Source organism: Achromobacter sp. UMC46 (genome assembly GCF_014170335.1).
Taxonomy (GTDB): domain Bacteria; phylum Pseudomonadota; class Gammaproteobacteria; order Burkholderiales; family Burkholderiaceae_B; genus Achromobacter.
In genome coordinates, this window is the sequence record NZ_LZZS01000006.1 from 114946 (window position 1) to 172616 (window position 57671).

The 57671-nt window shown below is 67.0% G+C and carries 48 protein-coding genes and 1 pseudogene (2 of these 49 only partly in view); 26 read left to right on the forward strand and 23 right to left on the reverse strand.

What is annotated here, in order from left to right; all coding sequences use genetic code 11:
• From A9973_RS11390 to A9973_RS11420, 7 genes and pseudogenes are all read right to left on the reverse strand, one after another.
• Positions 1 to 34 (reverse strand): annotated as a pseudogene (locus A9973_RS11390) (carotenoid oxygenase family protein); its annotated part reaches 311 nt to the left of the window's first position; the annotation flags it as partial.
• A gap of 386 nt (positions 35 to 420) precedes the next feature.
• Complete coding sequence (locus A9973_RS11395; RefSeq protein ID WP_183013890.1) at positions 421 to 1098, reverse strand: RNA polymerase sigma factor; 678 nt, start codon at positions 1096 to 1098, stop codon at positions 421 to 423.
• 106 nt (positions 1099 to 1204) lie between these two features.
• Positions 1205 to 13894: a filamentous haemagglutinin family protein gene (locus A9973_RS11400; protein ID WP_183013891.1), complete on the reverse strand. Its 12690-nt coding sequence runs from the start codon at positions 13892 to 13894 to the stop codon at positions 1205 to 1207.
• Positions 13895 to 14067: 173 nt separating this feature from the next.
• Positions 14068 to 15030, reverse strand: coding sequence for a FecR domain-containing protein (locus A9973_RS11405; protein WP_183013892.1), 963 nt, complete (start codon positions 15028 to 15030; stop codon positions 14068 to 14070).
• Positions 15031 to 15046: 16 nt separating this feature from the next.
• The gene (locus A9973_RS11410; protein ID WP_183013893.1) at positions 15047 to 15595 is read right to left on the reverse strand and encodes an RNA polymerase sigma factor; all 549 of its coding nucleotides are present in this window, start codon (positions 15593 to 15595) and stop codon (positions 15047 to 15049) included.
• Between the two features lie 4 nt (positions 15596 to 15599).
• The gene (locus A9973_RS11415; protein ID WP_183013894.1) at positions 15600 to 16277 is read right to left on the reverse strand and encodes an STN domain-containing protein; all 678 of its coding nucleotides are present in this window, start codon (positions 16275 to 16277) and stop codon (positions 15600 to 15602) included.
• Positions 16278 to 16777: 500 nt separating this feature from the next.
• On the reverse strand, positions 16778 to 17227 hold the full coding sequence (locus tag A9973_RS11420) for a lysozyme inhibitor LprI family protein (protein ID WP_370539482.1): 450 nt from the start codon (positions 17225 to 17227) through the stop codon (positions 16778 to 16780).
• 386 nt (positions 17228 to 17613) lie between these two features.
• Between A9973_RS11420 and A9973_RS11425 the strand changes: the two genes are divergently transcribed.
• From A9973_RS11425 to A9973_RS11440, 4 genes are all read left to right on the forward strand, one after another.
• The gene (locus tag A9973_RS11425) at positions 17614 to 18360 is read left to right on the forward strand and encodes a lysozyme inhibitor LprI family protein (protein ID WP_255469126.1); all 747 of its coding nucleotides are present in this window, start codon (positions 17614 to 17616) and stop codon (positions 18358 to 18360) included.
• 275 nt (positions 18361 to 18635) lie between these two features.
• The gene (gene groES, locus A9973_RS11430; protein ID WP_054423089.1) at positions 18636 to 18923 is read left to right on the forward strand and encodes a co-chaperone GroES; all 288 of its coding nucleotides are present in this window, start codon (positions 18636 to 18638) and stop codon (positions 18921 to 18923) included.
• A 37-nt stretch (positions 18924 to 18960) separates the two neighbouring features.
• Complete coding sequence (gene groL / locus A9973_RS11435) at positions 18961 to 20601, forward strand: chaperonin GroEL (RefSeq protein ID WP_054423092.1); 1641 nt, start codon at positions 18961 to 18963, stop codon at positions 20599 to 20601.
• Positions 20602 to 20839: 238 nt separating this feature from the next.
• Positions 20840 to 21784, forward strand: coding sequence for a YihY/virulence factor BrkB family protein (locus A9973_RS11440; RefSeq protein WP_255469127.1), 945 nt, complete (start codon positions 20840 to 20842; stop codon positions 21782 to 21784).
• Positions 21785 to 21791: 7 nt separating this feature from the next.
• Here A9973_RS11440 and A9973_RS11445 read toward each other — a convergent pair whose 3' ends face one another.
• On the reverse strand, positions 21792 to 22274 hold the full coding sequence (locus tag A9973_RS11445; protein WP_183013895.1) for a MarR family winged helix-turn-helix transcriptional regulator: 483 nt from the start codon (positions 22272 to 22274) through the stop codon (positions 21792 to 21794).
• Positions 22275 to 22426: 152 nt separating this feature from the next.
• Here A9973_RS11445 and A9973_RS11450 point away from each other — a divergent pair, with 152 nt between their 5' ends.
• The 10 genes from A9973_RS11450 (at position 22427) to A9973_RS11495 (ending at position 31935) form a co-directional block, all read left to right on the forward strand.
• Positions 22427 to 23884 carry a 2-hydroxymuconic semialdehyde dehydrogenase gene (locus A9973_RS11450; protein WP_183013896.1) on the forward strand — a complete coding sequence of 486 codons (1458 nt, stop codon included), beginning with the start codon at positions 22427 to 22429 and terminating at the stop codon, positions 23882 to 23884.
• 23 nt (positions 23885 to 23907) lie between these two features.
• Entirely contained in the window at positions 23908 to 24339 is a 432-nt protein-coding gene (locus A9973_RS11455; protein ID WP_183013897.1) for a RidA family protein, read from the forward strand.
• A 24-nt stretch (positions 24340 to 24363) separates the two neighbouring features.
• A complete protein-coding gene (locus A9973_RS11460; protein WP_183013958.1) occupies positions 24364 to 25395 on the forward strand; it encodes a LysR substrate-binding domain-containing protein in 1032 nt (343 codons plus the stop codon).
• Positions 25396 to 25673: 278 nt separating this feature from the next.
• A complete protein-coding gene (locus A9973_RS11465; protein ID WP_183013898.1) occupies positions 25674 to 26225 on the forward strand; it encodes a 3-hydroxyanthranilate 3,4-dioxygenase in 552 nt (183 codons plus the stop codon).
• A 10-nt stretch (positions 26226 to 26235) separates the two neighbouring features.
• On the forward strand, positions 26236 to 27237 hold the full coding sequence (locus tag A9973_RS11470; protein WP_183013899.1) for an amidohydrolase family protein: 1002 nt from the start codon (positions 26236 to 26238) through the stop codon (positions 27235 to 27237).
• Between the two features lie 61 nt (positions 27238 to 27298).
• Positions 27299 to 28474, forward strand: a complete 1176-nt coding sequence (locus A9973_RS11475) for an ABC transporter substrate-binding protein (RefSeq protein ID WP_183013900.1) — start codon at positions 27299 to 27301, stop codon at positions 28472 to 28474.
• A gap of 49 nt (positions 28475 to 28523) precedes the next feature.
• A complete protein-coding gene (locus A9973_RS11480; protein WP_183013901.1) occupies positions 28524 to 29444 on the forward strand; it encodes a branched-chain amino acid ABC transporter permease in 921 nt (306 codons plus the stop codon).
• A gap of 12 nt (positions 29445 to 29456) precedes the next feature.
• Positions 29457 to 30443, forward strand: coding sequence for a branched-chain amino acid ABC transporter permease (locus A9973_RS11485; RefSeq protein WP_183013902.1), 987 nt, complete (start codon positions 29457 to 29459; stop codon positions 30441 to 30443).
• Positions 30440 to 31228 (forward strand): ABC transporter ATP-binding protein, encoded by a 789-nt coding sequence (locus tag A9973_RS11490; RefSeq protein WP_183013903.1) that lies wholly within the window; start codon positions 30440 to 30442, stop codon positions 31226 to 31228. Before A9973_RS11485 ends, A9973_RS11490 begins: the two co-directional genes overlap by 4 nt.
• Complete coding sequence (locus tag A9973_RS11495; RefSeq protein ID WP_183013904.1) at positions 31225 to 31935, forward strand: ABC transporter ATP-binding protein; 711 nt, start codon at positions 31225 to 31227, stop codon at positions 31933 to 31935. Before A9973_RS11490 ends, A9973_RS11495 begins: the two co-directional genes overlap by 4 nt.
• A gap of 66 nt (positions 31936 to 32001) precedes the next feature.
• On the opposite strand, the gene A9973_RS11500 is transcribed toward A9973_RS11495, so the two are convergent.
• The 9 genes from A9973_RS11500 to A9973_RS11540 form a co-directional block, all read right to left on the reverse strand.
• Complete coding sequence (locus tag A9973_RS11500; RefSeq protein ID WP_183013905.1) at positions 32002 to 33054, reverse strand: Ldh family oxidoreductase; 1053 nt, start codon at positions 33052 to 33054, stop codon at positions 32002 to 32004.
• A 10-nt stretch (positions 33055 to 33064) separates the two neighbouring features.
• The gene (locus tag A9973_RS11505) at positions 33065 to 34585 is read right to left on the reverse strand and encodes a mannitol dehydrogenase family protein (protein WP_183013906.1); all 1521 of its coding nucleotides are present in this window, start codon (positions 34583 to 34585) and stop codon (positions 33065 to 33067) included.
• A 142-nt stretch (positions 34586 to 34727) separates the two neighbouring features.
• Positions 34728 to 36263, reverse strand: a complete 1536-nt coding sequence (locus A9973_RS11510) for a UxaA family hydrolase (RefSeq protein WP_183013907.1) — start codon at positions 36261 to 36263, stop codon at positions 34728 to 34730.
• A gap of 39 nt (positions 36264 to 36302) precedes the next feature.
• Positions 36303 to 37169 carry a fumarylacetoacetate hydrolase family protein gene (locus A9973_RS11515; protein WP_183013908.1) on the reverse strand — a complete coding sequence of 289 codons (867 nt, stop codon included), beginning with the start codon at positions 37167 to 37169 and terminating at the stop codon, positions 36303 to 36305.
• Between the two features lie 34 nt (positions 37170 to 37203).
• Positions 37204 to 37950, reverse strand: a complete 747-nt coding sequence (locus tag A9973_RS11520; RefSeq protein WP_183013909.1) for an SDR family oxidoreductase — start codon at positions 37948 to 37950, stop codon at positions 37204 to 37206.
• Between the two features lie 13 nt (positions 37951 to 37963).
• Positions 37964 to 39373, reverse strand: coding sequence for a TRAP transporter large permease (locus A9973_RS11525; protein WP_006227624.1), 1410 nt, complete (start codon positions 39371 to 39373; stop codon positions 37964 to 37966).
• Positions 39374 to 39429: 56 nt separating this feature from the next.
• A complete protein-coding gene (locus A9973_RS11530; protein WP_183013910.1) occupies positions 39430 to 40074 on the reverse strand; it encodes a TRAP transporter small permease in 645 nt (214 codons plus the stop codon).
• A gap of 61 nt (positions 40075 to 40135) precedes the next feature.
• Positions 40136 to 41110: a sialic acid TRAP transporter substrate-binding protein SiaP gene (locus tag A9973_RS11535; RefSeq protein ID WP_183013911.1), complete on the reverse strand. Its 975-nt coding sequence runs from the start codon at positions 41108 to 41110 to the stop codon at positions 40136 to 40138.
• Between the two features lie 126 nt (positions 41111 to 41236).
• Positions 41237 to 41971 (reverse strand): FadR/GntR family transcriptional regulator, encoded by a 735-nt coding sequence (locus A9973_RS11540; protein ID WP_183013912.1) that lies wholly within the window; start codon positions 41969 to 41971, stop codon positions 41237 to 41239.
• A 173-nt stretch (positions 41972 to 42144) separates the two neighbouring features.
• On the opposite strand from A9973_RS11540, the gene A9973_RS11545 reads away from it, so the two are divergent.
• From A9973_RS11545 to pyrF, 3 genes are read left to right on the forward strand one after another with little or no spacing between them, the layout of a single operon-like run.
• A complete protein-coding gene (locus tag A9973_RS11545; RefSeq protein ID WP_006227620.1) occupies positions 42145 to 42543 on the forward strand; it encodes a diacylglycerol kinase in 399 nt (132 codons plus the stop codon).
• Positions 42544 to 42590: 47 nt separating this feature from the next.
• Positions 42591 to 43910 carry an NAD(P)/FAD-dependent oxidoreductase gene (locus A9973_RS11550; protein WP_183013913.1) on the forward strand — a complete coding sequence of 440 codons (1320 nt, stop codon included), beginning with the start codon at positions 42591 to 42593 and terminating at the stop codon, positions 43908 to 43910.
• A 7-nt stretch (positions 43911 to 43917) separates the two neighbouring features.
• Entirely contained in the window at positions 43918 to 44736 is an 819-nt protein-coding gene (gene pyrF, locus A9973_RS11555) for an orotidine-5'-phosphate decarboxylase (RefSeq protein WP_183013914.1), read from the forward strand.
• Positions 44737 to 44782: 46 nt separating this feature from the next.
• Here pyrF and A9973_RS11560 read toward each other — a convergent pair whose 3' ends face one another.
• The 6 genes from A9973_RS11560 to ribBA form a co-directional block, all read right to left on the reverse strand.
• Positions 44783 to 45352, reverse strand: coding sequence for a CinA family protein (locus A9973_RS11560; protein ID WP_183013915.1), 570 nt, complete (start codon positions 45350 to 45352; stop codon positions 44783 to 44785).
• The gene (locus A9973_RS11565) at positions 45349 to 45855 is read right to left on the reverse strand and encodes a phosphatidylglycerophosphatase A (protein WP_183013959.1); all 507 of its coding nucleotides are present in this window, start codon (positions 45853 to 45855) and stop codon (positions 45349 to 45351) included. The genes A9973_RS11560 and A9973_RS11565 overlap by 4 nt, the downstream gene beginning before the upstream one ends.
• Before the next feature lie 86 nt (positions 45856 to 45941).
• A complete protein-coding gene (gene thiL / locus A9973_RS11570) occupies positions 45942 to 46907 on the reverse strand; it encodes a thiamine-phosphate kinase (protein ID WP_183013916.1) in 966 nt (321 codons plus the stop codon).
• 208 nt (positions 46908 to 47115) lie between these two features.
• On the reverse strand, positions 47116 to 47613 hold the full coding sequence (nusB, locus tag A9973_RS11575; protein ID WP_183013917.1) for a transcription antitermination factor NusB: 498 nt from the start codon (positions 47611 to 47613) through the stop codon (positions 47116 to 47118).
• Positions 47582 to 48112: a 6,7-dimethyl-8-ribityllumazine synthase gene (gene ribH, locus A9973_RS11580; protein ID WP_006227613.1), complete on the reverse strand. Its 531-nt coding sequence runs from the start codon at positions 48110 to 48112 to the stop codon at positions 47582 to 47584. The genes nusB and ribH overlap by 32 nt, the downstream gene beginning before the upstream one ends.
• 10 nt (positions 48113 to 48122) lie before the next feature.
• Entirely contained in the window at positions 48123 to 49301 is a 1179-nt protein-coding gene (gene ribBA, locus A9973_RS11585; protein WP_183013918.1) for a bifunctional 3,4-dihydroxy-2-butanone-4-phosphate synthase/GTP cyclohydrolase II, read from the reverse strand.
• Positions 49302 to 49456: 155 nt separating this feature from the next.
• Here ribBA and A9973_RS11590 point away from each other — a divergent pair, with 155 nt between their 5' ends.
• The 9 genes from A9973_RS11590 to A9973_RS11630 form a co-directional block, all read left to right on the forward strand.
• Positions 49457 to 50275, forward strand: a complete 819-nt coding sequence (locus tag A9973_RS11590; protein WP_183013919.1) for an HAD-IIB family hydrolase — start codon at positions 49457 to 49459, stop codon at positions 50273 to 50275.
• 12 nt (positions 50276 to 50287) lie between these two features.
• Positions 50288 to 51103: an IclR family transcriptional regulator gene (locus A9973_RS11595; RefSeq protein WP_183013920.1), complete on the forward strand. Its 816-nt coding sequence runs from the start codon at positions 50288 to 50290 to the stop codon at positions 51101 to 51103.
• A gap of 180 nt (positions 51104 to 51283) precedes the next feature.
• Positions 51284 to 52282, forward strand: coding sequence for a phosphate/phosphite/phosphonate ABC transporter substrate-binding protein (gene phnD / locus A9973_RS11600; RefSeq protein WP_183013921.1), 999 nt, complete (start codon positions 51284 to 51286; stop codon positions 52280 to 52282).
• Between the two features lie 6 nt (positions 52283 to 52288).
• Positions 52289 to 53059, forward strand: coding sequence for a phosphonate ABC transporter ATP-binding protein (gene phnC, locus A9973_RS11605; RefSeq protein WP_183013922.1), 771 nt, complete (start codon positions 52289 to 52291; stop codon positions 53057 to 53059).
• Complete coding sequence (phnE, locus tag A9973_RS11610; RefSeq protein WP_183013923.1) at positions 53056 to 53940, forward strand: phosphonate ABC transporter, permease protein PhnE; 885 nt, start codon at positions 53056 to 53058, stop codon at positions 53938 to 53940. The genes phnC and phnE (A9973_RS11610) overlap by 4 nt, the downstream gene beginning before the upstream one ends.
• Positions 53937 to 54761: a phosphonate ABC transporter, permease protein PhnE gene (phnE, locus tag A9973_RS11615; protein WP_183013924.1), complete on the forward strand. Its 825-nt coding sequence runs from the start codon at positions 53937 to 53939 to the stop codon at positions 54759 to 54761. Before phnE (A9973_RS11610) ends, phnE (A9973_RS11615) begins: the two co-directional genes overlap by 4 nt.
• A gap of 218 nt (positions 54762 to 54979) precedes the next feature.
• Positions 54980 to 56638 (forward strand): CYTH and CHAD domain-containing protein, encoded by a 1659-nt coding sequence (locus tag A9973_RS11620; protein WP_183013925.1) that lies wholly within the window; start codon positions 54980 to 54982, stop codon positions 56636 to 56638.
• A 308-nt stretch (positions 56639 to 56946) separates the two neighbouring features.
• Positions 56947 to 57126 (forward strand): hypothetical protein, encoded by a 180-nt coding sequence (locus A9973_RS11625; RefSeq protein ID WP_183013926.1) that lies wholly within the window; start codon positions 56947 to 56949, stop codon positions 57124 to 57126.
• Positions 57127 to 57164: 38 nt separating this feature from the next.
• Positions 57165 to 57671: the 5' end (the start) of a phosphocholine-specific phospholipase C gene (locus tag A9973_RS11630; protein ID WP_183013927.1), read on the forward strand. Its footprint extends 1686 nt past the window's final position; only the first 507 of its 2193 coding nucleotides appear in the window; it begins with the start codon at positions 57165 to 57167; its stop codon lies beyond the right edge, outside the window.

The window sequence follows — 57671 nt, forward strand, 5'->3', positions numbered from 1 at the left end:
TAGGCTGCTGAACCGCATACGTCCAGCTCGGGCGGCAGCTCGCCGTCCACGCGCAGACGCAATTTGGGATACTTGCATACGTATGCAAATCAGGATAAACCCTAGTTCAAGCTGCCGCCCGACCGGCAGGCCAGCCACGCGCTGCTGGCGGTGGTGAACCAGGTGGCCAAGGCAGGACCGCCTGAGGACCGCGCCGATCAACTTCCCAACCTGGAAGACTGCGCGGATTCATGGCCGCAGTATCTTGCCTTTGGTGCGCAGACGCCGGACGCGCTAGGCCTGTCGGTGTCCGGGGTGGGCCATGCGTCGGGGGCTTGCCTGGGAACGCACGCCACCGTGCCATTCAAGGCGCTGACGCCCTGCCTGAAGCCAGACGGGCAGGTTTATCTTCAAGATTGAACAGGGTGCAGGGCTACGGCCTCACCGGGCCTGCGCCGCCGCTTTCTCGCAGTGTCGCAACGCCTGGCGCAGCGCGGTATCCACCGACCGCAACGACATGCCCAGCCATTCAGCGGCATCGCCTCGGCTGCGCCCCTCCACCCGCAGCGCGATCAGCACGGCGCGCTGCCGACGGGGCAATCCCTCCATGATCTGCGCCAACGCCATCAGGGCCGACCTGCCCTCCGCCACGGTCTGCGGGCCGGGACTCTCGTCGATCGGCTCGGGCAATCCCGCGTCCGGATCATCCAGCGACAACCATGACGCTTGCGCGCGCAGGCGGTCGATCGCCAGGTGACAGGCCATGCGGAACACGTAGGCATCCGCCTGCCGCACCTCTCCGGCCACCGGCCGCGCCAGTCGAAGCCAAGTATCGTGCAGGCATTCGCGCGCCAGGTCGGCGCAGCCGAATCGTCGCGCAAGCCGGCCATGCAGCGCTGCGTAGCTGCCGCTCAGGTGCGCGCGCAAGCGCGCCGCAGTGTCACCGCCAGCAACTAGGTCGGCAAGCGTGGGGCGGGCCGCCGGCGTTTCGTCATGCCACGCCACCTGCGGGGCTGACCACGCCGGGGGACGCGGCGCGCGCCACGCTTCGCCCTCGCACCAGGGCGGTGGCAAAGCGGGTGCCGGCCGCCGGCTTACGGTCGATATCGGATTCATCATTCAGGTATGTCCGGTAACGGCCATCCGGCGAAAATCGACGCCGGACCGCAATGGATGGATGGTGTGCGGGCAGGCCGAGGCATCTGCCCCGGCCTGCCCGTTGCCGCTACAGCCGGCCCAGATTGCTTTGCTCGCGATCCGTCAATTGCTGCTGCGCCTGCGCGGGCAGCTCGCCCAGCCCCAAGACCCGCACGGCACTGCCGGGGTCATAGGATGCCGACGGCGACGGCGGCTTGGGCGGCGGCGCGTCCCCGCCGCTGCCCGCCGGCAATGGCTCGGTGCCGAAGCCAAGGATCTGCACGTTGAAGACGGACGGCTGATTCTGCCGCGCCGCCGACCGCTCGCGCTGCATGACATCCTGCGCCGCGGAGGAAGCCGTCGTCGCCGCCGCGCTGGCGCTGGTCAACGCATTGGTGTTGACCGACACCGCAATCGGAATGCCCTTGCTGTCGCCCTGCACCTGGATATTGGCCGCGTTCACCACATGCAGCGCCGCCACGTTGACGTTGCCCGACACGCGGATGCCGGCCTCGCCCGCGTCGATGGTGCCCAAGGGCGCGATCAGATCCACGTCGCCCGCCGGCACCTCGGGAATCGGCGCCAGCGTGCCGATTCCCGCGCCGGTGGAAGGCACGGTAGGCGACAGCACCACATTCCCATAGGCGTCGTACACGCGCCGCGGCGGCGTGTACAGCACCGTCGTCTTGGCGCCGCGGCCCGCGTTGATGTCGCCTTCGGCCGACCAAGCCTGGATGTGCCCGCCGAACGTGGTCATGATGCGGCTTTGGCCCAGCAGCAGGCTGCCTTGCGCATACAGCTGGATATTGCCCTGCCCTTGCGTCACCACGCCTGCGCTGGCCGGTGGCGCCACGCCTTCAACGCCCAGCACCTGCTGGCCGCCCGGCGTCAGCAGCTGGATGTCGCCGCCGAAATTGCTGCGCAGGCCCGCGCCGCCATACATCGTGAAGCTGCCCTCATAACGCAAAGGCGTGCCGGCGGAGTCGGCATCGGGGAACAGAGCCGCGATGGCGCGGCGCCCGCGCAGGTAGCTGCCAAAGCGCGGGCCGCCGCCGTCGTTGTACTCGCGTCCCCCTTCTTTCAGTTCGGCGAAAAACAACTGGCGTGCATAGATGCCGAGCTCGGCCGGCGCCAGCGCCGCCAGCGCGGCCCCTGCGCCCGCTTCGCCGCCTTGATAGCCGTGGTGCTTGCGCAGCCAGTTGACCAGATAGGCGCCGCTATTCTGTTCAAAGTCGGTTGCCAAATCCCGCCGGGCCTGGCCGGCGTCGGCATCGCGCAACGCCTGCTGGCGCATCAGTTCGGCAGGCGCCCCGCCATCATCGCCCGTGTAGCCGAATTCGGCCGCAAGCCAACCGCGCAACGTCAGTTCACCGCCGTAGGCCAGCGCCACCTTGTCCGGATTCGCGCCCAACGCCTCCCCCGCCCGCAGCCCACGCGAGTCATCGAGATACCGCGCAAGGAAGCCCGCATAATCCGGACCCGCCGTGCCGACGCCAGCCAGCACGGCCAGGTCAGCGCCGGGCCGGGTGTCGCCGCGCACGATGGCGCCCAGGCTGCGCACGCTGGCCACATCGTCCTGGCGCAGTTGGCGTGCCGCCTGCATCAACAACGTGCCCGGGCCAGCGACCTGCGCGTTGGCGTAGACGATATCGCGACCGGCTTCGATCAGCGACAGATCGCGCGCGTTGTTGTGCACGGCGGTGATGTCCAGTCCCAGGATGTCGCGGCCGGCCCGAACCGATACCGGCATGGCGGCTTCGTACCAGGTGTCTATGCTGCGAACGACCGAACCCGACATGTCGACGACCGAACCACTCTTGAGGCCCACCACGTCGCCGGCGGCCGCATAAAAGCGGACGACGGCGTCATCCCCCGCATGCAACGCACGGTCCAACGGCGTACCGGGTCCGAACGTGAACAGCGGCTTCGCGTACGCAGCGCCCCCTTGCACCACCCCTTCCCTGCTGGTGTTGGTGAGGAGGGAATTGGCGTTGAGATCGGTGGTGAACGCGCTGAAAGCCGGACGCAAGGGCGTGGGCAATGGCGCGTCGGCGGACGACATCGACACGGTGTACGCGTTTTGCGCCAAGATGGACCTGCCCGCCAGCATTTCAAGCTGGCCGTTCGCCGACGGCGCCAGCAGCAGCACCGGGTTGGCCTGGTCCGCGGCATTGGAGGCAAGCATGATGTTGCCGTTGGCCGCCACGGCGCGCAGGATCGACGGATAGACGTAATAGCTGCGGCCCGACGGGCCGATATGCGTATATTCCGGGTTCAGTTCGTCACCGGAAAACCGGCTGTTGCTGACGGTCATCGGCGTCAGGTTACCGCCCGCCGAAAACAGATTGATGGCCGTGGTCGGCGTCCACAACGTAAACCAGCCATTGCCGCCGCCGGTCGCGGGCTGCGCGTCGCCGCTGCGCTGGTATGGGCTGGAGTTGACCTGCGTGACACGCCCCGGGTCGCTGACGCCGCCCAGCACCAGGTCCGAGCGCGTGTCGATCCACGCCACCGCGTCGCCCAACACCAGCCTCGGGCCGCCCATAGGCCGGGCTGACGCCACGGCAAAAGGGTCCTTGGCGCGCAGGCCAGCGCCGTCGCCGTAACGCAGTTCCATGCCGCCCAACTGGCCGGCCGACACGGCCAGACTGCCACGCAAGTTGACCAGCACGCCGTTCAAGTCCAGATGATCGGTGCCGCCGGTATACGGTCCCCTCGCATCCAGCTGGGTAGCGTTCAATGCCGGATTGAGGCTGCCGCCGATTCGCAGGTCGAGGTCGCCGCCACCCGTCAGCACGACGTTGCCATCGACCACCCGGCCGGTGCTGCCGACCGCGGCAGTCAAGCCTTGCGAGCGCGGTTCCACGCCGTTGACGTACCGGGCCGCGTCGCCACGCGCATCGCGAATGCCGGCATCGCGCCCCGCAGCGATGCTGAGGTTGCCGCCGCCCAGCGTGCCGAAGCCGGTAAAGCCGACCAGCCTGGGCTCCCGGTTGCCGCCGCCTATGGCACCCTCGACCGCGTAGGTGCCGAAGTTGATCCACCAACTGGGCGCGATGTCGGCCACGCCCGGTGTGCCGATGCTGCCCTGGCGCCAGAGCCAGGCGCCGGTCATCGTGCTGGCATAACGAGCGCGGGCGGAGGCATAGTCGAACACCATGCCGTTGTCGGCGTTCGAACCCAGCGCATCGCCATAGATGTCACGCCCGGCCTGCACGGTCAGATTGCCGCCTTGCTCGGGGTACCAGGCCTGATAGGCCGCCAGGGCGGCGTCATACTTGCCGTCCATCTGAATCAATCCCAAGGGGCCGGTATTGATATCGTAGCCGCGCGGCAGGTTGAAGCGCGCGTCGGCCGCGCCAAGCGACGACTGCGTGCCGGCGGTGTAGACGCCGTACAGCGAGGCCATGCCCACGTCGCGGCCGGCCAGCAGCGACAGGTCGCCGGCGCCGGTGCGCAATACGCTGAACGCTGGCGAGCCAAAGCCATACTTGTACTCGCGGGTGACGATCGTTTCCGACGTTCCGCCGCCGGCGCAGTTGCTCGCGTCGGCGCAAAATTCCTCCGGCGTCACGCCCAGCTCGATGGCGAGTTGCTCAACCGGTTTGCCGACCCAGCTCAAATCGCCCCACCAGTTCAGCGACCCCGTCTCGGACACTGTACGCGGCGCGGGCGTGCAATAGGCGCCCCAACCGCACACCTCCTCCCAATCGAAGCCCCATCCCTCGGCCAGTTCCTTGACGGGCTTGCCGACCAGCGTGGAATCCCCGAACAGTTCATCGGCGCCGGCCTGCGTCAGCACCATGACGCCAACAAAGATCGTCTTGGTGGTTTCGGTTGCTCGCCCCGACTGGCCGTAGTGGGTATCGGCCAGCACCAGATCGCCCTTGCTCAACACGTTGCGGGCGCGCACATCAGCAGAATCCAGGTCAGCGCCGGCCACGGCAGTCAGGCTCCAGGCGCTGGCGCCCGGGGCCAACATGGGCGCCAGCGCCCAGTTGCGGCCTTGTTTGCCGTCAGGGCCTTTGGGCCTCAGATCCACCGGTTTGCCGTCTTGCAGCACCACCTTGGTCTGGGACGGTATCAACGCCCCCTGCGCCAACACGATCTGCCTGCTGGCCACCAGCTCGGCCGGTAGCGCCACGCCCTTGGGCCACGTGAATGCGCGCATGGTGGCGTTGCTGCGCAGGACAAAGCCGGCGCCCAACTGCGCACCGGGGTCGAGTTTGACTTCGCCAGGCAATACCGTGCCGGCCCGCAGCAGGGTGCCGCCGGCCGTCGTCACATCGCCAGTCAGCACCAGGCCGCCCGGCAGCGACAGGGGCGCGTTCAGCGTCATGGCCACCGGCAGCACCGTGCCCACCGGCAGCGTCGCGGGGCTGGCGGGCAAGTCGTAGTTCAGCGCGCGGCCGGCCGGGAACGAGGAACCCGCTTCCAGCTTGACGCCGCCGATGGGCACCACCAGATCGCCGCCGTAAGGCGTCACGGCCTGCAAGCCGTAGCGCCCCTCCACCAACTGCCAGCCCGACGCATCGTCAGGCGAATCCGGCGGGGGTGCGAAGCCGTCGTTGATGCTGCCGTAGACGTTCAGGTTGCCGCCGGCGCGCAGCACCAGCACGCCTGGCTCGCCAAAGCCGCGCCGCGCGGGCGTCATGCGGTCTGTGCCCGGCCCATAGCGGTAATTGGACAGATCGATATCGCCGACCACGCTCAGGTCTCCGTCCGACGTGGCGCTGACTACCTCCACGCCGGGACGCAAATGGTAATTGCCGAGGCCGGACAGGCGGCCCGCCAGCGCGGGATTGCCCAGCGCCGCGGTCATGAAGGATTGGCTCTGCAGATCGATGCCGTCCAGATAGCCCTGCGTAACCTGCTGGGGAAGCTTACCGGTGACGTCGGGCGCGTCGGCCAGCGGCGCGTCGTTGTAGCGGCGGAAGGCGTTCACGGCGATCGTCTTCGCGCCCAGGATGGCGGGGCTGCCCGCCACCACCACGGCCACGTCGCGGGCGCCGTCGCCCGAGCCCGCAATGGCGCCCTGCTCCGCGCCGCCACCGAGGCGGCGCGCGTTCAGGTCCAGCGTGCCGCGGGCGACGCCGTCGTGGTTCTGCGCCCCGGTGCCGGCGCGCAGGTCGACGCCTGCGCCGGCGCCCAGCGTCAGCGTGCCTTCGCGGGACGTCAGGTCGACGATGGCGCGGTTGGCGCTGTCGATGATCTTGCCGTAGCTGTCCACGCGCAGGCCGGTGCCATGAGCATCCAGCATGCCGTTGATGACCAGGTCGCGCATGGCTGCCAGGCGGATGCTGCCTACCTGCGAGCCGCTGGCGTCGATGCGGCCATTGACGGTCAGGCTGCCGCCGTCCGCCACCAGTTCCACATGCCTGGCCCGCAGCTCGTCACCGACCACCACGTCGCCACGCTTGATCTGGAAACGCCGGGCGCCGAAGACCCCCCCTTCGGTCAGGCGCGCGTTCAAGTCGGCAAAGTCGGCCAGGGTCTGCGCCCGCAGTACGGCTTCAGCACCTTCATACGGCACCCGCGTGCCGCCCGCGTCGTACACGCCGGAGGCCGTGCCGCGGAACGCGCCGCCCAGGTCCACTCGGCCGGCATCCGCGCCCAGCGCGATCGCCTGAATGCGGCCCGCACGGTTGTGCTGCGCCGACACGTCGATAAGCCCGCCTCGCGCCTGTGTGATGTTGCCCGCCATGCTTTGCAATTCCACATCGCCGCCCCAACTGAAGCGCGACACGTCAAGCAAGCGGACCTCGCGGCCGGACACGTCGATCCGGGAATCCGCGCCCAGCACGATGTCGCCATCGGCCTTGATCGAGAGCTTGCCTGACGGCAGCGCTACCGTCGTATCCAGGACGACGCTGCGGCCCGCCAGGCTCAGGCTGGCGCCCAGCGCGTCGCGCGCCGCGGGGGACGCGCCCGAACCGGAAATGTTCAACGCGCCGCCAGCCTTGATCGCCATCGCCGAACCCGCTTCGCCGGTCAGGAGCGGCGTGCGGATGAGCAGGTCGCCGCCGCGATAGCGCCAACCGTCTTCGGCGGTGTAGCCGTCTTGCCCGTGATACACGGACAGGCCGCCGCGGGCCCGGCCCGAGATCATCTGCGCGGCGTCCAGCGACACGGAGGCAAAGCCCAGCATCAGGCGTTCGGCGGGCACCAGCACGTTTGGCAACTGGAAGGGGGAGGACTCCAGCCGGATCACGTCAGCCACGATGTTCAGGCCGCCGCTCCCCAGGCTGTCCAACATCGCGCCCCCCGGGGCCTGAGGTTTGCTGGCGCCAGCTCCACTCGCGCCGCTGCGATCGGCGGCAACCGAACCCGCCCAGACGAATTCGGCGGCAGCGATGGTGGCGGTATCGCCTGCCGCGCCGTAACCGTAGATGGCCGGCGCGCCCAGCACCAGGCGCTGCAGCGACCGGCCGCCGGCGCCGCGCGCGTCCAGCGATACCGAGCCGTACACGTTGACGGATTCGCCAGCGTTCAGGATCAGGCTTTCAAGCGCCGGGGCTTCCAGCGCCGTGTTCCCGCGCAGCAAATTGCCCAGCACGTCCTGGTTCAGCACCATGCCCGGCGGCAGGCGGCCTGCCGCACCGGCCTGGGCCAGCGCCTCGGCACTGCCCATGTTGACGGCCGAGACGCTCAGCGCCAGGTTGCGCGTGCCGTATTGCACCGTGTCGCGCCAGGTGAACGCACCATTGGTGGACGCGCCGATGGAACCTTCCGACAACAAGCGGGCCATCCCCGCGCAGTCCGCGATACACCCCCCCACGTCCACTGCCGTGCCCGCGCCGCTCGACGGCGGCAACAGGTTTACCAGGCCGTTCGATACGGCCAGCGTGGCACCGGTGATCGACTGGTAATAGAGCCCGGTGCGCGCATCCTGTGCCACGTCGCCGCGGCCAAGCGTGGACAGCGTCGCGCCTTGCTCGACCACGATGCCGCGCCCGCCATCGACCGCATACAGGAAAATTTCTGGCGCCCGCAACACTGCGCCACTGCGCACCACCACCTCCTGGGCATCGCCACCCACGTTGCGTGCGCCAGTTTCATAGGTTCCCGCCACGCCCGCCACGCCGCCGATGAACATCGCCCCCGGGGACAGCGCGTTCAGATCCGTGGCGTAAAGGGCCGCGGCCTTCGGGGGCAGGATGGGCGCCTGTCCCGGCGCCAGGATCTCAATCCCGCTGACCGGTCCCGTCACCGCCAGCCGGCCCGCATAGGCGCCGCTGCCTTGGGGGACGTCGAACCGCGCCGCCCCCTTGAACGACAGCGCCGGACTGCCTTCCCGGCCGGCGCCTTCCGCCAGGCTCAGGTGCAACGTCCGGGCATCCGTGGTCAACATCCCTCGCTGGGTACCTTTGCGCGCCGCGTCCGCAAGCACGAAGGCGTTGTAGGTCGTCTCGTTGTATTGCGCATGGCGCCGCACCACGTCGGCCGGCGTGATCAAGAGTCGAGTGGACAGCGTCGCGACCTGACCGGTCAAGGCCGTGCCCAACCGGCCGCTGCCTACCCACGAACCGCCGCGCGTGCGCGCGGCCACGGACGCCTCATTGATGCCCTGCGCGCCCAGCTCGACGCGGAACGCACCGGGCAGCAGCGCGTAGGTCGATGGCAGCAAGGTATAAGTGCCGGGGGGCAGGCCCGGCACGCCGGCTTCGATCGTCACCTGCCGCCCCACGGCGGGACTGCCGGCGCCCGCGTCGGGGGCGACCGGCGCCTGGCTGCCCCCAAAGCCCGGCACGATGGCGTAGACCGCATTGCCAGAACGGCTGAATCCGAATCCCGGATTGGCGTCGGCCATGGCGTAGCGCAGCACGTCGACCGAACCGCCCCGACCGCGCACGAAGGTGCCGCCCGTCAATTCGCCGCCGCCGGACAGGTCCAGCACAGCGCCCTCGGCCACCTCGATCACCTTGCCCTGGATGTTGATCTTGCGGCTCAGGAAGCCGTCAGAGCGGGTCGCGTCCAGCTCCACCTCCTTGCCGGCATACAGGTACTTCACGCCATCCACCGTGCCGCCATACGGCATGACCAACCCGTCGCCGCTGATGGACGTCAGGCTGCCCGGCAGGAACCGGACGGTGCTCGGGGTTTCAGATTTGCTTTCGAACGTAATGCCGCCCAAGGGGGCGCGCAGCACCCCGCCCTGCTCGATCAGCGGCGCAGCCAGCGTGATGGCGCCGAACGCGGAATACGGCGTGGCCGGCGTGTCGCCCGCGGCGCGCCGAAGCGTCAGAACGGCATCGGGGTTGTATTTGGCAATTTCTCCCTGCGGCCCCAGGACTGTGTATTCGCCCATGGCGATGATGCCGCCAGACCGGGTGACCGGGTAGATCTGCGCGGCGGTCAACGTCAACCGATTGGGCGCGGCCAGCTTGTTGTTCAAGCCCCGGTCGCCGAATCCCGCGGCGCCCAGGCGCACGTCGCCCTGCACGTCCAACTGCACGTCGTCGAAGCTGATCAGGTTCCTGCTGCCCCGCACATCCAGCAGGCCGGCCGACACGTCCAGCCGGTGAGCTGCGTTGAAATACTTCAACGGGGCGGAAACCAACTGCAGGAAAAAATCGGCGCCTTCCAGCGGCTTGTAGCGCGCCTGATTGAGCAATACGTAGGGCGCGGCCAGGCTCACCTTGCTGGCGGCAGGCGCAGCGTCGACCAGCGACAGCGCCCCCGACAGCCGCAAGCTCTGGCGCATGGCCAGCGCGACGCTGCCGTCGGCGCGCAGGTCGGCATTCACCGCCAGGTTGTCAAAGCCCCCGGCCTCGATGCGGTCCACGCCCAGGCGCCCGTAGCCGTAGGCCAGCGCCGGGGTGGATTCACCCGGCCGCAGGTCCGCGGCCAGCATGCTGTCGCCCTGGTGCTGCGCCAGCACCAGTTGCCGCTCCCGTTGCACCGCCGCTTCTGGCGAAAGATTGCGCTGATAGAACGCGCCGCCGAACGAAATGCCCAGGGTGCCGCCAGCCGCGCGATCCGATCCCGCCGCCGCGCGCATCGCGCCGTCCAGATGCAGGCTATTGGCCGAAGACAACACGATGGCGCCGCCGTCAGAACTCACGATCGTGGCGCCGCGACCCGACAGGTCCAACACAGCCTGCGCGCCCGACGCGTCCAGCAGCGAGCCCGGCCGCAGGATGAGGTGCCGGTCGATGGGACGGCTGGTGGTATCGGCATCGGCCTCCCAGTCGAGCTTGCCGCCAATCTCGATCGCGCCCCCTGCCTGCACGAGTCCGTAGCGCTGTCCCTTGGCATCCACGGCGACATGGCTGCGCCCGGCCACGTCCAGCACGGCCTGTTCGCCGATCCAGACTGATCGGGAATTGGCTTTGGGCACATAGGGCTGCTCGCCGATGCGCGGCTCCTGAATCGAAATGCGCCCGCCCCAGGCGTCGAGCCGGCCCAGCACGGTGATCTGGTCAGCGCCCTTGATCTGAATGGAGCGGCCTGGGTCGACGCTGATCCGCGCGCCTTCGCCCACGACGATCGGCCCGCCTTGCGCGGCCCGGTCCGAGTACAGCGCCAGGTCGGCGCCGACGCGTTGCGTCAACACGCCGCGCAACGGGTCTTCCATGTACAGCGGCGGCGTCCACAGCGACAGGACGTCGCCGGGTTGGGCGCGAGACCCGGGGGCCTGCGCGATGCCGCCCTCTAACCGCAGCACTGGCATGGCGACGTCGATTTGCGCGCCATCTGCCACGGCCAGCCCCTGGTAGCCATTGATCTCGTACTGGCCGAAACCGGTGCGGAACAAGGACGTATCCAGCCGCAACGCCTCGGCATCCAGCGGGCCGGACGGACCGCCCAGCACGAGGCGCCCGCCGCTGGCGACGGACAACGTGCCGCCGCCCGTCACGCCGTAGCCGCGTACCTCTCCGTCAAACGCCAGCAGGCCACCGCCGGACGGAACGCTGCTCGGCGCATGGGCGGCCAACGTCAGGCTGCCCCCCTTGCCGCCCTGCAGTTTGCCATCGGCCATCACCGATGCCCCGGCAGACACGTCCAACACGCTGCCCGCGTCCACGATCACGTCGCCCGTACCCCGTAGCGCCACACGGCCGCCGTCGCGTACGGGAAGTCCCGCCAGGCTCTCGGCGTCGCGCAGCAAGTTGGCCCAGACGCCGCGCGCATCCAGCACCACGCCGGAGGCGACATGCAGGCGCGCAAGCTGCTTGGGCTGCGGCGCCAGCGCCGCATCCTCGAGCCGCGGGGCCAGGAAGCTGGGTTGCAGCAACACGTTGCCAGCCTGGATCAGGCCGCCGCGACTGACCAGGTTGGCCCTGATGTCCACGTCGGGCGCGAAGAGCGTGATCTCGCCGCCATCGGCACTACGCAAGGCCGAGTCGACCGTGATGGACCGGCCGGCGGCGATGCGCACCCGGCCCAGCGAAAAACCATTGAGCCGGTCCACGTCCAGGAACAGCTTGCCCTGGTTCTCCTGCGGCAAGGCGGCGGCAAGTTCCAGCCCGTCGGCCAAGCGCTCCCTGCCCGTGCCCAGAGTCACCTCGGCCACGGTGTCACCGGTGGCGCCCAGCTGGTAATGCACAAGCTTGGTGGCCGGGTCGTAATAGCGCAGGTCGTTGCCCACCACCAGCGCGCCACGGCGCGCCACGGCGCGCTGGGACTGGCGGTAGCCGTCCAACCCGGCCTGCGGCGCGCGGTCCTGGCGCACGCCCTGGTAGGTATCGCTGACCAGGTCCCCTTCCAGCACGGCGCTACGGGTCGAGATCACCAGCGCCCCCGCGTCGCGTCCCACCGTGTAGCCGTCCTCGTCGCGCGTGCGCGGCGCCAGCAGCGCGTTGTAGAAGCGGCGCGTGGCCTTTTCGCCCCAACGCTCGGAACGCTGTTCGTAGCCGCGGTAGATCCCGGTGAACAGCATATCGGCCGGCGCCCGGTCGGCCGAGTAGAGGCGGCCGTCCTGGCCGCGCAGCCAGGTTTGCCGCAACGTACCGGACTGCACGTCCAGCGTGCCGCCCGACAGGTTGATGGTCGAGCCGGCCTGCGTCACCACTTCGGCGCCTTCGAAGCGGACCTGGCCGCCCTGCGCCAGCCAATGGCTCGCCGGCACCGCCAGCGTTCCCAGATAGCCGCCCACTTCCAGCAAGCCGCCGCCGCTGTACCAGCGGTCGCCCTCGTAGCCGCCAGCGCCGCTGGCCACCTGGATCAGCGTGCGCCGGTCCAGCCACACGTCGGAATTATTGAGGCGGGCGTCGTCGCGGTTCAGCGGTGAATCGCGCTGTTCGTTGCCCTGCAGATTGATTTTGATGTTGTTCGATTCCATCGAGACCGCCACGCCGACCGCGCCGGCCACGTCGATCTGCGCACCCTCGCGCACAAGCGCGCGCGCGCCCGCCTTGACCGCGACCTGGCCGCCAGTCGCAAGCGTCAGCGAAGCACCCTGGAAGTCAACCGTGCCGCCGCTATCGACCTGCACCAGCGACAGCTCGCGCCGGTTGGGGTCGGCAAGCGCCAACGCGGCGGTCGGGTTGACGCTGGGCAGCATCAGGTTGTCGCGCTGGCCGTCCAGCGCGGCTGCGTTATCCGCATCCACCAGGATGGCGGTGATTGCTCCGGGGCGCAGCGTCACGGCGGCATCGACGCCCGCGCCGTTCAGGTGGATGGTGCCGCGCGAATCCACCGACGTAGTGGACGCCAGCACACCGGCCTGTTCGACGGTGCGCGCTGCCAAGGTGATGTCGCCCTGCGGCGACAGGATCAGGCCGCGATGGCTCACCACGCCGCTGCCCGTGGGTACGATTTCGTTGCCGCGCGTTGTCGACGCGGCGTTACCCTCGGTGCCTTGGCCGCGCTTGATCACGAAGCTGTCGCCCGCCGCCAGCGCTGCCTGCCCCTTGGCCGTCACGATGGAACCCGCGTTGTCGACTTCACGGCCCAGCAACAGCACATAGCCGCCAGACTGCGTCACGGTCGCGGGGCGGTTGGTCTCGATGGCCGCGCCGGGCCGCAATTCCACCTTGCCCAGCGCATCCGTGAAGGTGGGCGTCTTGTCGTCCGGCCCGTACAGGCCGTTGTTCTCGAACTGCGCATCGGTAATCCGCGCCGCCGCCGCCACCAGATTGCGCGCGTTCACCTGCGACGAGCCGTCGAAGATCACCCCGTTGCGGTTGACCACCATGACCGTACCGCCGGCTTTGATCTGCCCTTGAATCACCGAAGGCCGCGCTCCGGGATCATTGACGCGGTTAAGCACCGCCCAGGTCGGCTCCTGCTGGAATTCCACCGTGGTGCGTGAGCCCACGTTGAACGTCTCCCAGTTCAGAACCGCCTTCGTGCCGGTCTGCTCGATGGCGACCCTGGCGCGCCCGTCCTGCAGCGTCTGCACGGGCGCCTTGGCGTTGCGCCACCCGGCCGTCAACGGATTGGCGTCCACCTTCAACCCGCCCTCGGCCAAGCCGTCCGGCACGGGTGCGCCCGATGCCAATGCTGCGTCGCGCGCGGCGCGCTGCGCCGCCTGCTGCGCGGTGATCGCCGCCGCGGTCCGGCCCAAATTACCGACCGACCGCTGCAACTGGTCGCGCGCCGCCTGCGACTGCCGCGCGCCGGTAAGCGAGGTCACCGGCGCACCATTGGGCAACCGGCCCGTGGCGGCTGCCTGCGCCTGCGTCGCGCTCTTGGCCGCAAACCAGCCGCCGCTGAACGCCTGCTGCGCCGATGCTGGCGCAGCGACACCCCCCGACACCAGCAGCACCGCCAGTGCCGCTGGCAGCGGCTTGAGCCGGCCTGCCCGCGAGCCGACCGCAGCAAGGCGGGTCATAGGGAGTTTGCGGAGACGCGATGTCATAGCGGGCAATCCTGATCCGAGTAGCCAAGGGAGTACGGGCACGGCATCGGCGCAGTCAGGGCGCGTGATGGCGGCTCATACTCCAATGACGAAAGGACGCGATGGAAGGGCTACCGGAAACGACGGATTTTTTTGTAACCGTGCAATCAGCTCAACAACACAATGCCGCCGGGCAGGCGCGTCAGCTGCGCGCCATACAGGTCGCGCAGCATGTGCAGCGCCAGATCGGTCTGCGTAATCTCGAAGCGCATGCGCACGCGCCGTTCTGCCAGGTCGGCGTTGCGCACCAGCACGCGGCCAGCGCGATAGCGGTTGATCTCGTCGACCACCTCGGCCAGCGTCTGCCCCGCAAAACTGAGCGTGCCCGTGCGCCAGGCATTCACTTGCACGGTATCCACGGCCAGCGCCGGGTGCAGGCCTGCGTCGTCGTAGAGGATCTGCTCGCCTTGCGCCAGGGTCTGCATTGCGCCCGCCGACTCCACCTGGACCGTCCCCTGCAGGCACGTGACGCAGACCTGCGGTCCGGTGTAGCGCAGGTTGAAGCGCGCCTGCCGCGCGCGCGTGGCGCCAGCCCCGGCGTAGACGACCACTGGCGCACCGCTGCCGACCGCTTCTACCTGGGCTTCGCCCGCCACCAGCTCGATGGCCTCGTTGCCGGCTTGTGCGCCGCGCTGGTTGATGCGCGTCTGCGTGTTCATCTGCACGCGCAGCTGGTCCGACAGCGCCAGCTCGCGCTGCTCCGCCGTGCCGGTACGGAAGTCTGCCGTGAAATCCAGCAATGACGGCCACAGGGACAGCGGCGGCCACACCGCCACCGCCGCGCCGCCCGCCGCCACCGCCCCCAGGAACGCCCGGCGGGCCGGCCGGCTCAGGCCCCTGGCGCGCGGATGCGCCAGCCCGGGATCGCCACGGACAGCCTGGCGCAATACCGGTTCCATGTCCTGCCACAACTGCGCCACCTCGTTCCAGGCGCGAGCATGCGACGGGCTGCGCGCACGCCATTGCCTCATCGCCTCGGCGTCACCACGCGTCGCGTCGCGGTCGCGCAGGCGCAACCACCATTGCTCGGCTTCGCGCCGCAAGCGGTCGGGGTCTTCTGAAGGGTTCATGGCGCCAAGCATCGTGTCAGAATTTCCGCCGGCCTACAAGATCGCCATTGGCCACTGCCTCGGTGCCGGCCAGGCGTTCGCGGCAATGCCGCATGGCCGCGGCCAGTTCCTTTTTCACCATGGCCACCGATATCTCGAAACGTTCCGCGATCTCGGCATTGAGCAGTCCGTCCACCCGCGCCGCAGCCAGAATGGCGCGCTGACGCGGCGGCAACTCCTCCATGGCCGCCTCAAGCGTTCGCACGTCGCGGCGCGCCGCAACAATCCGCTGCGGATCGGCGGTTTCATCGGCGACATACAGCAACGCCTCGCGCTCGTCGTCGCCCAGCAGTTCGCGGTTGCGCCGCCAATCGTCGGTGGCGATGCGCGCCGCCATGCGCAGCAGGTAGGCATCGGGATTCAGCACCGGGCTGGCGGGCTTGGCCACGTCCAGGCGCAACCAGGTTTCATGCAGCGCGGCCGACGCCTGGTCGCGCGATCCGACAATGCGTTCCAGACTGCGTCGCAGTTCGGCATAGCGCGTGATCAGGCGCAGTCGCAGCAGCGCGGCGGAGATCATGGACATGCGGTCACTCCGCCGGCCGGCGCGGGGCCGCGCAATGCGTGCCGCCAGGCAGCAGCAATACCGATACGGGCTGCGGCATGCCTGCAGGCGGCGGCGTCCCGACATCCATCCCGTTGATGGCGCGCGTCACGGCCATGTCCACCCGATCGCTGCCGGTCGTGTCCAGCAGGCGCATCCGCGCCACATGCCCGACGTCATCCAGCCGCAGTTGCAGCGCCAGGCGATAGCCACCCGGCTGCACGGTCGCATTGCCGCAAAGCGTGCGCAAAATGGCCTTCTGCAGCCGGCCGATATAACCGCTGAAATCCGCGCCGCCGGCACGCGCGCCCGGAATGTCTTCTGCTTTCAGCGGGGCAGCGCCACTCCCGGACTGCCGGGCCGTCCCGTCTGCGGCCGGCGCATAGACCACGATGGCTTTGCCGTCCGTCTGGCGAATGCGCAGCCCCGATCCGTCCAGCAGCCGGCGCAGCGCCTCCATGACCGTATGGCGGCCGGACAGCGCCGGCGCGCGTTGCCGCGCATGGCGCTCGTCGACCAGCACCGCCACGCCGGCAAGATGCCCGATGGCCTCCAGGCTGTCGCCCAGCGGCTGCGCCGGCAATGCGAATTCATAGCGCTCGCCGCGCAAGCGGTCCGGCGACGCGGCGGACGCAGACGCGGCGCCGCCCGCCAGGACGGGCATCCCCAAACACAGGAGACACACGCCAACCAGCGCCAACACACTGAGCGGTGCCGGGGTATCTATCATTGCGCGATATGGACATCGGGAAATGGAATGGGGCCGGCGGACGCCCGGACAGGGCTACGCCGGACAGCAGGCTAGCTCAGCCAGATGACTCAACCGTGACACGGGAAGGGAAGTGGTCCGGGCGCGACCACGGAACATTAGTTTTACCGCTACGGTGGGTTGCCCCCGCTGTACGACGCCGGTTGGCTTTCGAGCCAATCGGCTTTTTTATTTGGTCGCGCCCGCGGTCGTGACTGCACGATGAGGCCTCCTTTCATTCGGAGTTACCTCGATGTTTCATATCAATAGCAGCCCTGCGGCTTCGCTTTCGGCCTGGTGAGATCACTGCAGCGCCATCGAACCGGCGATCGGACACATGGTGGCTCACTTTTACTTCGGCGCCGACAGGATGCTTTTAAATAGCAAAATTCGACCACCCCTGAGGGCTTCGCGTATTACTTGCCTGTGGGGCCCAGCGCCTCTGCCCAGTTCTTTTTCATGGCAGCGATGCGGTCCACATAGGCGGATTTCAGGCAGGCGGCGTCGGGGCAACGGTCGCGCACGGTGGTGCGCCATTGCGTCTGCTCTTTCGCTACAGGATCGCGCCATTCACCGGTTTCACCGTCACTGCCAGCGGTTTCGGCCTGAATCTTGTCGTAAAGCTCCTTCACCTGATCGTCCAGCGTGGACAGTGATGGTTCGGCGCAGATTAGATGTTCGACATGAGTTTTCGCGGCCTTGCAGTCGAAGCCGGCGGCATGGGCGGCTTCGATCTGCAGGAGAGGAGAGCTGGCGAGAACCGCGCCGATTACAGCATGCAGGATCGCGTGTTTGCCTTGAGCGCTTTGCCGGCACCGGCCTTCCATGATTCCGGTCGGTATTGCCGCGAAAACGGGGTTGTGCACGTCCTTCACTCCTGAATAGTCTGCGGCCACGGACTTGGTGGACCAAGTGGTCGATTTTCCCGTTTGTCGAGAGGTTGTGCAACTTTTGGCTGTCGTATGCTTTGAACCAGTAGCAGGCGCTCACGCGCTACGCCGATGACGGCCGGCTTAACGCGACATCACCCTAAGCGTGACACACGAAATTGGACCTCCAGAGGCGCAATCCGGCAGGAGACTGCACCAGTGCTTGCATATCGGAAATTCTCGATTCCCAAACTGGATGGTAATCCCCCCGCAACAGCTAAAAATGGGGGGATTACCGGTTAAGCTGATTTGACGTGTCACGAGGGTGATGTGTTGTGCTCTACGCAAGACATCATCGACATACAACTTGAGAAGATAGGATCATGACCCAGCCGCATTCAACACGCCCACCCGCTGACGCACTGAAGATACGGTTTACACCTGCGCTGAAGCTTCTTTTTACGCTGGGCCTTGCAACGCTATGGACTGGCGCCCAAGCCGCTAGTTTTGATTGCAACAAGGCCGTGGGCACTCCGGAAAGGTTGATCTGTAGCGATGCCGAGACATCCGCGCTGGATGGAAAATTGCAAGGGGCCTATGAAACAGCACTAGCCGCAACCGATGCCTATGGCAAGAAAGCGTTGGCTAAAGAACAGCGCAACTGGATTAAATACGCTCGTGACATTTGTCAAGACAGCGCCTGCCTGCAGCAAGCATACACAACCCGCATCGCCATGCTGGCGCGGAATGAGGCACATATTGCCGATGGCGAGGTGTACTCAGACTGCAAGCTGCCGGGCAACCAAACCGTTAGTGGCGAATGCGTTAATGTTGTGCCGATTCGTGATCCCAACTCCCGTGTTGAATCGTTCAACCAATCGTTGGTGCATCAGAAGCAAAACGGCCGAATCATCGGTTGTAGCCGGCTGATTGATCTACCGGTTGGCGTCGCTGGAAGTAATCACAGTTTTGGCGGCTCCTGCGTATTGCAGGAAGGTACGCAGCGCAAGAACGTGAGGATCTGCAACGACGATATGTTCGGGCATTTCCAGGTAGAGCCGTCCACGCCACAGGATGCCTCAGACAAGCGCCTGGTCGACTTTACTTACGCGCAATGCTATGGCGGTTGATGGCAGGCCAGCTTTGGATTGACACATTTTGTTTAATCTCAACCTGGATGACGCAAATCCCAAGTTGAGTGGCGTTCGACACCTCCCTCGACACCTCCCGTCATCGACGTGCGCTCCAACGACAGGCTCTCCCCGTCAAATATGTAACAGCCCGGCCTCCCCCCCTTGAAGCCTGGAACATCATCCCTATAATTAGCACTCGACACCGGTGAGTGCTAACAGCCCTCCCGGGGCTAACCGATCATTCACTTTTTTCAAGTAAACAGGAGTTCCACATGGCCTTGCGTCCCCTGGGCGATCGCGTGATCGTCAAACGCCTCGAAAACGAGCGCAAGACTGCCTCGGGCATCGTCATCCCCGACAGCGCTGCTGAAAAGCCTGATCAAGGCGAAGTCGTGGCCGTCGGCCCCGGCAAGAAGACCGAAGAAGGCAAGATTCTGCCGGTCGATCTGAAGGCTGGCGACAAGGTTCTGTTCGGCAAGTACGCCGGCCAGTCCGTGAAGGTTGATGGCGAAGAACTGCTCGTCATCCGCGAGGACGAAATCCTCGCCGTGGTTCTGTAAACCCCGCCTCAAACGAATTTTCGAAGGAAGCTAAGAAATGGCTGCCAAGCAAGTATTGTTCGGTGACGACGCCCGCGTGCGTATCGTCCGCGGCGTGAATGTTCTCGCCAACGCTGTCAAAACCACCCTGGGCCCCAAGGGTCGCAACGTCGTGCTGGAGCGCTCGTTCGGCGCCCCGACGGTGACCAAGGACGGCGTGTCCGTCGCCAAGGAAATCGAACTGAAGGACAAGTTCGAAAACATCGGCGCACAACTGGTCAAGGACGTTGCTTCCAAGACCTCCGACAACGCCGGTGACGGCACCACGACCGCCACCGTGCTGGCTCAAGCCATCGTCATGGAAGGCCTGAAGTACGTTGCCGCCGGTTTCAACCCGATCGACCTGAAGCGCGGCATCGACAAGGCTGTCGCCGCCGCCGTGGCTGAACTGAAGAAGCAATCCAAGCCGGTCACGACCAGCAAGGAAATCGCTCAAGTCGGTTCGATCTCGGCCAACAGCGATGCCTCCATCGGCCAGATCATCGCTGACGCGATGGACAAGGTCGGCAAGGAAGGCGTCATCACCGTCGAAGACGGCAAGTCGCTGGAAAACGAGCTGGACGTCGTCGAAGGCATGCAATTCGACCGCGGCTACCTGTCGCCCTACTTCATCAACAGCCCGGAAAAGCAAGTTGCCGTGCTGGAAGACCCGTTTGTCCTGATTTTCGACAAGAAGATCAGCAACATCCGTGATCTGCTGCCCGTGCTGGAGCAAGTCGCCAAGTCGAGCCGTCCCCTGCTGATCATCGCGGAAGACGTCGAAGGCGAAGCGCTGGCCACCCTGGTTGTGAACAACATCCGTGGCATCCTGAAGACCACCGCCGTCAAGGCTCCGGGCTTCGGCGACCGCCGCAAGGCCATGCTGGAAGACATCGCCATCCTGACGGGCGGCACGGTGATCTCCGAAGAAACCGGCATGTCGCTGGAAAAGGCCGGTCTGGCTGAACTGGGCCAAGCCAAGCGCATCGAAGTGGGCAAGGAAAACACGACGATCATCGACGGCGCTGGCGACAGCAAGTCGATCGAGGCTCGCGTCAAGCAAGTCCGTATCCAGATCGAAGAAGCCACGTCCGACTACGACCGTGAAAAGCTGCAAGAACGCGTGGCCAAGCTGGCCGGCGGCGTTGCCGTGATTCGCGTTGGCGCTGCCACCGAAGTCGAAATGAAGGAAAAGAAGGCTCGCGTCGAAGACGCCCTGCACGCTACCCGCGCTGCAGTGGAAGAAGGCGTTGTGGCTGGCGGCGGTGTTGCACTGCTGCGCGCCAAGCAAGCCATCGCTGACCTGAAGGGCGACACGCCTGACCAGAACGCCGGTATCAAGCTGATCCTGCGTGCTGTGGAAGAACCGCTGCGCACCATCGTCACGAACGCCGGCGAAGAAGCCAGCGTCGTGGTCAGCAACGTGCTGCAAGGCAAGGGCAACTACGGCTACAACGCTGCGACCGGCGAGTACACCGACCTGGTCGAGCAAGGCGTTCTGGATCCCACCAAGGTGACCCGCACCGCCCTGCAAAACGCTGCCTCCGTCGCCAGCCTGCTGCTGACGGCTGAAGCCGCCGTTGTGGAACTGGCCGAAGACAAGCCCGCTGCCCCGGCCATGCCGGGTGGCATGGGCGGCATGGGCGGCATGGACTTCTAAGTCCCGCTTCCCCTGCAAGGCCTCCCCCGGCATCTAGCCGGGGAACGCAGTATCCCGAGAAACCCCCGGACCTTCGCCCCGGGGGTTTTTCTTTTTGTGCCGGCCTTTCGTCAAAGGCCCCGACGGCCCATTGTCCTTTTCCCCTTGTCCGGCCCGAACACGTTTGCGCACAAACTGTGGGTTTCGCCCCGGCGCATGCGTCCCTACAATAAAGGCTCTACAGACCGAGCCCAGACCCATGCGCCTTCCTCAGAGCCTGCGAGCCCTGCGTCCGTCCGAAATCGGCGGATTGCTGATGGATTCCGCCAACCAATGGTCGAGCCATCGCGCATCCAGCAAGGGCGCGGCGCTGGCGTTGTACATGGTGTTCTCGCTGGCCCCCATGCTGATCCTGGTGATCGCGGTGGCGGGCGCGTTCTTTGGCGAAGACGCGGTGCGCTCCGAGCTTTTCTCGTCCCTGCGGGACCTGACGGGTGAACGCGGCGCCGAGGTCATCCAGACCGTGCTGGCCAGTGCCCATGAATCGGGCGGCGGCTGGATTGCCGCGCTGATTTCGATTTTTGTGCTGATCTTCAGCGCCACGACGGCGTTTGCCGAATTGAAGGCCAGCCTGGACGACTTGTGGGAAGTGCCCCCCAACCAGAAAGGCGGCATCCACGGCATGGTGCGCAGCCGCATGCTGTCGTTCGGCCTGGTGCTGGTGCTGGCGCTGTTCCTGCTGATTTCACTGACCGTGAATGCCGGCCTGGGCGCCGCGCGCAAGTTCTACGGCGACCTGTGGATGGCGTCCACCTTCGCGACGGTGGCGGACTGGCTGTCCAGCCTGTTTTCATTTTCGGTGGTGGTGGCGCTGTTCGCCGTGATCTTCAAGCTGTTGCCCAGCGCGAAGATCTCCTGGAAGGACGTCATTCCCGGCGCCATCGTGACGGCCGCGCTGTTCCTGGTGGGCAAGTGGGGGATCGGCGTCTATCTGAGCCGCGGCGCGGCGGTATCCGCCTACGGCGCGGCCGGTTCGCTGATCGCCCTGCTGCTGTGGATCTACTATTCCGCGCAGATCTTCTTCTTTGGCGCCGTGTTCACGCGGCAATTCGCGCTGCGTTTCGGCAAGGCCGCCGAACCTGATGCGGATGCCCCGCCATCGCCCCCCACGCCGGGGCAATCCCCTCCGGCACCCGACGCCTGATCGGGCCTCAAGCCGGCCCCTGCGGCTCCAGCCCCGCCATCAAGCGCAGGCACTTCAAGAACACGGGCCGCAGTTCCGGCGGAATGGGCGCCAACACCTGGGCCTCCACATCGGCATCCTGCGGCAGGATGCGCGCCAGCAGCGCCACGCCCTCGTCCGTGATCTCCAGCGCGTAGGCGCGGCCATCCTCTATCGAACGCGTGCGGCGCACATAGCCCTTCGCCGTCATGCGCGCCATCATTTCGGCAAAGGAATTGCGGTCCAGCGCGATCAGCTCGGCGATGCGATTCTGCGTGGCGCCGGGATTCTGATACACGGTGATCAGCAAGGCCTTCTGGCGCGGCGTCAGGTCTTCGTCCGGAAAGGCCTGCGCAAACAGCGCTTCAGCCCGGAAATGCGCGCGGCGCAGCAGGTGCGAGGCGACCTGGGTCAGGTCGAATGCTTGCAGGTCGCGGGGTGGGGACCCAGCGGGACGGGCGGTGGCGGTCATCGGGCTTCCATGGGTTGTGCCTGGAGATTGTAGGCGCAGGCTCCCTCGCAAATGCGCATTGACTTGGCGGCAGGCGCTGGCTATTATCCGGAAATATAGTACGTATACGTATTTTTAATCCATCCTCCGAACACCATCCAAGGGGCTCGATCGTGACGATCCGCCAACTGCGCAACTACATCGACGGCCGCTTTGAAGACGGCGTGTCCACCTTCGACAAGCACAGCCCGGTGGACGGGCAACGCATCGCGCAAGTCCATGAAGCCAGCCGTGACCAGGTGAACCGCGCGATCGCCGCCGCGCACCGGGCGCTGCCGGCCTGGGCCGGGTTGTCCGTCGAAGCGCGCACGGACCATCTGCTGGCGCTGGCCGACGGCATCACCCGGCGGTTCGACGACTTCCTGCAGGCCGAGATCGGCGACACCGGCAAGCCGGTCGGCTGGGCCGGCAAGATCGACATTCCGCGCGGCGCCGCCAACTTCCGCGCCTTTGCGGAACTGGCCCGCACGCTGGACATGGAAAGCTACATGACGGACACGCCGGACGGCCGGCAGGCGCTGAACTACGCCTACCGCAAGCCGCTGGGCGTAGTGGGCGTGATCTCGCCCTGGAACCTGCCGCTGCTGCTCTTGACCTGGAAGGTGGCGCCCGCGCTGGCGTTCGGCAACACGGTGGTCATGAAGCCATCGGAAGTCACGCCCAGCACCGCCACGCTGCTGGCCGAAGTCGCTGACCAAGCGGGACTGCCCGCCGGCGTGCTGAACCTGACGCATGGTTTCGGGCCGGATTCCGCAGGCGAATTCCTGACCACGCATCCGGACATCGACGGCATCACCTTCACCGGCGAATCCGCGACCGGCGCGACCATCATGCGTGCCGTAGCGCCGGGCGTGAAGCCGGTGTCGTTCGAACTGGGCGGCAAGAACGCCGCGCTGGTGTTCGCGGACGCCGACTTCGACGCCGCCGTCGACGGCGTGACGCGATCGGCCTTCGCCAATTGCGGGCAAGTCTGCCTGTGCACCGAACGCGTCTATGTGGAACGCCCCATCTACGAACGTTTCGTGGCCGCGCTGGCGGCGCGCGCGCGCGACATGCGCATCGGCTGGCCGCTGGATCCGGCCACCGAAATGGGCCCGCTGGTGTCGCGCGAGCACCGCGAAAAAGTGCTGTCCTACTTTGCGCTGGCGCGCGAAGAAGGCGCTACCGTGGTGGCGGGCGGCGGCGTGCCGGTGTTCGGCGACGTCCGCGACGCCGGCGCCTACGTGCAGCCCACCATCTGGACCGGCCTGAAAGAAGACGCGCGCTGCATCAAGGAAGAAGTGTTCGGCCCGGTCTGCCATGTGGCGCCGTTCGATACCGAGGACGAAGCCATCCGCCTGGCCAACGACACGCGCTACGGCCTGGCCGCCGCGGTCTGGACGCAGAACCTGACCCGCGGGCACCGCGTGGCGCAGGCCATGAAGGTCGGCCTGGCCTGGGTGAACTGCTGGTTCCTGCGCGACCTGCGCACGCCGTTCGGCGGCAGCGGGCTGTCCGGCATCGGCCGCGAAGGCGGCCGCCACTCGCTGCATTTCTATACTGAACCCACCAACGTCTGCATCAAACTCTGACTCCGCCCACCAAGGAACGCACGATGACCCAGCCCAACGTCAGCGCCACCGTCGTCGCCGGCAAAGCCACGCCGCGCGGCAAGTACCCCCACATCAAGCGCGCGGGCGACTTCCTGTTCGTCTCCGGCACCAGCTCACGCCTGCCCGACAACCGCATCGCGGGCGCCGAGGTCGACGCCATGGGCACCGCCACGCTGGACATCCGCGTGCAGACGCGCGCCGTCATCGAGAACATCGGCGACATCCTCGCGACCGCCGGCGCCACGCTGGCCGATGTGGTCGAGATCAGTACTTTCCTGGTCAACATGAACGACTTCGGTGGATACAATCAAGTCTATGGCGAGTTCTTCGACGCCGATGGCCCGGCGCGCACCACCGTCGCGGTGCATCAGCTGCCGCACCCGCAATTGCTGATTGAGATCAAGGCGGTCGCCTACAAGCCGCTTGCGCGCTAGCCCCGGCTGCGTGGCGGGCAGATGATGGGCGACGGCGTTTCGCGTTCACACAGGGAACAGGATGACGGCCTGCGCCGCACCGCGCGGGCCGGCCCGCGCATGTCGAACTTCCGCATCACGCCCAACGCGCTCAGCCACAAGCTGAAGCTGCACCAACTGCAGATCTTCGAACGCGTGCTGACGCGCCGTTCGCTATCGCGCGCGGCCAGCGAACTGCACCTGACCCAGCCCACCGTCACCAAGGCCATCCACGACCTGGAAGCCTTCTTCGGCGCCACGCTGTTCGAACGGTCGAACCGGGGCGTCACGCCCACCGAACTGGCCCTGGTGCTGGGCCGCCGGGTCCACGCCATGATGGCCGAAGTCCGGTACATGGCCGACGACATCGACGCGGTGCTGGGCGGCGCCAGCGGCCACGTCGTGGTGGGCACGCTGATCGCCGCGTCCGCCAAGCTGCTGCCCGAAGCCATCGCGCGCATGATGACCGAGCACCCCGGCATCCAGGTGACGGTGCGCGAAGGCCCGTCGGCCCAACTATTGCCCGCACTGGCCACCGGCGACGTCGACATCGTCGTGGGCCGCCTGCCCGGCGCCGACATGGCCTCGATCTCGGGCGTGGCCGTCGACCACCACAAGCTCTACCGCGAATCGCTGTGCCTGGTGGTCGGCGCCCAGCACCCGATGGCCAACGCGCCCGCGGTGGCGCTGCCCGACCTGATCGACCACATCTGGATCCTGCCCGCCCCCACCTCGCCGCTGCGCGCCTCCGTTGAACGCACCTTCTTCGACGCCGGCCTGCGCCTGCCCGCCCGCCACGTCGAATCCCTGTCGCTGCTGACCAACATCGGCATCCTCATGCACAGCGACGCCCTGGCCCTGATCCCCTACGACGCCGCCGCCCAATTCCTCTCGATGGGCCTGCTGGCCCGCCTGCCCACCGACGTCTTCGGCGACTTCGGCGACGTCGGCTACTCCATCCGCGCCGACCGCCCGTTGACGCCCGCGTGCCAACGCCTGGTGGACTACCTGAAAACCATCACGGCACAACGGCCGTAATACATCGCGCACCGCCTACCTTGCCGCGATGATGGGTTGCGCGCGAAGAACAACCGCGTCCTTCTGCCCGGCCTGCCGCGCACCACCCGCCCGCGGCGAGCACCCCAAGCACACCGCTCCCCCGCTGACGGCAGATTGCCGCGCGTCTTACGAACCAACGCCCCCAATCAGGGAAACCCCGCGATAGATAACCCGCATATCCACCCCGACAATTTCTATTATGCAGCCCCCCTCCCCCCGCCTAGACTGCATCAACAACGCCCTCCCCGGAGACCCTCATGCCCGCCTACGGCCCGCCGTTGAATTTCCAGCGCTGGATCCAAGACCATGCGCATCTTCTGAAGCCCCCGGTCGGCAACCAGCAGATCTGGCAGGACGCGGACTTCATCGTCACCGTCGTCGGCGGCCCGAACCACCGCACCGACTATCACGACGACCCGCTGGAAGAGTTCTTCTACCAGATCAAAGGCAACGCCTGGCTATCCCTCTGGGTGGACGGAAAACCCGAACGCGTCGATTTGAAGGAAGGCGACATCTTCCTGCTTCCCCCGCACGTCAGGCACTCGCCGCAACGCCCCGAAACCGACAGCGCCTGTCTGGTCATCGAACGCCAGCGCCCCTTGGGCCTTGTCGACGGCTTCGAATGGTATTGCCCGCATTGCGGCCATCTCGTGCATCGCGTCGAAGTGCAGTTGAAAAGCATCGTCACCGACCTGCCGCCCTTGTTCCAGAGCTTCTACGCCAGCACCGAAAAACGCACCTGCCCCGGTTGCGGTGACATCCATCCCGGCAAGGGCCACGCGCCTTCGCCGCAAGCCACCCCCGCCTAGGGCCTGTTCCATGATTCAGAAAATCGACATGCACGCCCACTTCTTTCCGCCGATCACGCGGCAGGAAGCGGCTGCGCTGGACCCCGTCAACGCGCCGTGGCTGCGGCCCGACGGCGATGGATCCACGGGCCAGATCATGGCCGGCGACCGGCCGTTCCGGCCCGTCGACGCGACGCTGTGGGACCCGGCGCTGCGCATCGCGCAGATGGACCGCCACGGCGTGGACGTGCAGATCCTGTGCGCCACGCCCATCATGTTCGGCTACACCTATCCCGGCCAGGCGGCCGCCGATTGGGCGGCCCGCATGAACGACTTGGCGCTTGAGCATTGCGCCCATGCGCCGTCGCGCCTGAAGGCCCTGGCGCAAGTGCCGCTGCAAGACCTGGACCTGGCGTGCAAGGAGGCGTCGCGCGCACGCGCCGCCGGCCACCTGGGCGTGCAGATCGGCAACCACGTCGGCCCCCGAGACCTGGACGACGACACCCTGGTGCAGTTCCTGATCCATTGCGCCGGCCACGACATCCCGGTGCTGGTGCATCCCTGGGACATGATGACCGACGGCCGCATGAAGAAATGGATGCTGCCGTGGCTGGTGGCCATGCCCGCCGAAACGCAGCTGGGCATCCTGTCGCTGATCTTGTCCGGCGCATTCGAACGCATCCCCCGCAGCCTGAAGCTGTGCTTCGCGCATGGCGGCGGCAGTTTCGCCTATCTGCTGGGCCGCGTGGACAACGCCTGGCGCCACCGCGACATCATCCGCGAAGACTGCCCGCAACTGCCGTCGTCCTACACCGACCGCTTCTATACCGACAGCGCGGTGTTCGACCCGCGCGCGCTGCGCCTGCTGGTCGATGTGATGGGTGAAGACCGCGTGCTGCTGGGCTCCGACTACCCCTATCCGCTGGGCGAACAGGAAGTGGGCCGCCTGGTCGCGCACGCCGACCTGAGCCCCACGGTGCAGCAGAAGATCCTGCTGCGCAACACGATGACGTTCTTTGGCTTGAACGCGTAGCCCGCTGCGCGCCACTTACGACAACACGACCGTGCCACACGGCGACTCAAGGGAAAGCACCATGAAACGCACCTCCACGCTGGCCGCTGCCGCGGTCATGGGATTGGCCTTATCGGCCACCGCGATGGCCGACGTGAAAATCGGCCTGCTGACCACGCTGACCGGCCCGGGCTCCGTGCTGGGCCAGGATCAATTGGACGGCTTCATGCTGGCCGTGGAACAAGGCGGCGGCAAGCTGGGCGGCGTCGCCGTGCAGGTCATCAAGGAAGACGACCAGTTCAAGCCTGAAATCGGCGTGCAGGCCGCGCGCAAACTGGTGCAGAGCGACAAGGTGCCGATCATCACCGGCGTGGTGTATTCCAACGTGATGCTGGCCGTGGTGCGCCCCGTGACGACGGCGGGCGTGTTCCTGGTAGGTTCCAACGCCGGCCCCACCAATCTGGCGGGCAAGGACTGTTCGCCCTATTTCTTCTCCACGTCCTGGAACAACACGCAGCGCCACGAAGGCAGCGGCGAAATGGCCAACCAGATGGGATTCAAGAAGGTCTACCTGCTGGCGCCCAACTACCAGGCGGGCAAGGACGCCATGGCCGGTTTCAAGCGCTTCTACAAAGGCGAAGTGGCCAACGAAGTCTTCACCCAGGTGAACCAGCCGGACTACTCCGTGGAGCTGGCCGCGCTAGCCGACGCCAAACCGGACGCCGCCTACGTGTTCTTCCCCGGCGGCATGGGCGTGAACTTCATCAAGCAATACCGCCAGGCCGGCCTCTTCGGCAAGATCCCGCTGCTGTCGGTGGACACCATCGACGGCGCGACCCTGCCTGCGCTGCAGAAGGACGCGCTGGGTGCCGTGACCAACGTGCCGTATTCGCCCGACCTGGACAACGCCGCCAACAAGGCCTTTGCCGCGGCGTTCCGCCAGAAGTACGGCCGTGAACCTTCCAGCTACGCGGCGCAGTCCTTCGACGCCGCCCAGCTGATCGGCTCGGCGTTGAAGAAGACGGGCGGCAAGACCGACGACAAGGACGCGTTGCGCAAGGCCCTGGAAGCCGCCGATTTCCAATCCGTGCGCGGCGAATTCCGCTATCAGCAAAACCACTTCCCGGTGGCCGGATTCTTCCGCGCCGACGTGGAAGCGGGCGCGGACGGCAAGGTGGCTTTCGTGAACAAGGGCCCCATCTTCCCGGACCTGTCCAAAGTCGCCGACCAGTACGCCGCCCAGTGCGCCATGAAGTAAGGCGGGCGGCCAACACATCCGTCGCGGCCGCCGGCAAGAGGTGATTCCCATGTCCACGACGCTGCTGCTCGTGCAGGCCTTGAACGGCCTGCAGCTTGGCATCCTGCTGTTCCTGCTGGCGGCCGGCCTGACGCTGGTGTTCGGCATCATGAACTTCATCAACCTGGCGCACGGTTCGCTTTACATGATGGGCGCCTTCATCGCCGCCACCGTGTTCCGCCATACCGGATCGTTCCTGCTGGCCGCGGCCGCCGTGGTCGCGGGCATGGCGGCGCTGGGCCTGCTGCTGGACCGCATCGCGCTGGCGCGCCTGTATCCGCGCGAACACCTGGACCAGGTGCTGGCGACGTTCGGCTTCATCCTGTTCTTCAACGAACTGACCCGCATCATCTGGGGGCCTGCACCCATCAGCATGGGGCTGCCGTCCTGGCTCTCCGGCACGATCGACATCCTGGGCGTGACGTATCCGCTGTACCGCTTCCTCATCATCGTGGTGGGCTTGCTGGTGGCGGCGGGATGCTATGTGCTGATCCACCGCACGCGGCTGGGCATGCTGATCCGCGCCGGCTCCACCGATCGCATGATGGTGGGCGCGCTGGGCGTGAACATCGCGCGGCTGAACACGCTGCTGTTCGTGCTGGGCGCGGTGCTGGCGGGCGTGGCGGGACTGATGGCGGGGCCCATCCTGTCCGCGCAGACCGGCATGGGCGAACCGATCCTGATCCTGACGCTGGTGGTGATCGTGATCGGTGGCATCGGCTCGGTGCGCGGCGCCTTCCTGGCCGCGTTGATGGTGGGGCTGATCGACACGCTGGGCCGCGCGCTGCTGCCGACGCTGCTGCGCGCCGCGCTGCCCCCGGCCGCCGCCAACGCGGCCGGCCCGGCCATCGCGTCGATGCTGATCTACGTGGTGATGGCGCTGGTGCTGGCCTTGCGGCCGCAGGGCCTGTTTCCCGTCAAGCACGGATAAGGGGGGACCACCATGCACAGGCTTACTCTTCGCACCCTGGTCGCCGGCGCCCTGCTGCTGATGCTGGCCCTGGTGCCCGCCTACGCCCACTGGCAGGGCGAACCGTTCCTGCTGGCGCTGTTCGGCCGGGTGCTCGTCTACGGTGTCGCCGCGCTGGCCCTGAACCTGCTGCTGGGGTACGGCGGCATGGTCAGCTTCGGCCATGCGCTGTACCTGGGGCTGGGTGCGTATGCCGTCGGCGTGATGTCGCACTACGGCATCGAAAACGGCTGGCTGCATCTGGCGGGCGCGCTGGGCGCCTGCGCGGTGGTGGGGCTTGTCAGCGGCTACGTGGTGATGCGCACCTCGGGCATCGCCTTCATCATGATCACGCTGGCGTTCGCGCAGATGTTCTATTTCCTGGCGACGGGGCTGGATGGATTTGGCGGCGACGACGGCATGTCGCTGTTCGCGGGCAGCGACTTCGGCGCGTTCCGGCTGGATACGCCGCTGGCGCTGTACTACACGGCTTTCGGCGTGATGCTGGCCGTGCTGTGGCTGATGCATCGCCTGGTCCATGCGCCGTTCGGCATGGCCTTGCGCGGTTGCCAGGCCAACGAACGCCGGATGCGCGCGCTGGGGTTCCCGACCCTGCGCTACCGGCTGGCCGCCTATGTGATGTCCGCGATGATCTGCGGCGTGGCCGGCGTGCTGCTTGCCAACCTGACGATGTACGTATCGCCGTCCTACCTGGCCTGGACCACATCGGGCGAATTGATCGTGATGGTCGTGCTGGGCGGCATCGGCACGCTGTTCGGCCCCGTCGTGGGCGCGCTGGCCTTTCTGCTGCTGGAAGAGGGCTTGAAGCTGCTGACCGGGCATTGGATGCTGATCATGGGCCTGCTGATCGTCGGCGTGGTGCTGGTGTCGCGGCGCGGCGTGTACGGCAGCCTGCGCGACACGCCCTGGTGCCGGCGCCCGACGCGGCCGCTGCGCCAGCCTTCCGGAGAACCGCTATGAGCGCGCTGCGCGTCGAAAACCTGCTGAAGCGCTATGGCGGGCTGACGGTCACCGACGACCTGTCGCTGGACGTGCACGCCGGCGAACTGCATGCCGTGATCGGGCCGAACGGCGCGGGCAAGACCACGTTGATCGGCCAGCTCTGCGGCGAACTGCGGCCCGACGGCGGCCGCGTGCTGCTGGACGGCCGGGACATCACCCGCATGCCGGTCGAAAAGCGCGTGCGCCGCGGCCTGGCCCGTTCCTACCAGATCACGTCGGTCTTCAAGCCGTTCACGGCGCTGGAGAACGTGGTGATGGCGGTGCAGGCGCGGCGCGGGCACAGCTTCCGATTCTGGCGCCCCGTGTTGTCCACCGCCGCGCTGACCGGGCCCGCACAGGACGCATTGGCGCTTGTCGGCCTGTCCGCCCGCGCCCGGACGCCGGCGGGCGAACTGGCGCACGGCGAACTGCGGCAATTGGAATTGGCGATGGTGTTGGCGTGCCAGCCGTCCCTGCTGTTGCTGGACGAACCGATGGCCGGCATGAGCCAGCACGAATCCGAAGCCATGACGCGCCTGCTGCTGCAACTGCGCGGGCACTACACGATTCTGCTGGTGGAACACGACATGCAAGCCGTCTTCGCGTTGTCAGACCGCATCACGGTCCTGGTCTACGGCCGCGCGCTCGCGTGCGGCACGGCGGACGACATCCGCAACAACCCCCAGGTGCGCGAATGCTATCTGGGCAGCGAGCGCGGCAGCCGGCGCGCAGGCAGCGCGCAAGTTCCGGCGGTGCCCGCATGAGCGCCCTGCTGTCGTTGCGGGGCGTGACCGCGCATTACGGCGCCAGCCAGGCGCTGTTCGGCATCGACCTGGATATCGGGCCAGGCGAATTCGTGACCTTGCTGGGCCGCAACGGCATGGGCAAATCCACGACCGTGAAAGCGGTGATGGGACTGAACGCCGCCACCCAGGGCAGCATCGTCTTCGACGGCCGCGACATCAGCCGGCTGCCGTCGTACAAGGTGGCGCAATGCGGCATCGGGCTGGTGCCGGAAGGGCGGCACGTTTTCCCCAACCTGTCGGTGCGCGAGAACCTGGTCGCCACCGCCCACAACCGGCAGGGCGCGGCGCAGCCCTGGACGCTGGACCGGGTGTACGCGTTGTTTCCCCGCCTGTCCGAACGCGCCCGCCACCTGGGCAGCCACCTGTCGGGCGGCGAACAGCAGATGCTGGCGATCGGCCGCGCGCTCTTGACCAACCCCCGCCTGCTGATCCTGGACGAGGCCACCGAAGGCCTGGCGCCCGTGGTGCGCGAAGAGATCTGGTCCGCGCTGGACACGCTGAAGCAGACCGGTCTGGCGGTGCTGTGCATCGACAAGAACCTGGAGCCGCTGCTGGCCACGGCGGACCATCACGCCATCGTCGAAAAGGGCCGCGTGGCCTGGACCGGCTCGTCGCAGGCCTTCCTGGACGATGAACCACGGCTGCTGCAATATCTGGGGGTTTAGGTGCGACCGGCGAGGTGCGGCCGGCTAGGTGCGACCGGCGAGGTGCGGCCGGCGAGGTGCTTCCAGCTAGGCCCGGCGCACGGGCAGCGCCACGTCCAGGCGCGCGCTCCAGTCCGCCATCTCGTCCCATAGCGCCGGCGGTACGGGAATGCCGTGCTGCCCGCGCTCTGCCAGCGCGGCCGCCTCCGGATCGCCCGGCATGCGCGGCGCGCCCGGCGCCTGGGCCAGCTCCGCCGCCATCCCGGCGACCACGCCCGCCAACGCCGCGCCGCCGGCGAACCGCAGGGGATCGATCACGATGAAGAACGCGCCCAGCTCGCGCGGACGTTCCAGCGCGTCGTACATCGGCGAAATATGCGGCCCGAAGGGATTGCCGTTCAGCGGCCCGCACAGCAGTTCGATCATCATCGCCAGGCCATAGCCCTTGTAGCCATAGCCCTCGCCGCCCAAGGGGCGCAACGCTCGGACCTCTTGCGCGTCGGTGCTGCCGCGCCCTTGCGCATCCAGCGCCACGCCGGGCGGCAGCGCCACGCCGTCGCGCCGGGCGTTCATGACGCGGTTCCAGGGAATGGCCGTGGAGGCCATGTCCAGGCACAGGGGCTCGCCGCCCGCGCGCGGGAACGCAAGTGAAATGGGATTGGTGCCGAAGAACGGCTGATGGCCGCCGTGCGGCGCGGCGATCGAGTCGCTATGCGTGAACGCGATGCCGATGAGGCCCTGCGCCGCGGCCGCGCGGCTGTACAGGCCGATCGCGCCGCAATGCGACGAGTCGCTGACGCCCACCGCGCCGATGCCGGCCTCGCGGGCCAGTTCCATCGCCAGCGCGTTGGCGCGGTGCGCCACCACGATGCCCTGCCCCTGCCCGCCATGCACCTGCGCCGTGCCTGCGCCGGTGCGTTCGATGCGGATGTCGGGGCGCGCCAGGATGGAGCCATGCGCCACGCGGTTCAGGTAGTGCGGCAAGCGTGCGATGCCATGGGAATCGATGCCCCACAAGCTCGTCCGCGCCAGGCTTTCCGCCAGGCGTCGCGCATCCTCTTCCGAGAAGCCCTGGACGCGCAGGCAGTCCTGGCCCCAGCGTTCCCATTCAACGGCATCCACTCGGCATTGCGGACTCATGCGGCACTCCTCAGGTAGCGGCCTCCACGGCGTGGATCACGCCATGCTGACGCAGGGTTTCCAGATGCGTGGCCAGCGCCGAGACGAACTCGGACGCGCGGCCCAGATCGCCGAACACCGGCTTGAATCCCGACAGCACCATCGCGCGGCGATGGGCGGATTGCGACGGGGCGGATGCGCGGGCGGCGACTTCGGCGCGCGACAGCAGCTTGGCCAGTCGCGCCGCCATCGGGTCCTGGATCCTGTAGCGGCCGCCCGCCTCGTCTTCGCCGCTCAGATAGTGCAGCCACGCCGCGACTGCCAACGTCAGGCGCTGGATATCATCGCCCGTGCGCAAGCGGTCGCGGATCGTGTCCAGCAGGCGCTGCGGAACCTTCTGCGATCCGTCCATGGCCACTTGCGAAGTCGGGTGGGGCAGCGCCGGGTTGGCGATGCGCGCCAGGAAGCGGCCCCGGTACTCTTCCAATCCGCTCTCCGGGATGCCCTTCAGCGTGGGCCCGATCTCCTGCTGCATCATGGCGTCGACGAAGGCGCGCAGGGCAGGCGTCTGCACCGATTGGCTGATCGTCCGGTGGCCCAGCAACGCACCCAGATACGCGAGGGTGGAATGCGGGCCGTTCACCATGCGCAGCTTCAGCCGCTCGTAGGGCGCGGCATTGCGCACGAACGTCGCGCCGCCGTGGCTGTCCCAGGCAGGCCGGCCCGCTGCGAATTTGTCTTCGATGACCCAGTTCATATAGGGTTCGCCGACGACAGGCCATGCGTCCTGCACGCCCAGGCGTTCGGCGATCCGCTGCCGGTCGTGGTCGTCGGTGCCCGGCACGATGCGGTCGACCATCGAATTCGGGAAGGTGCAATGGGTGTCGATCCAATCCGTCAGCCCCACATCGACCCGCAAGGCGAAGGCCAGCACCAGGCTGCGCAAGATGTCGCCGTTGCCGCGCAGGTTGTCGCAGGACAGGAGCGTGACGGGCGGCAGGCCGCGTTCACGCCGCAACGCCAGCCCGTACACCAGCATGCCGATCGTGCTGCGCGGACGGTGCGGGTTTTCAAGATCGTGCAGGATGTCGGGGTCGTCCCAGCGCAGATGGCCGGTGGCCGGTTCGTGGCTATAGCCCTTTTCCGTGACGGTCAGGCTGACGATCCGCGTTTGCGGATAGGCGATGCGCTCCAGCACCGCGTTGGGGTCTTCGGCCGCCACCATCACCCGCAGCACCGAGCCCACCACGCGCAATTGCTCGCGAGCCTCGCCGTCGGGCCCGTCGTCGCGCAGGGCCAGCGTGTACAGCCCGTCTTGCGGCGTCAGCGCGTCGCGCGTGGCCGCGCTGCGCAACGAGACTCCCAGGATGCCCCAGCTGAGGTCTCCGCTGGCCTGCATCGCCAGGTCCGTCATCACCGCCTGATGCGCGCGGTGAAAGGCGCCCAGCCCCAGATGCACGATGCCGGGCGTCAGGCGGCTGCGGTCATAGATGGGTTTTTCCACGTCTGCGGGCAGGCGCGGCAACGACTCCGTATTCAAACGTTCAAGCATGGTTGACCAATGGCGTAAGGCGCCATGCACCTGTCGGATGACCGGCCAGTCGGCGCGCGGATGAGGATATCCGTTGACGCCGATTTCTTCGACACCGGGACAGTGACTAAATGCAACGCGAACGCCCGCCATGCCGCCGCCGCTACATCACCGCGCCCAACGCCCACGGCACGAATTCGTTCTGGCCGTAGCCATGTTCTTCGCTGCGCGTGCGCCGGCCCGACGCCGTCTGCAGCATCAGCTGGAAGATCCGCTCGCCCATTTGCGCCACGCTTTGCGCCCCGTCCACGACCTCGCCGCAATTGATGTCGATGTCGTCCGACTGGCGCTGCCACAGCGCCGTGTTGGTCGACAGCTTCAGGGACGGCGCGGGCGCGCAGCCGTAGGCCGAGCCGCGCCCCGTGGTGAAGCAGATCAGGTTCGCGCCGCCCGCCACCTGCCCGGTGGCCGACACGGGGTCGTAGCCCGGCGTGTCCATGAACACCAGCCCTCGCGTGCGCACGGGCTCGGCGTATTCGAATACGTCGGTCAGGTTGGTGGTGCCGCTCTTGGCGATCGCGCCCAGCGATTTTTCCAGAATGGTGGTCAAGCCGCCCGCCTTGTTGCCGGCCGACGGGTTGTTGTCCATTTCCGCGTCGTTGCGGGCGCAGTAGTCTTCCCACCAGCGCACGCGGGCCAGCAGCTTGTCGGCCACGGCCGGCGTTTCGGCCCGGCGCGTCAGCAGGTGTTCACCGCCATAGATCTCGGGCGTTTCCGACAGAATCGCCGTGCCGCCGTGGCGCACCAGCAAGTCCACCGCCGCCCCCAGCGCCGGGTTGGCGCTGATGCCCGAATAGCCGTCCGATCCGCCGCATTGCAGCCCCACGGTCAGATGGCTGGCCGCCACAGGCTGGCGGCGCACCTGATTGGCTTGCTCAAGCATGCGTTCGACCAGCTCGATGCCGCGCGCCACCGTCTTGCGCGTGCCGCCCGTGTCCTGGATGTTGAAGGTGTGCAGCAGGCCGCTTTCGCGCAGGCCCTCTTGCTCCATCAGGCCGCCGATCTGGTTGGTCTCGCACCCCAGGCCCACCACCATCAGCCCGCCGAAATTGGCATGGCGCGCATAGCCGCCCAGCGTGCGCCGAAGCACCCGCAACGGTTCGCCTTCGCTGCCGGTGGCGCAGCCCGCGCCGTGGGTCAGCGCCACCACGCCGTCCACGCCCGGACAGGACGCCAGCGCTTCCGGGTGGATGTCTCGGCGGAAATGGTCGGCGATGGCGCGCGCCACCGTGGCCGAACAGTTCACGCTGGTCAGGATGCCGATGTAGTTGCGCGTGGCCACGCGGCCGTCGGCGCGCACGATGCCGTCGAAGGTGGCCGGTTGCGCCACGTAGTCCGTGGCGTGCGCGCCCTGCCCCACCGCGTAGTCGCGCTCGAACTCGGAGAACTCCAGGTTCTGCGTGTGCACGTGCTGGCCGGGCGCGATATCCTGCCGCGCCACGCCGATGATCTGGTTGTAGCGGCGCACCGGCTGGCCCGCCGCGATGGCGCGCACGGCCACCTTGTGCCCGGGCGGCACCAGGCCCAGCACCGTCACCCCTTCGCTTTCCAGCCGCGTGCCGCTGACCAGCTGGCGCCTGGCGATCACGACGTTGTCCGCCGGGTGGATGCGTATCACTGCCGTGTCGTTCTGGGACATGAGGACTCCGGAAAGTAAGGGGTACGGACTACCGGGCGTTCACCCGTCGATCAAAGCAGGATCCCAGGCATGGACGCGCTGGCGCTGTTCGCCCAGGCCGGCGATGCCCAGCTTGATCTCGTCGCCGGCCTTCAGGTAGACGGGCGCGGGCTTCTGGCCCATGCCCACGCCCGGCGGCGTGCCGGTGCTGATCAGGTCGCCCGGATACAGCGTCATGAAGCGGCTGACGTAGGCCACCAGCTGCGCCACGCCGAACACCATCGTGCGCGTGCTGCCGTTCTGGTAGCGCTTGCCGTTCACCTCCAGCCACATCTCCAGGTCTTGCGGGTTCGGGACCTCGTCGGCGGTGGCCAGCCACGGGCCGATGGGGCCGAAGGTGTCGCAGCCCTTGCCCTTGTCCCACGTGCCGCCGCGTTCGATCTGGTATTCGCGTTCGGACACGTCGTTCACGACGCAATAGCCCGCCACGTGCTTCATGGCGTCGGCTTCGCTGACGTAACGCGCCTTCTCACCGATCACCACGCCCAGTTCGACCTCCCAGTCGGTCTTGACCGAGTCCTGCGGCAGTACGACGGGGTCGTTGGGGCCGACGACGGCGGACGTGGGCTTCATGAAGATGACCGGTTCGGCCGGCACGGCCAAACCGGATTCGGCGGCGTGGTCGGCGTAGTTCAAGCCGATGCAGATGAACTTGCCCATGCCGCTCCAGGGCGGCGCCACGCGGCCCGGGTCGGCCACCAGCGGCAGCGTGGACGGGTCCAGCGCACGCAGTTCGGCCAAGCGGGCGCGCCCCAGCGTCTGCGCGGTGATGTCGGGCAGCACGCCGGACAGGTCGCGCACCTTGCCCTGGGCATCGATCAGGCCGGGCTTTTCGGCGCCCTTGGCGCCATAGCGCATCAGTTTCATAGCAGGTTCCTTGTTGCAGGTGGGGAGTAAGCGTTCAGTTGGACCAGCCGCCGTCGATCACCTGGGCGGTGCCGGTCGTGAAGGCGGATTCGTCGCTGGCAAGATACACCGCCAGCGCGGCGATTTCAGAGGTGCGCCCGATACGGCCCATCGGCTGGCGCGCCGTGAACGCGGCTTCCACCGCCGCGATGGATTGGCCGCTGGCCTGCGCCTGCGCTTCGATCCGCTGCCGCAGCGACGGCGACTCCACCGTGCCCGGGCAGATCGCATTGCAGCGGATGCCCTGGGCCACGAAGTCGGCCGCGACCGCCTTGGTCAAGCCGATCACCGCCGCCTTGGTCGCGCCGTAGGCGCAGCGGTTCGGCGCCCCTTTTATGCTGCCCGCCACCGACGCCATGTTGACGATGGACCCCGCCCCGCGCGCCAGCATGCCGGGCAGGCAGGCGCGGATCAGGCGATACATGGACCGCACATTCAGGTTGAACGAAAAGTCCCAGGCGTCTTCATCGCAATCCAGGATGGTGCCGGCGTGCACGAAGCCCGCGCCGTTGAACAGCACACCGACCGGGCCCGCGCCTTCCACCAGCGCCAGGATGGCGCGCCCGTCCGTCACGTCCAGCACCTGGGTGCGGCAGCCGGACATCGTCCGCAGCGCCTCCGCGTTGATGTCCACGGCCAGCACGTCGGCGCCTTCACGCGCATACGCTTCGGCCACGGCGCGGCCGATACCCTGGCCCGCGGCCGTCACAAGCGCGGTCTTGCCTTGCAGTCTTCCCGACATGGAATTGCTCCTGTTATTTGCCGGCCATGCCCATCGCGGTAGGCAGCCACAGCGTGATCTGGGGGATGTAGGTGATGGCGATCAGGGCCACGAACAGCGGCACCAGCCACGGCAGGATGGCCATCGTGGTGCGCTCGACCGACAGCCGCGCCACGCGGGCCAGCACGAACAGCACCATGCCCATCGGTGGATGCAGCAGTCCGATCATCAGATTCAGCGTCATGATCAGCCCGAAGTGGATCGGGTCGATGCCCAGCTTCAGCACGATGGGCAGCAGGATCGGCACCAGGATCGTGATGGCGGCGATGGTGTCGATGAAGCAGCCGACGATCAGGATCAGCACGTTGGCCATCAGCAGGAACACCCACTTGTTCTGCGTCACGCTCAGGATGGCGTCGGTCAGCGTCTGCGCGGCCTGTGTGGTCGTCAGCAACCAGGCGAAGACGGACGCCGCCGTCACGATGAACAACACCGACGCGGTCGTCTCGATGGTGTCGAACGTGGCCTTGGCCAAGGTCTTGAACGTCATCGAACGGTAGCGCACCAGCCCCAGGAACAGCGCCCAGATCACCGCGGCCACGGCGGCCTCGGTGGGGGTGAACCAGCCCAGCGTCATGCCCCCGATCAGGATCACCGGTGCCATCAACGCCATGACAGCCGAAAAATTGAAGCGCCAATCCAGCGCCAGCAAGGCGACGAACGCGATGCCGGTCGCCACGTTGGGCGACACGCCCGCCAACGTCATCAACCAGATCGACAGCGGAAACGACAGCACGATCAGCACTTCCAGGCCCGCGCCGCCCAGCCGCTTCCAGTTGAAGGCCACGTCGCCGCCCCAGTTGTTGCGGCGGGCGTAATAGGCCACGGTCAGCATCATCAGTATCGTCAGCACGGCGCCCGGCAGCAGCCCCGCCAGGAACAGCGAACCGATCGACACGTTGGCCATCATGCCGTAGATCACGAACGGCAGCGACGGCGGGATGATGGGCCCCAGCGTTGCCGACGCGGCAGTGACGCCCACGGCGAATTCGGTCTCGTAGCCATGGTCTTTCATGGCCTTGATCTCGATGGTGCCCAGGCCCGCGGCGTCCGCGATCGCGGTGCCCGACATGCCGGCGAACACCACGGAGCCGATGATGTTCACCTGCCCCAGCCCGCCGCGCATCCAGCCCACCAGCGCCACCGCGAAGTTGTAGATGCGGCCGGTGATGCCGGCGATGTTCATCAGGTTGCCGGCCAGGATGAAGAACGGCACGGCCAGCAGCGGAAACGACTCCACGCCCGCGATCATGCGCTGCGCGACCACCACGTCCGGCACGCTGCCCGATATCAGGACGAACAGCAGCGACGCGCCCGCCATGGACACCGCCACCGGCAGGCCCAGGATCATCAACAGCAGAAAGGTTCCAATCAGGGTGCCCATGTCTTGCTCCTGGAAAGGCACTGCGGATTCGTATGCATTGCGACGCGGCGCGCCGGTCAGTCCAGCGACTCGTAGGCCGCCGGGTTCTCCAGGATCGAATAGCCCTGCCGCCAGTTCTGCACGGACACTTGCAGCGACCGCACAAACATCATGACGAAGCCCGCCAGGGCGACCCAATAGACATAGGACTTGTTCCAGAACAGCGTGGTCATGGGTTCGTCGCCCACCAGCACGATGTAGCGGTAGGTCAGCCACACGGCATAGCCGAAGAAGGCCGTGCGCAAGATGTCGATCACGGTGGACAGCACGCGGCCCACCCGCTTGGGCAGGTAGCGGTACAGGAAATCCACCTGGATGTGGCGGCAGGCCCGCACGCACATCGCGGCACCCAGGAACACCACGCCGATCAGGCAATACACCGCCAGCTCTTCAGTCCAGGCATAGGAGTCGTTCAGCACGTAGCGGGAAAAGAACTGCAGGAAGACCAGCATCGCCATGGTCCAGAAAATCCCCAGGCAGATCCAGTCTTCGGGCTGATAGCCGGCCAAGCTGACTTCATGCTGGTCGGCCTCTTCGAAACTATGGACGATCTCGTCCACGGACGCCTGGTGCGGGCCTGGTTTCGATGAGGCATGGCCGGAGGCCGGGCCCGGTCCGTGGCTGACGGCCGCCATCGGCGCCGCCTTCGCGTTCAAGTGCATGGATTTCCCCTGGTCGTAATCGGGTGTGGGGCGGCGGGCCGCGACGGCCCGCCCGCGCGGCCTACTTCACCGCCTGGATCTTCTCCCAATCCGATTTCAGGTAGCCGTATTGCTCGAACGGCACCTTCTCCAGCACGGTCTTGCGGAAGTCTTCGACATTGACCTCGGCCACGTTCAGCCCGCGCTTCTTGAACACCTCGACCATCTTCTTTTCGCTGTCGGCCACTTCAGAAGACGCCTTCTCCGCCGCCTGCTGCGCGACCTCCGAGAAGATCTTCTTGTCCTCGTCGGACAGGCTCTTCCACAGCTTGCCCGAGATGACCGTGTTCAAGTGGTCGACGATGTGGCCCGTCAGCACGATATTCTTCTGCACCTCGTAGAACTTCTTCGCCTCGATAGTGGTCAGCGGGTTTTCCTGCGCTTCCACCGTGCCGTTCTGCAAGGCCAGATAGACCTCGGCGAACGCGATGGGCGCCGTGTTGGCGCCACAGGCGCGCGGCATCGCCAGATAGGCCGCCACGTCCGGCACGCGGATCTTCATGCCCTTCATTTCAGAGCACTTGGTGAAGGCGCGGTTGGAAGTCGTCTGGCGCGTGCCGTAATAGGTGGTGGCGACGATGTGGTTGCCGCTCTTCTCGTCGTAGCCGCGCGTCAGCTCTTTGTAGATGTCGCTCTTGGTGTAGGCGATCAGGTGCTCGGGGTTGCGGAAGATGTAGGGGTAGTACGTGACGCCGATGCGGGGAAAGCTCTTGGCGGCGAAGCTGGACCCGGAGATGATCATGTCCACCGTGCCGAGCGTCAGCCCCTGGTTGATGTCGTTTTCCTTGCCCAGCTGAGAGGCGGGGTAGACATCGATGTGATAGCGGCCGTTGGTGCGTTTCTCGATCTCTTGCGCCGCCCATACCGACGAGGTATGGAAGGGTTCGGAGGTCTCGTACACGTGCGCCCACTTCAGCTTGGTTTGCGCCAGCGCGCTGCCGCTGATGGTCAGCGCGACGGCGGCAAACAGCACTTTGATAGCGTTGCCTCGATTCATGATGTCTCCTCTCTCTGAGGTAGCGAGTCCGGCGAATGTCGTCACGCGCCGGCCCGCTTTATGTTTCACATGGGGATTCACATACAGGGTGCACCTTGGTACAGCGGCTACGGCTTCCCGGAGGCGTCAAGACGCCGCCGGTTCTTTGCTATCGGCACGCAACGCGTCCGCCGCGGCCGGCCAACTGGCGGTCAAGCGGTCGAACGAGCAGGAAAGATGGTGATGCATGGCGGCCCGCGCGGCGTCCTCGTCTCCGGCCGCGATGGCGGCGATGACGCGGCGGTGCTCGGTGATGGCCTGGGCCCAGCTGTCCGGGTTCTCGAAGTAGTCGCCCAGCTTCACGGACAGGGGGTTGTGGCGCTCGTCGAACAGTTCGCCCACAACGCGCACCAGGACGGCGTTGCCGGCCATTTCGGCCACGCGCAGATGGAACAACCGGTCGCCGCGGATGGGCACGCTGCCCGCCTGGGCCTCGTTTTCCATCGTGCCCATCGCTTCCAGCAGGCCGTCGACCAGCGCGGGCGCGGGGTTGCGGGCCGCCTGGGCGGCAAGTTCGCCTTCGATCGTCCAGCGGGCGCGGATGGTTTCCAGGGGGCTTTCGGCGGTCAGGCTGGCGCGCGGCGCGCCAGCCAGGCTTTGCACATACACGCCCGACCCCATGCGCACTTCCACCCAGCCTTCGACTTCCAGCGCGATCAGCGCTTCGCGCACCGACGGGCGGGACACGCCCAGCTTCAACGCCAGGTCGCGCTCGGGCGGCAGCCGGGCGCCGACCGGAAACTCGCCCGCCTCGATCAGCAGTCTGAGCTGGTCGGCGATCTGGCGATACAAGCGGCGCGGCTCGATGGTCTGGATCGGCATGGGGAGGTCGGGGGAAGTAACGCTGAAAAGGTAAAGTGGCCTTACCAATTGACCAGAATCCTGCGCCTGCCGGCGCTCCGTCACAATTGGGGTTTGCCCATAGCCCGGCACCGCATCACGCGGGCAACCCTTATCTGTTAAAAAGCCGCCACACCCGGCAATCTTCCGCATCCATGACCTACGACCCGCAACACTCGCCCTTTAAAAGCACTGGCGGCCTGCGCCGCATCCTGAATGCGCTGCGCTACTCCTGGCAGGGGCTGAAAGCGGCCGTCAAATATGAAGCCGCCTTCCGCCAGGAACTGGCGCTGGCCGTGCTGATGATCCCGGCCGCGTTCTTCCTGGGCCGGACCACGGTCGAAGTCTTTTTCCTGGTGGGCACCGTGATCATGGTGCTGGCGGCGGAATTGCTGAACTCCGCCATCGAAGCGCTGGCCGACGCGTTGTCCGTCGAACGCCACCCCCTCCTGGGCCGCGCCAAGGACCTGGGCAGCGCGGCGGTGATGCTGCTCTTGATCTTCGCCGGGGCGGTCTGGATCGGCGTGGCCATCAGCCGTTTCGTCATGCATTGACACGGGCGGCATCCCACGGGGACGCGCCTGTCTTTATACTGGGAGCCATGATGCCTAAATCGACGTCAGCCCCCTCTCAACGCATCGTCATCGTCGGCGGCGGTGCCGGCGGCCTGGAATTGGCCGCCAAGTTGGGCCGGATCCACGGCCGGCAACACGTCACGCTGGTCGACAGCCGCCCCTTCCACATCTGGAAGCCGTCGCTGCACGAAGCTGCGGCCGGCACGCTGGACATTCACCAGGAAGGCCTGTCCTACCTGATGCTGGCCCACATGAACGGCTTTTCGTTCGCGCAGGGCCGCTTGCTGAGCGTCGACCGCGAACGCCGCCAGATCGTGGTCGACACCGTCAACGACGCCCAAGGCCAGGAAGTCCTGCCCCGCCGCGACCTCGGCTACGACACGCTGGTGCTGGCCCTGGGCAGCACCTCCAATTTCTTCAACACGCCAGGCGCGGCCGAACACGCCGTGACGCTGGACACCACCGAAAACGCCGAACAGTTCCGCCTGACCATGCTGAAAGCCATGGCGCAGGTCGACCTGGCCAAGGTGCGCGATCCGTCGGCCCGGCTGGATCTCGTCATCGTGGGCGGCGGCGCCACCGGCGTCGAACTGGCCGTCGAACTGACCGAGGCCAGCCACGTGGTCAGCGCCTACGGCCTGCCGAACTTCCGCGCCGAACGCGACTTGGCCATCACGCTGGTCGAAGGCGCGCCGCGCATCCTGTCCGCGCTACCCGAAAAAATATCCGAAGCCGCGACCAACCGACTGAAAGAGCTGGGCATCGGCGTGGAAACGTCCTGCCGCGTCTCGGAAGTGACGGGCAGCAGCGTCAAGACCGCGGACGGGCGCGAATTTCCCGCCCAGCTGTGCATGTGGGCCGCCGGCATCAAGGGCCCGGCCTTGCTGGCCGACCTGGACCTGCCGCTGAACAAGCTGGGCCAGCTGGAAGTGAACGAGCGGCTGGAAACGGCCGATCCGCACATTCTGGCACTGGGCGATTGCTGCTCGGTGCCCTGGCGCGAAGGCCGCACCGTGCCCGCCCGCGCCCAAGCCGCCCACCAGCAGGCCGACTACCTGACCAAGAAGCTCACGGCGCGCCTGCGCGGTTCCGCCGAGCCCGCCGGCCCCTACGTCTATCAAGACCACGGTTCACTGGTGTCGCTGGGCCAGGACGCCGGCGTCGGCAGCCTGATGGGCAAGCTGGCCGGACGAGGACTGTTCGTAAGCGGTACACTGGCGCGCCTGATGTACATGAGCCTGCACCTGATGCACCACAAAGCGGTGCTGGGCATCTCTCGCACCGCCTCCCTGGCCCTGGCGCGCCTGCTTATGCGGCGCACGCGCCCCCGGGTCAAACTGCACTGAACTCCCCATGAATTTCCTGCAAAAACTCGAACACGCCTGGACCACCAGCAACTCGCTCCTGCAAGTCGGGCTGGATCCCGACCCCCAACGCTTCCCGCGCGAATTGCAGGACAAGCCGGACGCCATCTTCCAGTTCTGCCGCGACATCGTCGACGCCACCGCGCCCTACGCCTGCAGCTTCAAGCCGCAGATCGCGTACTTCGCCGCCCACCGCGCCGAAGACCAGCTGGAAGCGCTGTGCCAACACATTCGCGACAGGCACCCCGACCTGCCCATCGTGCTGGACGCCAAGCGCGGCGACATCGGCTCCACCGCCGAAAACTACGCCCGCGAAGCCTACGAACGCTATCAGGCGCACGCGCTCACCGTCAGCCCCTACATGGGCCTGGATTCCGTCGAGCCCTATCTGGCCTGGCGCGACCGCGGCGTGATCGTGCTGTGCCGCACGTCCAACCCCGGCGGCTCGGACCTGCAGTTCCTGAAGATGGATAACGGCGAACCGCTGTACCTGCACGTTGCAGGCCTGGTGGCCGACAAATGGAACGCCAACGGCCAGTGCGGCCTGGTGGTGGGCGCCACGTTCCCGAACGAACTGGCCGCCGTCCGCCAGCGCATCGGCGACGCGCTGCCCCTGCTGGTGCCCGGCATCGGCGCCCAGGGCGGCGACATCACCGCCACCGTGAACGCCGGCGCGAACGCCGCGCGCAGCGGCATGATGATCAACTCTTCGCGCGCCATCATCTACGCCAGCGGCGGCGACGATTGGCGCGAGGCCGCCGGCCGCGCGGCCATGGGCCTGCGCGACGCGATCAACGCGGTGCGCTGAATCCGGTCGAAAAAAGGGCTGCCTGTCAGCAGCCCTTTTTTCGACTTTACCGCCGGTTGGCCGGCGTCCCGACGAACTCCAGCAATCCCCGCAGCGCGAATTCCACCGCGGCCTGGCGCACTTGCGCCCGGTCGCCCGGGAACACGTGCGTCACGGCGCGGCTGGTGATGCCGTCGCCCACGCGCATCGCGAAGCCGAAACACACCATGCCCACCGGCTTGCCCGGCGTGGCACCGCCCGGCCCGGCGATGCCGGTCGTGGACACGCCCACGTGCGCGGCGGACGACACCAGCAGCACACCATTGGCCATTTCCAGCGCAACCGGTTCGCTGACCGCGCCGAAGTGATGCAGCGCGTCAGGCGAAACGTCCAGCTCGGCCACCTTGGCCTCGTTGCTGTAGGTGACGAAGCCGCGTTCGAACCAATCGCTGGACCCGGCGACTGAAGTCATCGCCCCCGCCAGCAATCCCCCCGTGCAGGACTCCGCGGTGCCGAGCATCCAGCCGTGGCGCCGCATCGCGTCGCCCAGCCGTTCGGCCAGGCCGACGGCCGTGGCCTCGGTCAACTGCGCGGCCGACAGATTCGACCGCGATCCCGCTTCTTGTTGCTCGCTCATCCCAAGACTCCTGTGCGTGCGACCAGCGCCATCACCAGCAAGGCATAGCCGGCCGCCACGATATCGTCCCACATTACCCCGAAGCCGCCCTTGATATGGGCGTCGAAGAATTTGATGGGAGGCGGCTTGACGATGTCGAACAGGCGGAACAGCCCGAACGCCAGCAGTTGCGACACCCAGCCCGCGGGCGTCAACCACAGCACCAGCCAGAACGCCACCATCTCGTCCCAGACCATTCCGACATGATCCGGCTGCGCAAGTTCACGGCCGACGCGATGGCAAGCCCAGCAGCCATACACGAACGCCAACGCCAGGAACACGCCGATGGCCATGTCCGACGCGGCGGGCGCCGCCGCCACCCAGATGCCCCACGCCAGCAAGGTGCCCCAGGTGCCCGACGCCGGGCGGATCAGGCCGCTGCCCAGGCCGAAGGCGATCAGCCTGCCCGGATCGCGACATACCCAGGACAGCGGCGGGTACACGGCCCGCGAGCGTTCGCGCATGGACGGGGATGGCTTATCGGTAAGGGACATGGCGTTCCTGGGCCGTTGGCAGAGGGGAGGGTCGGTAGAAGAGGATCCGCGGCGGATCAGGCCGCGGGAAAATGATCGAAGCCGGCCGGCAGCGCGGTCATCGGCCGGCCCTGTCCGTCCAGCACGATCAGGCCCGGCTGCGCCAGCGTCTGGCCGATGCGGGTCACGCGGGCATTGGCCGCGCGCCCTGCGGCCAGGACGGCGTCGCGGCGGGCGGCGGGTGCGGTAAAGCACAACTGATAGACGTCGCCGCCGCCCAGCACTGCGCGTTGCAGCGGCGCCGCATCCATCGCCGCCAGCGCGGCGGCCGCCGGCATCCGGTCGAATTCAACACAGGCGCCCACCCGGCTGGCGGCCAGGATGTGGCCCAGGTCTTGCAGCAGGCCGTCCGACAGGTCGATGGCGGCGTGCGCGATACCGCGTAGCGCCAGCCCCAGCGCAACCTGCGGCTGCGGCCATTCCAGTGCGCCGCGGGTGGCGGCCAGCAAGGCAGCGTCGGCCGGATACTGGCCGTCCAGCAGGCGATAGGCCACATCGGCCGCGCCCAGTTCGCCGGATACCCAGATGTCGTCGCCCACCTGCGCGCCGTCACGGCGCAGCGCCTGGCCGGCGGGCACGGCGCCGAACACGGTGACGCTGATCGCCAGGTCATGCGCGCTGCGCGTGGTGTCACCACCGATCAGCGGGCAGCCGTGGGCCGCCGCCAGCGCATGGAAGCCGTCCGCGAACGCGGCCAGCCAAGGCTCGTCCAGGCGCGGCAATGCCAGCCCCAGGACGCAGCCGATCGGCCGGGCGCCCATGGCGGCCAGGTCGGACAGGTTCACGGCCAGGGCCTTGTGGCCCAGGGCGCGGGGATCCACGTCGGGAAAGAAATGGCGGCCTTCCAGCAGCAAGTCGGTGCTGGTGGCCACTTGTTCGCCAGGCGGCACGGGAAACAGCGCGCAATCGTCGCCCACGCCCAGCAGGCCGGTTGGCGCCGTGCGGGTGAAATAGCGCGCGATCAGTTCGAATTCGGACGCCACGGCGACTCCGCTATCCGGCACGGTTAGCCGGCATTAACGCCCACACGGGACGTACAGTCCCCAAAACCATGCGTCGCGCGGGTGAAGAGGGAGGCCCCCGCCACGCGTCGCAAGAAACAGGTGCCCCATCCGGGCCGCGCGGAGCCGGCTTCGCCGGTCCGCAGCGGCGCCCCCCTGGGGGGGAAGCGCGCAGCGCTTCGGGGGGGGGTTACCTCTTTGCCTGGACCTCGTTCGCACGCACGTCGGCGGCCAGCTTGTCGAGCACGCCGTTGACGAACTTGAAGCCGTCGGTGCCGCCAAACGATTTGGCCAGCTCGACCGCTTCGTTGATGGCGACCTTGTACGGCACTTCGACATGATGGATCAGTTCGAAGCTGCCGATCAAGAGAATGCCATGCTCAACGGGCGACAGCTCGGCCAGCGGGCGGTCGACGTAAGGCGTGAAACGCTCGCGCAGCGCAGGCGCTTCGCGCAGGACACCGTGCAGCAAGGTCTTGAACCACTGCGCGTCCGCCTCGGAAAAATCCTCGGTGTCGCGCAGGTGGGCGTCGATCTCGCCGGCGTCTTGCGTGCCTTCGCCACCGCGCAGCAGCCACGCGTACACGCCTTGCAGCGCGAACTCGCGTGCACGGCGGCGGGCGCTGCGCGCGCTGGCGCGGGCTTGCGCCGCGCTATCAGCGCTGGTCGTCGTCTTCTTCGTCGTCAAAATCTTCGTCCTCGTCTTCGTCGTCTTCGTCTTCTTCCTCGGGTTCCAGCGCCGCCACCAGGTTGGCCATTTCAACGGCTACCTGAGCACAATCGCGACCCTTGCCGGCGGCGCGGGCTTGCGCCTGCTCGTCGGTGTCGACGGTCAACACACCGTTTGCGACGGGGATGCCGGTTTCCAGGGAGATACGGGTGATTGCCATGGCCATTTCATTGCTGACCACTTCAAAGTGATAGGTCTCGCCACGGATGACGGCGCCCAGCGCGATCAAGGCGTCGAATTCAAACGTTTCGGCCATGTGGGACAGGGCCACGCCCAGTTCCAGGGCGCCGGGAACGGTGGCGACCATCACGTCGCGTTCGTCCACGCCCAGTTCGGCCAGTTCCTTCAGGCACGCTTCGAGTTCGGCCTGGCCGATTTCTTCATTGAAGCGGGCGCGTACGATGCCGATGTGCAGCCCTTCGCCGTTCAGGTCGGGGGTAAGGATGTAAGGGTTCATGTGTCGGCCTTCAGTGTGTTGCGGGAGTATTCAGCGGGTCGCAATCGTAACCCGTAATGGTGAGCGAAAAGCCCGCCATGCTGGGCATCTTGCGCGGCCGGGCAAGCAGCTTCATCTGGCCCACATTCAGGTCGCGCAGAATCTGGGCGCCGATGCCGTAAGTCCGCAGACCGAAACGGTCGGTGCTGGCGGCCGCGTCGGCCTGGGCCTTGGGGTCGTTCCAGCCGGCGATCTGGCCGAACAGGTGCTCGGTGGACGATTGGCAGTTCATCAACACCAGCACCCCTGCCGGGGCTGCTGCAATGGCCTGCAGGGCTTGCGCCACGCCCCAGCTGTGCGGGCTGGCGCCGGTATCCAGCACGTCCAGCACCGAGGCCGGTTCATGCACGCGCACCAGCGTTTCGACGTCGGGGCTCACGTTACCATGCACCAGCGCCATATGGGCGGAGCCGGTGGCCGCGTCTTCATAGGCAACGGCCTCGAAGGTGCCCCAGGCCGTCTCCATGGGGCGCTTGCCCACGCGCTTGACGATGGATTCGTGTTCGCTGCGGTACTGGATCAGGTCGGCGATCGTGCCGATCTTCAGGTTGTGCTCGCGGCCAAATTCGACCAGGTCCGGCAGGCGGGCCATGGTGCCGTCCGGCTTGAGGATTTCGCAGATGACCGCAGCGGGCGTCAGGCCGGCCATGGCGGTCAGGTCGCAGCCGGCTTCGGTGTGGCCGGCGCGCACCAGCACGCCGCCGGGCACCGCGCGCACCGGGAAGATGTGGCCGGGCTGCACCAGGTCGGCCGGCTTGGCGTCGCGCGCCACCGCCACCTGGATGGTGCGGGCGCGGTCGGCGGCCGAAATGCCGGTTTCGACGCCTACGGCGGCTTCGATCGACTGCGTGAAATTGGTGCCGTATCGCGTGCCGTTGCGGGCAGCCATCATCGGCAGCTCCAGCTGGCGGCAGCGTTCTTCGGTCAGCGTCAGGCACACCAGGCCGCGGCCGTGGGTCACCATGAAGTTGATGGCTTCAGGCGTGACGAATTCGGCGGCCATGACCAGGTCGCCTTCGTTTTCACGGTCTTCTTCGTCGACCAGGATGACGATGCGGCCGGCGCGCAGCTCGGCGATGATCTCGGCAACCGAAGCGATACCGAAGGATTCCGGCTCGGAGCCGGGCAAAGAGGACAACTGGACGGACATGGCGGGCACGTAAACCAGACGGGAAAGCCAGGATTTTAGCGCCCCTGGCGCCAGATTCCCTATCGGGGCGCCAGAACGGCCTCCGGCGGGGCCGTCCGGTTAAACTTTCGCCCGGAGATCGCCCTGAAAATCAGACCCCATCGAGGATAAAACCCATGCAAGCCCTTGCGGCCATGCCTTTGACCGTCGCCGCGGCGATTCGCGTCGTCCTGACCGATATCGACGACACGCTGACTACCGAGGGCCGCCTGCCGGCCGACGCCTACGCCGCGCTGGAGCGCCTGGAACAGGCGGGCATTCAGGTCGTGCCGATCACCGGCCGCCCGGCCGGCTGGTGCGACCACATCGCCCGCATGTGGCCGGTGCGCGCCGTGGTCGGGGAAAACGGCGCGTTCTACTACGCCTACGACCGCCAGGCCCGCCGCATGACCACCCACTACTGGACGGACGCCGCCTCGCGCCAGGCCAGCCGCAAGCAGCTGGACGCCATCCGCGACCGCGTACTGGCCGAGGTGCCGGGTTCGGCCGTGGCCAGCGACCAGGACTACCGCGTGGCCGACCTGGCCATCGACTTCTGCGAAGACGTGCCCGCCCTGCCCGATTCGGACGTCAGCAAGATCGTCCGGATCTTCCACGACGCTGGCGCCCAGGCCAAAGTCAGTTCGATCCACGTCAACGGCTGGTTCGGCGACTACGACAAGCTGACCATGACCCGCACGATGTTCCAACGCGAATTCGGCGGCGACGTGGCCAACACCCTGGACAGCACGCTGTTCATCGGCGACTCGCCCAACGACGAGCCCATGTTCGCCTACTTCCCGGTCTCGGTCGGCGTGGCCAACATCCAGGCCCAATTGCACCGCCTGACGCACCGCCCCGCCTTCGTCGCGGCCTTCCATGGCGGCGCGGGCTTCGTTGAAATGGCGGACCGGCTGCTGGCGGCCCGCCAGGCGCCGCAAGCGCAACCGGCCTGAGGTCCGCATACCGTGGCCACCACCAAGACTCCCGCCCCCGCCGCCAACGACGGCCGCCGCAGCATCCAGTCCATCGAAGTGGGCGTGCCGTTGCTGGCCGCCCTGGTCGACGCCGCCAAGCCGCTGACCCTGCGCGACCTGGCCGCGGGCGCCGGCATGACGTCCGCCAAGGCGCACCCGTACCTGGTCAGCTTCATTCGTGTCGGCCTGGTGCAGCAAGACACCGTCACCGGCCAGTACGAGCTGGGGCCCTTCGCCCTGCAGATGGGGCTGGTCAGCCTGCAACGGCTGGACCCGGTGCGCATCGCCATGCCCGAGATCGCCAAGCTGCAATCCGAGATCGGCCACACGCTGGGCATCGCGGTGCTGGGCTCGCACGGCCCCACCATGATCCACATGACCGAAGCCAGCTACCCGGTGCACGTGAACATGCGCAAAGGCACGGTGATGTCCATGCTGCACACCGCCACCGGCCTGGTGTTCGCGGCCTGGCTGCCGCCCAAGGTCAGCGAACACTACATCGCCCGGGAAGAAGGCGACACCGCGGTCATCGCCAGCGTGCCGCCGCAGCGCAAGGCATCGCGCGCCAACATCGAAGCCCAACTGGCCGATATCCGCGTGCACGGCATGGCGCGCGCGCTGGGCAACCCGCTGCCCGGCGTGGACGCCCTGTCGGTGCCCGTGTTCGACAACACCGGCAACATCGTCCTGGGGCTGACCAGCCTGGGTCCCACCGGCTTGTTCGATGTGAGCTGGGACGGCACGATCGCCCGGCCCCTGCTGGCCTGCGCGCAGGAGATCTCGCGCAAGCTGGGCTACCGGGGCTGAGCCGGACGGACCGCGCAAGGCGTCCGTCCCGTTCGATTGATCGAAAAAAAACGAACACAAAACGAACAATTCGAACAAAAGACGAAAAGAAAGGCAGGGACTTTCCCAAGTGTGCCCGTCCCCTCTTGTGTGGTTGAATTCAGCAAATATTCAAATTCATCCCACAAGAGGAGACAAACCATGCACGCGATGCGTCTATTGCAAGCGGCCGCCCTGGCCGCGTTCGCCGTTGGCGGTGCCACCGCCCAGGCCGCCGACACCTGCTCCAACCGGGGCGATCTGGACCAGATGTATTGCGACGACAACAAGGACCTGGTGGCCGATACGCCCACCGACGCCTCCAAGTTGAAGACGCCCTCGACCCTGGTGTTCACCTACACCCCGGTGGAAGACCCGGCGGTCTACGAAGACATCTTCAAGCCCTTCACCAAGCACCTGTCGGAATGCACCGGCAAGCGCGTGGTGTTCTACCAGGTGCAAAGCAACGCCGCGGAAATCGAAGCCATGCGCTCGGGCCGCCTGCACGTGGGCGGCTTCTCGACCGGCCCGACCGCATTCGCCGTGAACATCGCCGGCGCCGTGCCGTTCGCCGTCAAGGGCTATGCCGACGGCTTCCAGGGCTACAACCTGATCGTCATCGTCAAGAAAGACAGCCCCTACCAGAAGCTGACCGACCTGAAGGGCAAGAAGCTGGCGCACACCGCGCCGTCGTCGAACTCTGGCCACATGGCGCCCGTGGCGCTGTTCCCCAAGGAAGGCCTGACGCCGGACAAGGACTACAAGGTGGTCTTCTCGGGCAAACACGACCAGTCCGTCATGGGCGTGAATTCCGGCGACTATGACGCCGCCGCGGTTGCCTCCGACGTGTTCAAGCGCATGGTCGAACGCGGCCAGGTCAAGGAAGCCGACTTCCGCGTGATCTACAAGAGCGAGAAATTCCCGACTTCGTCCTTCGCCTACGCGCATGACCTGGAACCGAAGTTCCGCGACCAGATGCTCAAGTGCTTCTACGACTACCGCTTCCCCGCGGAAATGGCGAAGGCCTTCGACGGCGCCGACCGTTTCTATCCGGTGACCTATGAGAAAGACTGGGCCATCGTCCGCCAGGTGGCTGAATCGGGTGGCGAAAGCTTCAACCGCGCCGCCTACGACCGCGAATCCGCAAAGAGCAAGAAGTAATCCAGCATGACGACGTCGCTACGCATTTCCGGCCTGGTCAAGGAATACCGGGCCGGCCGGCCGGTTCTCAATGGCATCGACCTTGAAGTCGCCGGCCAGGGCCTGACCGCCATCATCGGCCCTTCCGGCACCGGCAAGAGCACGCTCCTGCGCTGCATCAACCGGTTGATCGAACCCACCCAGGGCGAGATCGTGCTGCAGTCCAAGGAAGGTACCGTGGACCTGGCCCGCGTGCGCGGCGCGTCGCTGCGCCGCGCGCGCCGGCGCATCGGCATGGTGTTCCAGGAATACAACCTGGTCGAACGCCTGACCGTGATGGAAAACCTGCTCACCGGACGGCTGGGCTACACCTCGGCCCTGAAGGCGTGGATGCGCCGCTTCGAACCCGAAGACATCGAGCATGCCTACAAGCTGCTGGATACCGTCGGCCTGGCCGGCTTTGCCGACCAGCGCGCCGATGCGCTGTCGGGCGGCCAGCGCCAGCGCGTGGGCATCGCCCGCGCGCTGATGCAGCGCCCGCAGCTGCTGCTGGCGGACGAACCGACGTCGTCGCTGGACCCGAAGACCTCGGTCGAAATCATGGAACTGCTGTCCGCGCAGGGCAGCGCCACCGGCATTCCCGTCATCGTGAACATCCACGACGTCGAACTGGCCCGCCGCTACGCCACCCGCATCGTCGGCATGTCCGGCGGGCACGTGGTGTACGACGGCGACGGCAAGGGCCTGGACGCGACCATGCTCAAGACGATCTACGGAGGCGAGTCTTGGCTGGAATGACGCATCCCCGGGGCAGCCGCCCCTTCGCCATGTCCGGGCGCGCCAAGGCGGGCCTGGTGTTGCTGGTGATCTACACGATCTATGCCGGCGCGCAGCTGGATTTCAGCTGGGCGCGCTTTGAAACCGGCATGGGGCACGCGTCGACGTTTCTTTCGCGCATGTTCCCGCCCAACTTCGAAAAACCCGCGACCTTGTGGAAAGGCATCGCGGAAAGCCTGGAGATCGCGGTGCTGGCCTCGGTGCTGGGCATCCTGTTCGCGCTGCCCGTGGGCCTTCTGGGCGCCCGCAACATGATGCCCGCCTGGGTGTCGTGGCCTGCGCGTTCGCTGGTGGCGCTGTGCCGCGCCCTGCACCCGGTCATCGTCGCCATCCTGTTCGTCAAGGCCGTGGGCTTCGGCGCGCTGGCCGGCATCCTGGCGCTGACCGTCGCGTCGATCGGGTTCATCGGCAAGCTGTTCACCGAAGCCATCGAAGAGATCTCGCTCAAGCAGGTGGAAGCCGTACGCGCAAGCGGCGCGTCGTTCGCCAACGTGATCATCTTCGGCGTGCTGCCGCAGGTGTTCGCGCGCTTCATCGGCTTTGCGACCTATCAGTTCGATTCCAACCTGCGCAACTCCACCATGGTCGGCATCGTGGGCGCGGGCGGCGTGGGCGGCACGCTGTTCTCGGCCTTCCAGCGCTTCGACTACGACTTCGTCAGCGCCATCCTGCTGACGCTGATCGCCATCATCATGCTGGGCGAAATCATCGCGGGCTTCGTGCGCGCCGTGTTCCTGGACAACCTGGGCTTCGACCGCATCCTGCAGGGCCGCTTCGCGGGGGCCCGCGGCATCGGCGCCGGCAAGCCGCCGGCGGCCCGCAAGGCGGAGGTGGAAGAATGAACGCCCATGCCTCCACCCTGAACCCGGCGGGTTCGCCGCGCGTGTGGCAGCGCTACAGCATGGGCCAGCGGCTGCTGCGCTTCGCGCTGTACCTGCTGGTCGTCGCGGCCATCGCCCAAGCCATCCGCGGCGTGGAAGTCATACCGGAGTTCCTGTATGACGCCCCCGAGCAGATGGCCGACCTGTTCCGCCGCATGTGGCCGATCGACTGGGCCTACTACCCGGGCGGCGTGCACGACGCGCTGATCGAAACGCTGCACATCGCCACCCTCGGCACCATCCTGTCCGTCTTCATGGCGGTGCCGGTGGGCCTCCTGGCCGCCAACAACCTGACGCCCAGCAAGACCATCAACATGCTGGCCCGGCTGATCCTGGTGTCCAGCCGTTCGGTCAATTCGCTGGTGTGGGCGCTGCTGTTCATCGCCATCTTCGGCCCCGGCGCCCTGGCCGGCACGCTGGCCATCGCGTTCCGCTCCATCGGCTTCGTGGGCAAGCTGGTCGGCGAAGCCATCGAAGAGGCGCAGCGCGGGCCCATCGAGGCCGTGACCGCCACCGGCGCCAGCAAGGCATCGGTGCTGTGGTACGCCTACTGGCCGCAAATCCGCCCGGCGTTCTGGTCCATCGTGCTGCTGCGCTGGGACATCAACGTGCGCGAATCGGCCGTGCTGGGCCTGGTGGGCGCGGGCGGCATCGGCATGGCGCTGGACACCGCGCTGAACCTGTTCCAGTGGGACCGCGTGGCGCTGGTGCTGGCTGCGATCTTCGTCGTGGTCGTGCTGGCAGAAATCATCATCACGCAGGCGCGCAAACGCATTCTTTGATCGCGTCCCCGTTTTACGCTTGTCGGTTTCCCCTGACCAGCGCTCCTTGGCGCCGCCTTTGAAAAAGAGCGGCGTTTTTTCTTGCCCGGCCGGCGCCGCCGGCTTGTCCACAGGCCTTGTTCACGTCTATGCTCAATGTGAACAAAATATGAACCGTCATCAAATCCCACCTCCTGGTTGATTAAGATCTCGGCTTTTGCCGTTGGACACCCACCGCCATGTCGGAACAGGAATTGAAACTGCATGTGCCCACGGCTTCGCGCCAGGCCGTGCTGCGAGAGATCAAGCAACGCGAGGCCACGCGCATCCGCTTGCATGCCATGTATTTCGACACGCCGGAACGCGAACTTGCGCGGGCGCGCATCGCCATCCGGCTGCGCCAGGAAGGCCGCGATTGGGTGCAGACGCTGAAGATGCCGGGCATCAACGCCATCACCCGCATTGAATTGAACCACCCGCGCCCCGGCCCCGTGCTGGACCTGTCGGTGTATGCCGGCACCGAAGTCGAAGCCGCGCTGTCCGCCGTCAAAGGCGAACTTGGCCTGCGCTACGAAACCGACGTGCAGCGTTTGCTGCGCAAGGTCCGCACGCGTTTCGGTACGGTGGAACTCGCGTACGACACCGGCATCCTGCGCGCCGGCGCATTGGAACTGCCGATCTCGGAACTGGAATTCGAACTGGTGTCGGGCCGCCCGGCCGCCATCTTCGCCAGCGCGCGCGGCTGGCAGCAACGTCATAGCCTGGTGCTGGATCCGCGCAGCAAGTCCGAACGCGGCGACGCGCTGGCCCAGCTGGCGCAGCGCCTGGCCGATGTGGACGCCGTCCCGGGCGACGACCTGGAGGCCCGCCGGGCCCAGGCCATCGCCCATTTCTGGGCGCCGCGCGGCGCGGCCGCCGTGAAACTGCGCGACGACATGACGCCGTCGCAGGCGATGGGCCGCATCGCCGCCGAATGCCTGGACCAGATCGCGCGCAATGCGGCGGTGCTGGCTGAAGTCGACACCGAAGGCGTGTACCGCGCCGGCAATTCCGAACACGTGCACCAGTTGCGCGTGGGGGTGCGCCGGCTGCGTTCGGCCTGGAAGCTGTTCGACGGCTGGATCGCGCCGGTGCCCGACGCCATGCTGCAAGGCGTGCGCACGCACTTCGCCGCCTTCGGCGCCAACCGCGACCAAGACGTGCTGAACGAGACCGTGGCGCCCGCGCTGATCCGCGCCGGCATGCCCGTGATCCCGATGGAAGCCGCGCCGCCCGAACAGGACGCCCGGACCATCGCCGGCGGCAAGGCCTTCCAGGCCTGGTTACTTGAGCTGCTGGAATGGAGCCTGGACGTGCCGCCGGCGGTGCCGGCCGGCAACACGCAGACCATCGCCAACGGCACGCCCAGCGACGCCGCGCCCGAACCCGCCATCCGCCTGGAAGGCGGCGTGGCCGGCCCCACCGTCAAGCCCACCATCATCCCCATGCTGGCGCCGGAACCCGATCCGCAACGCCTGCACAAGCAGTTGGCGCGCCGCCTGCACCGCTGGCACAGCAAGGTGGCCGATCAGGGCACGCAGTTCGCCACGCTGGACGTCCCCACGCGCCATGAACTGCGCAAGCGCGGCAAGCGGCTGCGCTACAGCCTGGCGTTCGCGGAATCGCTGTTGCCCGCGGCCAAGCTGCGCGGCTACCGCAAGCTGCTGTCGAACGTGCAGGACGTGCTGGGTGAAATCAATGACCTGGCGGTCGCCCGCGACTACTACGAGTCGTGTACGGCCACCCATCCGCAAGCCTGGTTCGCGCTGGGCTGGATCAGCGCGCGCCTGGAAGAACTGGCGGACGAAGCGCAGAAAGCCTTCGACGACCTGGCGCGCAGCAAACCCTTCTGGAAGTGATTCCCGCTTTACGCCATGGCCGCAACGGCCATGGCGGGCGCGCGCGTTTACCGCAGCGGCAAGTCAATCAGTGAATTCGTTTTCACCTCGACACGCATCTAGCACGACGTTTCAAAAAACACGGTGCGACAAGCTTCGGGTCAGCTGTCTGTAAAAAGAACGACATCCGACGCACCAATACTGGATCGCTGACGTCCGGCCACCTTGCGCCGGGCGCCCTCGTGGCCCGCAGCATCCGCCCGACATGCGTCCTGTGTGACGGCAACGGCCCCTGCGCGGGCCGTCAGCCCATCCACACATACCGAACCATGGAAACCACTTCCCACTTGCTCGCCCATGCAAGACGAGGCCTTGCGGCCTTCTGCGCGCTGTCGCTCGTGTTCTCGCTGTCCGCCTGCGGCGGCGACGACTCGGACGAACCCGCTCCACCGCCCACCACGACGCCCGCCCCGCCGCCTGCCGCGTGCGCGTCGCACTGCGCCCCGTGAAGCCCGTTCCCCTCCGACCTTCAACGACAGAGAAGCCAATGACGTTCGACGCCTCCAAAAGAAAGTTCTTCAAGACCACGCTGGGAACCACCGCCGCCGTAAGCGCCTTGTCGATATTCCCGCCCAGCATCCGCCGCGCCCTGGCCATTGAGGCCAGCAGTCCGACGGGCACCATCCAGGACGTCAAGCACGTCGTGATGCTGATGCTGGAAAACCGTTCCTTCGACGGCTACTTCGGCACTTTTCCCGGCGTGCGCGGCTTTGGCGACCGCTTCCCCATTCCGCTGGCCAACGGCAAGTCGGTGTTCCATCAGACGCGCAGCGACGGCACCGAAGAGCTGCCCTATCACCTGGACACGACGCTGGGCAACGCGCAGCGCGCGGGCAGCACGCCGCACTCCTGGCCCAATTGCCAGGCCGCGTGGGACCACGGCCGCATGAACAAGTGGCCCAGCGCCAAGCAGCCGCTGTCGATGGGCTATTACGAAACCGCCGAAGTCCCCTTCCACCGCGCGCTGGCCGACGCCTTCACGCTGTGCGACCAC

What these genes read in the sequence shown, in the direction of transcription:
- A9973_RS11540 (WP_183013912.1), bottom strand. Translation starts at nt 41,971, where the DNA reads ATGCCGATCCAGACCATCGAGCCGCGCCGCTTGTATCGCCAGATCGCC.
- groES (WP_054423089.1), top strand. Translation starts at nt 18,636, where the DNA reads ATGGCCTTGCGTCCCCTGGGCGATCGCGTGATCGTCAAACGCCTCGAA.
- A9973_RS11395 (WP_183013890.1), bottom strand. Translation starts at nt 1,098, where the DNA reads ATGATGAATCCGATATCGACCGTAAGCCGGCGGCCGGCACCCGCTTTG.
- A9973_RS11535 (WP_183013911.1), bottom strand. Translation starts at nt 41,110, where the DNA reads ATGAATCGAGGCAACGCTATCAAAGTGCTGTTTGCCGCCGTCGCGCTG.
- A9973_RS11525 (WP_006227624.1), bottom strand. Translation starts at nt 39,373, where the DNA reads ATGGGCACCCTGATTGGAACCTTTCTGCTGTTGATGATCCTGGGCCTG.
- A9973_RS11405 (WP_183013892.1), bottom strand. Translation starts at nt 15,030, where the DNA reads ATGAACCCTTCAGAAGACCCCGACCGCTTGCGGCGCGAAGCCGAGCAA.
- ribBA (WP_183013918.1), bottom strand. Translation starts at nt 49,301, where the DNA reads ATGTCCGTCCAGTTGTCCTCTTTGCCCGGCTCCGAGCCGGAATCCTTC.
- A9973_RS11480 (WP_183013901.1), top strand. Translation starts at nt 28,524, where the DNA reads ATGTCCACGACGCTGCTGCTCGTGCAGGCCTTGAACGGCCTGCAGCTT.
- A9973_RS11505 (WP_183013906.1), bottom strand. Translation starts at nt 34,585, where the DNA reads ATGCTTGAACGTTTGAATACGGAGTCGTTGCCGCGCCTGCCCGCAGAC.
- A9973_RS11440 (WP_255469127.1), top strand. Translation starts at nt 20,840, where the DNA reads ATGCGCCTTCCTCAGAGCCTGCGAGCCCTGCGTCCGTCCGAAATCGGC.
- A9973_RS11560 (WP_183013915.1), bottom strand. Translation starts at nt 45,352, where the DNA reads ATGAGCGAGCAACAAGAAGCGGGATCGCGGTCGAATCTGTCGGCCGCG.
- A9973_RS11495 (WP_183013904.1), top strand. Translation starts at nt 31,225, where the DNA reads ATGAGCGCCCTGCTGTCGTTGCGGGGCGTGACCGCGCATTACGGCGCC.
- pyrF (WP_183013914.1), top strand. Translation starts at nt 43,918, where the DNA reads ATGAATTTCCTGCAAAAACTCGAACACGCCTGGACCACCAGCAACTCG.
- A9973_RS11620 (WP_183013925.1), top strand. Translation starts at nt 54,980, where the DNA reads ATGTCGGAACAGGAATTGAAACTGCATGTGCCCACGGCTTCGCGCCAG.
- A9973_RS11425 (WP_255469126.1), top strand. Translation starts at nt 17,614, where the DNA reads ATGACCCAGCCGCATTCAACACGCCCACCCGCTGACGCACTGAAGATA.
- A9973_RS11455 (WP_183013897.1), top strand. Translation starts at nt 23,908, where the DNA reads ATGACCCAGCCCAACGTCAGCGCCACCGTCGTCGCCGGCAAAGCCACG.
- A9973_RS11500 (WP_183013905.1), bottom strand. Translation starts at nt 33,054, where the DNA reads ATGAGTCCGCAATGCCGAGTGGATGCCGTTGAATGGGAACGCTGGGGC.
- A9973_RS11460 (WP_183013958.1), top strand. Translation starts at nt 24,364, where the DNA reads ATGGGCGACGGCGTTTCGCGTTCACACAGGGAACAGGATGACGGCCTG.
- A9973_RS11465 (WP_183013898.1), top strand. Translation starts at nt 25,674, where the DNA reads ATGCCCGCCTACGGCCCGCCGTTGAATTTCCAGCGCTGGATCCAAGAC.
- A9973_RS11590 (WP_183013919.1), top strand. Translation starts at nt 49,457, where the DNA reads ATGCAAGCCCTTGCGGCCATGCCTTTGACCGTCGCCGCGGCGATTCGC.
- A9973_RS11530 (WP_183013910.1), bottom strand. Translation starts at nt 40,074, where the DNA reads ATGCACTTGAACGCGAAGGCGGCGCCGATGGCGGCCGTCAGCCACGGA.
- A9973_RS11550 (WP_183013913.1), top strand. Translation starts at nt 42,591, where the DNA reads ATGATGCCTAAATCGACGTCAGCCCCCTCTCAACGCATCGTCATCGTC.
- A9973_RS11475 (WP_183013900.1), top strand. Translation starts at nt 27,299, where the DNA reads ATGAAACGCACCTCCACGCTGGCCGCTGCCGCGGTCATGGGATTGGCC.
- A9973_RS11400 (WP_183013891.1), bottom strand. Translation starts at nt 13,894, where the DNA reads ATGACCCGCCTTGCTGCGGTCGGCTCGCGGGCAGGCCGGCTCAAGCCG.
- A9973_RS11445 (WP_183013895.1), bottom strand. Translation starts at nt 22,274, where the DNA reads ATGACCGCCACCGCCCGTCCCGCTGGGTCCCCACCCCGCGACCTGCAA.
- A9973_RS11515 (WP_183013908.1), bottom strand. Translation starts at nt 37,169, where the DNA reads ATGAAACTGATGCGCTATGGCGCCAAGGGCGCCGAAAAGCCCGGCCTG.
- groL (WP_054423092.1), top strand. Translation starts at nt 18,961, where the DNA reads ATGGCTGCCAAGCAAGTATTGTTCGGTGACGACGCCCGCGTGCGTATC.
- phnD (WP_183013921.1), top strand. Translation starts at nt 51,284, where the DNA reads ATGCACGCGATGCGTCTATTGCAAGCGGCCGCCCTGGCCGCGTTCGCC.
- A9973_RS11485 (WP_183013902.1), top strand. Translation starts at nt 29,457, where the DNA reads ATGCACAGGCTTACTCTTCGCACCCTGGTCGCCGGCGCCCTGCTGCTG.
- A9973_RS11410 (WP_183013893.1), bottom strand. Translation starts at nt 15,595, where the DNA reads ATGTCCATGATCTCCGCCGCGCTGCTGCGACTGCGCCTGATCACGCGC.
- phnE (WP_183013923.1), top strand. Translation starts at nt 53,056, where the DNA reads ATGACGCATCCCCGGGGCAGCCGCCCCTTCGCCATGTCCGGGCGCGCC.
- A9973_RS11520 (WP_183013909.1), bottom strand. Translation starts at nt 37,950, where the DNA reads ATGTCGGGAAGACTGCAAGGCAAGACCGCGCTTGTGACGGCCGCGGGC.
- A9973_RS11470 (WP_183013899.1), top strand. Translation starts at nt 26,236, where the DNA reads ATGATTCAGAAAATCGACATGCACGCCCACTTCTTTCCGCCGATCACG.
- ribH (WP_006227613.1), bottom strand. Translation starts at nt 48,112, where the DNA reads ATGAACCCTTACATCCTTACCCCCGACCTGAACGGCGAAGGGCTGCAC.
- A9973_RS11625 (WP_183013926.1), top strand. Translation starts at nt 56,947, where the DNA reads ATGGAAACCACTTCCCACTTGCTCGCCCATGCAAGACGAGGCCTTGCG.
- phnC (WP_183013922.1), top strand. Translation starts at nt 52,289, where the DNA reads ATGACGACGTCGCTACGCATTTCCGGCCTGGTCAAGGAATACCGGGCC.
- A9973_RS11490 (WP_183013903.1), top strand. Translation starts at nt 30,440, where the DNA reads ATGAGCGCGCTGCGCGTCGAAAACCTGCTGAAGCGCTATGGCGGGCTG.
- A9973_RS11415 (WP_183013894.1), bottom strand. Translation starts at nt 16,277, where the DNA reads ATGCCCGTCCTGGCGGGCGGCGCCGCGTCTGCGTCCGCCGCGTCGCCG.
- A9973_RS11565 (WP_183013959.1), bottom strand. Translation starts at nt 45,855, where the DNA reads ATGCGCGAACGCTCGCGGGCCGTGTACCCGCCGCTGTCCTGGGTATGT.
- A9973_RS11545 (WP_006227620.1), top strand. Translation starts at nt 42,145, where the DNA reads ATGACCTACGACCCGCAACACTCGCCCTTTAAAAGCACTGGCGGCCTG.
- A9973_RS11510 (WP_183013907.1), bottom strand. Translation starts at nt 36,263, where the DNA reads ATGTCCCAGAACGACACGGCAGTGATACGCATCCACCCGGCGGACAAC.
- phnE (WP_183013924.1), top strand. Translation starts at nt 53,937, where the DNA reads ATGAACGCCCATGCCTCCACCCTGAACCCGGCGGGTTCGCCGCGCGTG.